This is a genomic window from Xanthomonas sp. D-36-1 (genome assembly GCF_017746155.1).
Lineage (GTDB): Bacteria > Pseudomonadota > Gammaproteobacteria > Xanthomonadales > Xanthomonadaceae > Xanthomonas > Xanthomonas cissicola.
This window is the reverse complement of sequence record NZ_JAGHWR010000036.1, coordinates 1-57,671: the sequence shown is the minus strand read 5'-3', so window position 1 is coordinate 57,671 and position 57,671 is coordinate 1. Positions and strand designations below refer to the sequence as shown.

Genomic DNA, 57,671 nt, shown 5'->3' with positions numbered 1-57,671 from the left:
AGATTCCGGGCGTGGAACTGATCCTGACCCGGCTGCATGCCGGCGGCAAGTTCAGCAACCGCAACTACACCTTCTCCGGTGGCCTGCACGGCGTGGGCGTGAGCGTGGTCAATGCGCTGTCGACCAAGGTCGAGCTGTTCATCAAGCGCGAGGGCAGCGAGCACCGCATGGAGTTTCGCGATGGCAATGCCGCGTCCAAGCTGGAAGTGGTTGGCACCGTCGGCAAGAAAAATACCGGTACGCGGCTGCGTTTCTGGGCCGACCCCAAGTATTTCGATACGCCCAAATTCAATGTGCGTGCGTTGCGGCACCTGCTGCGCGCCAAGGCGGTGCTGTGCCCCGGCCTGACCGTCAAATTGCACGACGAGGCCACCGGCGAGCAGGACAGCTGGTATTTCGAAAACGGCCTGCGCGATTACCTGAAAGGTGAGATGGCCGAGCACGAACTGCTGCCGGCCGACCTGTTCGTCGGCAGCCTGAAAAAAGACACCGAAATCGTCGACTGGGCCGCGGCCTGGGTGCCGGAAGGCGAGCTGGTGCAGGAAAGCTACGTCAACCTGATCCCCACGGCGCAGCACGGCACCCACGTCAACGGCCTGCGTTCGGGCCTGACCGATGCGCTGCGCGAGTTCTGCGATTTCCGCAACCTGTTGCCGCGCGGCGTCAAGCTGGCGCCGGAAGACGTGTGGGACCGGGTGACCTTCGTGCTCAGCCTGAAGATGACCGATCCGCAGTTTTCCGGCCAGACCAAGGAACGCCTGTCCTCGCGCCAGGCCGCCGGTTTCATCGAAGGCGCCGCGCACGATGCCTTCAGCCTGTATCTCAACCAGAACGTGGAAATCGGCGAGAAGATCGCGCAGATCGCCATCGATCGCGCCAGCGCACGGTTGAAGACAGAGAAGCAGATCGTCCGCAAGAAGGTCACCCAGGGCCCTGCCCTGCCCGGCAAGCTGGCCGATTGCATCAGCCAGGATCTGTCGCGCACCGAACTGTTCCTGGTCGAAGGCGATTCGGCCGGCGGCTCGGCCAAGCAGGCGCGCGACAAGGACTTCCAGGCGATCCTGCCGCTGCGCGGCAAGATCCTCAATACCTGGGAAGTGGCTTCGGGCAGCGTGCTGGCCTCCGAAGAAGTGCATAACCTGGCGATCGCGATCGGCTGCGACCCGGGCAAGGACGACATCACCGGGCTGCGCTACGGCAAGGTGGTGATCCTGGCCGACGCCGACTCCGACGGCCTGCATATCGCCACGCTGCTGACGGCGCTGTTCCTGCAGCATTTCCCCGCATTGGTCGCTGCCGGCCACGTCTTCGTGGCGATGCCGCCCTTGTTCCGTGTCGATGTGGGCAAGCAGGTGTTCTACGCGCTGGACGAAGAAGAAAAGACCACGCTGCTGGACAAGATCGCGCGCGAGAAGATGAAGGGCCAGATCAGCGTCACCCGCTTCAAGGGCCTGGGCGAGATGAATCCGCAGCAGCTGCGCGAATCCACCATCCACCCGGACACGCGTCGGCTGGTGCAGCTGACCATCGACGACGGCGAGCAGACGCGTTCGTTGATGGACATGCTGCTGGCCAAAAAACGCGCAAGCGACCGCAAGCAGTGGCTGGAAACCAAGGGCGATCTGGCCTCGCTTGAAGTCTGAATGCTGAAACCGATAGCCCCTCTCCCGCCCAGGCGAGAAGGCACGGCCTGCGCGTGCTTGCGGCGCGCGCGACTTTGAGCGCCCGCGCCGCAAGCGCGGGCGGGGCGCAGAGCGGCGTTTGGGTACGGGCGTATGCACTTGCGAAGTGAGTAGCACGAGGCTTCGCCCGCACCCTCATTCCCCTTCGGAGCACCGTCCGCATCAGGCGGGACAATGTCTCGACGGGAGAAGGAAGCGCCTTGCATGGGCGCTCATTTCGGCGGACCGCACACATCTGCCTTTGCGTACCACCTCGGTCCGCGCGACATCCATGCCTTCCTGCACATCCACCGGGCTCTGCAGCAGCCTAGCATCGGCGCTTCCCTGCAATCACGTCGATGCCCATGCCCTTCTTTCTCCGTGCCGGCCTGCTGGCCTGCGTGCTGTTCAGCGGGACAGCGCTGGCCGAAGCGCCAGACAAAACCGATAAAAGCGATGCCAAACCCGATTCCGCTGCCGCCAAACAGGCGCCATTGCCGGCCGACGCCAGCGTGCGCCAGAGCACACGCGTGGCCGGCCGCAACCTGAGCTATACCGCCACGGTCGGCACGTTGCCGGTGCGCGATGCGCAGGGCAAGACCACGGGCGAAGTGGTATTCACCGCCTATACCGTCGATGGCAAGGACCGCCCGGTGACCTTCGCCTTGAACGGTGGGCCGGGCGCCGCATCGGTGTATCTCAACATGGGCGCAATCGGCCCGAAGATCGTGGGTTTCGGCGCCGAAGGCGACAGCGCGTCGGCACCGGCAACGCTGCGCGACAACCCGGGCACCTGGCTGGACTTCACCGACCTGGTCTTCATCGACCCGGTGGGCACCGGCTTCAGCCGCGCGCTGATCGGCGACGACGATGCCAAGAAGCAGTTCTACAACCCGCAGGCGGATGTGGAATATCTCTCGCGGGTGATCTACGACTGGCTGCTCAAGAACCGCCGCCTGCAGGCGCGCAAGTATCTGGTCGGCGAAAGCTATGGCGGCTTCCGCGGCCCGCGCATTACCCATTATCTGCAGACGCAGCTGGGCGTGGCGATGAACGGCGTGGTGCTGGTGTCGCCGTATCTCAACCCGACCCTGGACGACAACGGCGATGTGTCGCCCCTGGCATGGATGCTGACGCTTCCCTCGATCACTGCTGCGCACCTGGAGCGCCAGGGCCAGCTCAGCGACAGCGCGATGCGCCAGGTGATCGACTACACCCGCGGCGATTACGCGGTGGCGCTGATGAAAGGACGCACCGACCCGCAGGCCACCGAAGCGATGCTGCAGCAGGTCACCCGCATGACCGGGCTGGACCCGGCATATGTGCGGCGCTCCGGCGGACGCCTGGAAACCCAGGCCTATCTGCGCGAAGTGTTTCGTGACAAGGGCGAATTGGGCAGCCGTTACGATTCCAACGTGACCGCCTTCGACCCGTTTCCCAACGATGCCGAACAACGCGCCAACGACCCGCTGCTGGACAGCATCATTGCGCCCACCACCACCGCAATGGTGGACTTTGTCACCCGCGTGGTCGGCTGGAAGATCGATGCGCAATATCGCGCGCTCAACTACGACGTGAACAAGCTCTGGGACTGGAACGACGAGCTTCGCAAGGGCGCAGTGACCCAGCTGCGTCAGTCGGTGGCGATCGATCCGAAGCTGCGCGTGTTGATCGCGCACGGCTGGAACGACCTCTCCTGCCCGTTCATGGGTTAGGTCCTGACGGTGGACCAGATGCCGGCCATGGGCAGCGACAGCAAACGCGTGCAGGTACACGAATATCCCGGCGGCCACATGTTCTACAACCGCGCCGACAGCCAGGCCGCGTTCCGTAGCGACGTCAAGGCGATGTACGAAACGCGCTGAGCGCAGCCAGCGCCGGCCGCACACGCGGCCGGCGACCAAGCCGTCGGGCAGCACCATCATTTCCGAGTGCCGCGCATCTGCGTTGCCATCGTCAATCTGGAACTGGCAAGCACCGTCGCAAGTACATCAGCCAAGCAGATCTAGCAGCGCACCAGCTGTTACGAATCCCCAATCCCAAATCCCGGCTCCCCAATCACAACGCACCAGGCTCGCTAGCCTTCACGTTCCACCCCAACCACTGGTAGACCTGATAGCGGGCAATGCCCAGGTATTCGTGCAGGGCCACATCGGCCAGGGTGAAGTTGTAGCTCTGCGGCAGGATCGACCACGTGGCAGTCAGCCAGTCGGCGCGCACCGGTGTGGCATCGATGCCGAAATGGCGGAAATACAATTCGGCGCGACGCAGATGCGTGGCCGAGGACACCAACGCAATGCGATCGGGCCGGTAGTCGCGCAGCAAGGGCTGGCTGAACTGCGCGTTCTGCCAGGTGTTCATGCTCGACGGCTCCATGATCAGATCTGCCCGCGGAATGCCCAGGCCGAGCAGGACACGCTGATAGACCACCGCTTCGGACAGGCCCAGGCCGCGTGCATCGCCGCCGCTGATCTCGATCTTGCAATCGCCACCGCTGTGCCGGCATTGCCAGTACAGCCGCGCCGATTCGACGATGCGGCCATAGGCGAACAGGTTGGCCTCGGCCACCGCGTCGCGGCCTTCCGGGCGCACGGTGCCGGCACCCAGCAGCACGATGACGTTGCGCGCGCCCCACGCGTTGAAATCGTTGACCCCGGTGCGTTGCAGGTGTTGCAGCATCCAGGAGGGCAGCGGACCGCACCCAACCGCGAACACCAGCAGCAAGCTGGCCAGGCCCAACACGCGGGAAAACCGCCGCAATCCGCGTCGGTCGATCAACCAGGCAAACCCGAACAACACGCACACCAGGGCAAGCATCATCGAGAAAGGGTCTCACTCATGGCATGCGGGCAGCCTGCCGGAAACAGGCCCATACGGCAAGGGCATCGCAGTGTGCCGACGGTGCGTGACCGCACCGCGGCATCGCTCAGGTCCAGCCCAACAGCTCGAACAGCGTCAGGATCAGGTACGCCACGCCGCCAGCAGCCGGGATGGTCAGAATCCAGGCCCAGACGATGCGCTCGATCACGCCCAGCCGCAGCGAACGCGGGTTCTTGGCGAACCCCACCCCCATGATGGCGGTGGAAATGCTGTGCGTGGTGGACACCGGCATGCCGAAATGCGCCGCCACGGTGAGCACCGTCGCCGAGCTGGTTTCTGCAGCGAAGCCGTGGATGGGATGCAGCTTGACCATCTTGTGGCCGAGCGTCTTGATGATCTTCCAGCCGCCCGACGCGGTACCTGCAGCCATCACCACCGCGCAGGTCAGCACGATCCACATCGGGATACCGGCGCCGGCGGCCAGGCCGGTGCCCGGATGCAGGAACGACAACCAGCCCGGGAGGTCGTCCAGCGCGCCGGCCGACTGCGCGCCGATCAGGGTCATGGCGATGATGCCCATGGTCTTCTGCGCGTCGTTGTGGCCGTGCGCGTAGCCCATGTACGCGGCCGAGGCGATCTGCGCCTTGCCGAAGAACGCATTGACCCAGCGCGGCCGCGCCAGCCGCCCGATCGGGCCGCCGAGCTTGGACATGCCGGCGATGATCGCCCACAGCAACACCATCACCACGATACCGAGCACGAAACCGGCGATCGGCGAGGTGATCATCGGCACGAACACCTTCCACAACAGGCCCTTGTTCTTGGCCCAGTTGCCGATGTTTTCCGACCAGATCAGCGCGTCCCAGTCGTTGTGCGCCGCGGCCAGGCCGGCGCCGCACAGCCCACCGATCAAGGCATGCGAGGACGAAGACGGCAGGCCCTTCCACCAGGTGATCAGGTTCCAGATGATGCCGCCCAGCAGCGCGCACAGGATCACCTGCGGGGTGACCTCGACCACGTTGGTATTGAGCAGGCCCGAGGCGATGGTCAGCGCCACGGCGGTGCCGGTCAGCGCGCCGATCAGGTTCATGCCGGCGGCCAGCATCACCGCCCAACCCGGCGAGAGCACCTTGGTGGCAACCACGGTGGCGATGGAGTTGGCGGTGTCGTGGAAGCCTTTGATGAACTCGAACACCAACGCGGCCAGGATCACCACCAGAACTAAGGTAAGCACGCGGCGACCTCAGCTGTTCTTCAGCACGATCTGGTAGACCACCACACCGGCCTCGCGGCAGCGGTCGATGGCCTTTTCCAGAATCTCGAAGAACTCCTTGAGCAGGAACATCTGCAACGTGTCCAGGCGGCCGGAATAGATGTCGCGATACAGCTCCAGCATCAGCCGGTCGGCTTCGTTTTCGAGCATGCGCAGCTTGTCGTTGAGCGCGGTCATGCGGTCGATGTTCATGTGCGGCAGGTCGGCCACCATCTCCACGACCACCGCGGCGGCCTGCTCCAGCATCGCCGCGCGCGGGGCGAAGTCGATGTGTTCCAGGTGCTTGGTCGCCAGCGAGTAGCGGTCGGCGAATTTCTCCACCTGCTTGGGAATCTTGTACAGCGCCGAGCCCAGTGCTTCGATGTCTTCGCGTTCGATCGGGGTCATGAAGCTGTCCACCAGCGCCTGGCCGATCTTGTCGGAGGCGGCGCGTTCGCGCAGGCGGGCCAGCTTGAAGGCGTCCAGCGCGGGCTGGCGGTCGGACTCGCGCATCATGGCGTGCAACGCCCTGGTGCTGTCGTAGGCGGCCTGCGCCGCTTCGTTGAGAAGCGCATAGAACTGCTTGCCGGAACCGAAGATGGTCTGCAACGAGAACATGGGTGGACAACTTCCTGCCGTCGAGGGAGAGACGGCGCCAGACGCGAATTATGACCGTTCCATGACCTCTCTGGGTATCTCGCGCCGGGAGCGGCCTTCACATCGACATTTCCCGGCTCGAACCACCCTGTGGTTTGCTACCATGCCACCGCGCCTTCGGGCGCACCCTATGGAAGACGACCCTATCCCCCCGTGTTGCCGCCCGGCCCGTGCGCCCGCCGGTAGCCCCAGCACTCCCCCGCCCTCCCCTTCACTGACCGGGGAAGACGCCCGTGGTTGAGTTTTTGATCGTCATCGCCCTGATCGTGCTGAACGGCTTCTTCGCCATGTCGGAGATGTCGTTGATGACCTCGCGCAAGAGCCGCCTGAAGCAGATGGCCGGTTCCAGCAAGCGCGCCGCACGGGCCCTGGCCTTGGCCGAAAGCCCGGAAAACTTCCTGTCCACGGTCCAGATCGGCATCACCCTGATCGGCATCCTGACCGGCGTGTTCGGCGGCGAGGCGATCGGCGAAGCCATTGCCAGCTGGCTGCAGGGCGTGTTCCCGGCCCTGGCGGGCACGTTCGAACTGGTCGGCAAGCCGCGCCCGTATTCGGTGGTCATCGGCAGCACCCTGGCGGTGGCGCTGATCACGTTCCTGACGCTGATCTTCGGCGAGCTGGTGCCCAAGCGGCTGGCGCTGCGCAATTCCGAAGACATCGCAGGCGTTGTCGCGGTGCCGATGGCCTGGCTGGCCAGGATCGCCGCGCCCGGGGTGTGGGTGCTGGCGCGTTCCACCCGCTTGGTCCTGCGCATGTTGGGCATGGGCAAGGACGAGTCGGCCTCGGTCACCGAAGAAGAGATCCGCATGCTGGTGGCCGAAAGCCACGAGGCCGGCGTGATCGACGCGCACGAGCGCGACATGATGAATCGGGTGATGCGGCTGGGCGATCGCACCGCCGACAGCCTGATGACCCCGCGCAACCGCATCGCCTGGCTGGACGCCAACACCGAGCCGGAACGCAATCTGCAGATCATGCGCGAGCACGAATTTTCGCGCTACCCGGTATACCGCGGCAGCGACCAGGACATTGCCGGTGTGCTGGAGGTCAAATCGCTGGTCACGCGCATGGACGACCACGGCGCGCACCTGTTCCAGGCGCTGCGCGACACCTTGTTCGTGTCCGAGTCCACGCACGCGATGAAGCTGCTGGAAATCTTTCGCGAAGAACAGCAGTCGATGGCGCTGGTGGTGGACGAATACGGCGAAATCCGTGGCTTGGTGACCATCAGCGACCTGATGGGCGCAGTGGTCGGCCGTCTGCAGGCGGTGGAAAATACCGACGAAGACGCACTGGTGGTCACGCGCGCAGACGGCTCGCTGTTGATCGACGGCTCGCTGCCGGTGGAAGAATTGCGCGAAGTGCTCGGTGCCGAACTGCCCGACGCCGACGAAGGCGATTACCACACGCTTGCGGGCCTGTGCATTTACTATTTCGGGCGCATTCCGCAGGCCGGCGAATTCTTCGATTGGGCCGGCTGGCGCATCGAGATCGTCGACCTGGACGGTGCGCGCGTGGACAAGTTGCTGCTGCGCCGGGTGGGCGACGAGGACAGCGATGACATCGTCGGGTGATGGCAGTGCGCCGCGCGATGATGCCAGCGAGCAGATGCGCTACCGCAACGAAGGCATCCGCAGCTTGCTGGCAGCCTTCAGCGAAGGTGATCCGGACCAGGTGTTGCGCGTTCGCGAAATCTTGGCCGACCTGCAGCAAAGCGCCTTCGGCGTGTTCCTGTTTCTTGCGATCCTGCCCTCGTTCATTCCTATTCCCGGCGTTGCCGGTGGCATCAGCGGACCGCTGACGATACTGATCGGGCTGCAGATGATGTGCTGCCTGCGCAAGCCGTGGGTACCGCGCTTTATCGGCGAACGTGGGCCGCGCCGACGGACCAGTCAGCGCTTCGTGGCCAAACTGGGACCGACGCTGCAACGCCTGGATCGTCTGCTCAAACCGCGGCTACATGGCATGCTGGACCGCATGCCGGCACAGTTACTCACTGGCGTGCTGTTGGTGTTGGTCGGCATCTTGCTGACGCTGCCGATCCCTTTCACCAACTATATTTTCGGCTTGATCCTGCTGCTGTTCGCGCTGGCCCTGCTCGAGCGCGACGGCGCGCTGATGCTGGCGGGCTGGGCAGCTGCGCTGATCTCGGTGGCCGCGTTCGGCGTCACCTCCGACCAGCTGGTGGATCTGATTCGCGATTGGTGGCCGGACGCCTGGCGCTGAGCGCAGCGCGTCCGGCACGTCGCCTGCGACGCAGTCACTTCAGATCGACCACGCGGTTGTCCGACAGGCTGCCGGTATCGTCGGTTACCGCCGTCATCACGAAATACAGCGCCTTGCCGAGCAACCCGCTGGGGCCGTCCCAGTACTCGGCCGATTCGGCACGCACGTGGATCAAACGCAGGTTCGGGTCGTCCTTGCCGCCCGGGAAAAACACCTTCATGGCCGGCGACCAGAGTTCGTCGATCTTGGCGCGGTCGTGGATCACGCGTGCAGTGCCGGCCACCGAGACATAGGTGTTCTTCGACGCCGACGCATAGGCCACGTTGACACGCGGATCGGCGGCGATTTCGGCTACTTTCGGGCTGTCGGCGGCGGTAGCGAACCACAGGTCGCCATCGAACTCGACTTCCTGCGTGCCCAGCGGGCGGCTCACCAGCCTGCCGTCGGCCGAGACGGTGGTGAACATCGCGATGTCCACGCCGCGAATCAATTCGGCCAACTGCCTGATGCTCTCGCTGCGTTCTTGAAATTGCATGCTGGTTTTCCCGATGGATGTGCACGCATCACAGCCGATCGCTGCGCAAAGCGACGTGAATCACACCAAGGTCACGTCCAGCTCGCGGCACGCGGCAGCGGCGATTTCGAAGGAGCGCAGACGCGCGGCGTGGTCGTAGATGTTGGCGGTGAACAACAGCTCGTCGGGCGTGTGGCGCTCGATGAACTCGGCCACGCCGCGCGCAATCTGCTCGGCATCGCCAAGCACCGTGCAGGCCAGTGCACGCTCCACGCCGGCACGCTCATGCGGCTGCCAGAAGCTGCCGATATCGTCGATGGGCGGCGGTATCTTGCCCGGCTTGCCGCGCCGCAGATTGACGAAGCTTTGCTGCTGGGTGGTGAACAGACGCTGCGCCTGCGCATGCGTCTCGGCCGCCACCACATTCAGGGCCAGCATCACGTGCGGCTTGGCGAGCTGTGCGGACGGGCGGAATTCGCGTCGATAGATCGCCACCGCTTCGTCCATCGCGTCGGGCGCGAAATGCGAGGCGAACGCGAACGACAAGCCCATCGCGGCGGCCAGGCGTGCGCTGAACAGGCTCGATCCCAATAGCCACACCGGCACCTCCAGCCCGGCGCCGGGCACGGCCTGTACCAGCTGCCCCGGCACCGCCGGCGCGAAATAGCGCATCAATTCGGCCACGTCCTGCGGAAAGTGATCGGCGCTGTCAAAATAGCAACGCAATGCGCGGGCGGTGGGCTGATCGGTGCCCGGCGCGCGGCCCAGGCCCAGGTCGATACGCTGCGGATAGAGCGATGCCAGCGTGCCGAATTGTTCGGCCACCTGCAGCGGCGCGTGGTTGGGCAACATGATGCCGCCGGCACCCACGCGAATGGTCTTGGTGCCGCCGGCGACGTGACCGATCAGCACTGCGGTGGCGGCGCTGGCGATGCCCGGCATGTTGTGGTGTTCGGCCAGCCAGTAGCGCTGATAGCCCCAACGCTCGGCGTGCTGAGCCAGATCGAGCATGTTGGCGAAGGCGTGGGTGGTGTCGCTGCCTTCGCAGACCGGCGCCAGGTCGAGCACGGAAATGGGGGTCATCGAATGACTCCGGGAAGAGTGATGTGCCAGAGATGGGGCTGGCCCGGCGGCATTGCCAGCGGCGTGTTGGGTGCGGTGAGGGATTACAGCATTCCAGCAGTCGGACAACGCATTGGGCGTACGGGCCCAGTCTGACTCGCAATATCCGTGTTGTTGCGCTTGCTGTTGGCGAAGGAGGTGCGGTTGCGGCTGCGGTGAAGAGCGCTGGTCCTTGCTCAGTTGGGCGCACCTTGAATGCCCAGTGTCCGCTGACCACAGACGAACGCATCGACCGCGCGACGAAGCGTGCCCGCTATGGCATCTGGACGCTGGCTATGATGACGCGGTCCCGTCTGCCCCTGTCTATCCATGTCTCCGAGTGCTTCAGCGCGCCCCGAACAGCCCTCGTCTTCTGCGCAGATCGCCGCCCGGATCGATCGGTTGCCGGCCAGCGCCACACTGTGGCGGTTGGTGGGGTTGCTGGCGCTGGGCGGGTTCTTCGAGTTGTACGACCTGTTCCAGACCGCGTACATCAGCCCCGGGCTGATTGGCGACGGCATTTTTGCCAGCGGCGCCGACGGCGCGTTCGGCATGTCCGATCAAGCCGCATTTGCGGCGGCCACCTTCCTTGGGTTGTTTGTTGGCGCCGCGCTATTGAGCCCGTTTGCCGACCGGTTCGGGCGGCGCCCGGTGTTTACCTTCGCCTTGATCTGGTACACCGCTGCGACCGTGGCGATGGGCCTGCAGAGCACTGCCAGCGGCGTGATCGTGCTGCGCTTTGTGGTCGGCATCGGGCTGGGAATCGAACTGGTCACCATCGATACATATCTGTCCGAACTGGTGCCGCGGCACATGCGCAGTGCGGCGTTTGCATTTGCATTTTTCGTGCAATTTCTGGCGGTACCGACGGTCGCGCTGACCGCATGGATGTTGGTGCCGTCTGCGCCGCTGGGGGTGAGCGGCTGGCGCTGGGTGGTGTTGCTCAGCGGCGCGTTTGCGCTGGCGATCTGGTGGCTGCGCAGCCGCTTGCCGGAATCGGCGCGCTGGCTGGCCGCGCACGGCCGGCACGCAGAAGCCGATGCCGTGCTGACCGAACTGGAGGCGCGCTGCACGCGCGATGTGGGTGCGCCATTGCCTGCGCCGCAGGCGGCTACAGCCACGCAGGCCAGCGTGATGCAGAGCGCGCCGCTATGGCGTGCGCCGTATCGCGGGCGCATCGGCATGTTGGTGGTCTTCCATGTGTTTCAGGCGATCGGCTTCTTCGGCTTCGGTAACTGGTTGCCTGCGCTGATCTCGGCGCAGGGCACCGGAGCCGGGGTGACCAAGAGCCTGGCGTATTCGTTTGCGATCTCGTTGGCCTACCCGCTGGCGCCATTGCTGTTGCTGCGTTCTGCGCAGCGCTGGGAAAACAAATGGCAGATCACCGCATCGGCGCTGGGCGCTGTTCTGTTCGGTGGGTTGTTCGCGTTGCAGCATCACGCCGTCGGCATGGTGCTGTGCGGGGCGATGGTCGCGTTCTGCAACGCGTGGATGAGCTTCGCCTATCACGGCTATCAGGCGGAGCTGTTCCCGACCGGCTTGCGTGCACGTGCAGTGGGCTTGTGCTATTCCTTCAGTCGCCTCTCCACGGCAGTGAGCAGCGTGCTGATCGGCTGGTTGCTGACGCAGGTTGGCAGCCATGGCGTGCTGGCCTTCATCGCGCTCAGCATGTCGATCGTGGCGAGCGTGATTGCGGTGTTCGGCCCACGCACGCGCAATCGTGCACTGGAAGACATTGCAGGTGAGTACGGATGAGGAAACGCCTGCGGAACGCCAGGCGTGTAAGCCATCCCGCTGCGTGGGGTTTAGCGCACGTCGGTGCGTGCATGACAACGGTCTCGATTCTGTCAGCAATAGCGGATCAGTGAGCAGCCGGCGGATCTGATCCGCCACCTCTCTGTCGCCACAGGCCGGTGCACCGCCCCCGCCCCCTGGTCGAACCCCCGACCGGTTGCCAGCCGATGATGCGTCATCGCGCGCCGAGCATCGCCGCCAGTTCCGCTGTGCCGGCATGCCCCCGTTCAAGAGGTGCGCTGCCCAGTGTTACCGTGCGGTCTGCCACCGCGGCCAGGCTAGTGCGATGCGACACCACCACCAGCACGCTCTGCGGTAGGCGTGCGCGCAGGGTGCTCAGCACCCGATGTTCGGCATCGGCATCCAGGGCGCTGGTCGCTTCATCCAGGACGGCCAGCGTCGGCCGACGCAGCAATACCTGCGCCAGCAGCAAACGTTGCAACTCGCCGCCGGACAGGCGCCCGCCCTGCGCATGAATCGGCGTGTCCAGACCTCGCGCATCGCGCTGCAGCCGTGCACACATGCCGACATCTGCAAGCACCTCCCACATGCGTGCGTCAGAGGCACCGGGCAACGCCCACTGCAGGCATTCGCGCACTGTGTGCTGCCACGGGCGCACGCCCTGGCCGATGTAGGCGCTGTGTCGCACCAGATGTCGATATGCGGAGAATGTCAGCCAACGTCCGCCCATGTGCGCCCCGAACTGCGCCGGCGGCGTCTGGCCGGAGAGCACATCCATCAGACTGCTCTTGCCCACGCCGGAGGCACCGACCACCAGGGTCATCTGACCTGGCACCAGCAATATCGATTCGATCGCGAGTTGGGGCAGCGGCAGCGCCAGCCCGATGTGTTCGATATGCAGCGCGGCCGGCAATGGTTCGGCCATTTCTTCCGGAACGTGCACGCGCGCAGCGCCCAGGTCGACATAGCGGCGCCACAGCTGCAGCGCCGGCCACGCCGAACGCAATTGCTGAACGCTCTGCCGCGTGGTGACCAGGTACGGCAACAGACGGCCGAGCAACAGACTGACGGCGATCAGCGCAGCACGATCGCCGCCCTGCCATCGATTGGCCAGCACCAGGATGCCGGCGATGGCGACCACCGCGGTGATTTCCAGCAGCAGGCGGCTGCCGGCAACCAATGCTTGCTGCTGCGCATACCCGTGCCCCAGTCGCGCCGAAATGCACTCGTAATGGCGGGTTTCGAGATCTTCGCGCTGAAACGAGCGTACGTGGCGCAAACGACGCGGGAAATCTTCGCTCAGCCAGAACAGCTGCGTCATGTCCGCCACATACGCGCGGCTGATGCGTGCCTGTGCGTGACTGCTGGAGAAGCGCAGACCCCACCATGCCAGCACCGCCAGCAATGGGGTGGTGATCAACAGCCCAGGTGCGATCAGCACCGCGATGCACACGCTCACCAGCGCAGTGATGGCCGCCACCAGCAGCTGCAGAACGGCGCTGAAGCCTTGCGTGGCGATCTCGATGTTGTACGTGAGCACGTTGGCGATTTCTGCCGAGCTGGCCCCGGACAAGGCCGGCAATGGCGCATCGATCAACGCCGCATGCACGCGTCCGCGCAGACCGATGGCATAGCGGCTGGTCAGCTGCGCGGCCAGCCGTGCGCTCTGCCAGCGCAGCGCGGCAAACAACAGGCTCACTGCAATGAACACGCCCGCCTGCATCGCCAGCCCGCCCGGCAAGGCCAGGCGATAGCCTGCCAGCTGCACGCTGTGGCCTGGTTGCACCAGCGGCAGCAGGCACACCGCCACCACGCTGCCGGCCAACGCGGCAGCCAGCGATAACGCGACGTAAAGTGCAATCGTCGGCATGTCTGTCGGCACCAGAGTGCTCGCGAACCGGAGCAATGCAGCGCGCATGCGCTGGCCGGCTGTCATCGCCGGCCGCTCATCCGTGCGCAACATGCAGGCGCCAGTGCGCAAGGAGGGTCTGCGGGCCGGTGGCGTTCCAGGACGCTTGCATGCAGCCACTCATTGCAACAGCTGCAGCAGCGCCTCCACCGAGGCCTGCGGATGCGTGCCACGGTGCAAGGTGAACATGCCGATGCGCTGCACCTGTTCGACAAAGCGCTGCCAGCCGGGCTGACCGGCGGCGTACGGTTGATCGTGGGCCAGGCAGGCGGCGATTTGCTCGCCAGGCACCGCGACCAGGCGCGGTGCAGATGCGATGGCAGGCGACCTGGACACCATCACGACCGCACGCAACTGCATGGGCTTGGACGCGAGATGCGCGTGGCGATGGCGGAGATCGACCTCGAATTTTTCGACGCCGCTGCGGCGCCGGATCACCGGCGATGCGCTGATCCACGCGCGCGTGGGCGGGTCGACCAGTCCCAGCGCTTCGGCACGCAGGTGCAGGAAATTGGCCACGCCGGTGGTGAGCAGGCTATCGGGCGCCACAAAGACACCGTCTTCGGCGACAAAGTCCAGGCCATGCAACAGGCTGTGCAAGGCCAAGGTCGATTTGCCCGCACCGCTAGCGCCAAGCAGCAACACGCTGCGTCCGCATCGACCCACGCACGCGCCATGCAACGGCACCAGCCCAAGGCCACGCGCAGCCAGCAGGAATACTGCGAATTCGATCAGTTCATACCGCACGTGATACGCGTGGGTAAGCATGTCCTCGGACACCACCACCATCGCGCGGCGCTGCGGCACCGACGCCATCAGGTAATTGCAGGCATCCATGACGCCGCACAGCAGGCCGCCGCTGGCGTGCGTGCGCACAGGTGGCGGCTCGGCATCGGTGCGGCCCGGCGCACGCGGCAGCAGGTCCAGCGTGACATGAAATTCCGCAGCGCCCGGCAATCGATGCGCGGGCAACCCCGCGTAGGCGGCATCGACAAGCGCCAGCAGTGCCTCGCTATCGCTCTGGAAATGGAACAGCGCGCCGAGAATCTGCCGGCGCACGCCCAGGCGCCGCGGGCGGTGCTCGCCGAACGGATCTGCCGCCACTGCGGTCTCTGCTGCGATGGCGGCGAAGCCATCGCTCAGCGGCGTGTGTTTTGCCCATGCAGCCGACTGCGGCATGCCTTCATCCGATGCGCCGAATCAGCCGATGTGTGCTGCTTTTCTGCAGAAAGGTTGCATCGCCCAAGCCGTGCCCGCACGCAACGCGGCGCAACCAAAGCCGCCTGCATGCGCACCTACTGCCGAGCCGAACGCCGGCGTCTGCGCACGCCGTTGCTGCGCCCACCTGGCGAGAGAACGAGAGCCTTGTGCAGATGGTAAAGATCCAGGTCAGTCATGCGTATTTCCTGCGTTACGACCCCAAGCAATGGGAGCGCGGCAAGCCCTATCCACCGTTGGCGACGCTGCAGGTCGCAGCGCTGCTGCGCGAGCGTGGGCATGCAGTAAGCCTGTTCGATGCGATGCTGGCCAACGATGTGGAGGACTACACCGCTGCACTGTGCGCGGCGCAGCCGGATCTGGTGGTGTTCTACGAAGACAACTTCAACTTCCTCACCAAGATGTGCCTGAGCCGGATGCGCGAGGCCGCCTGCCGCATGATCGGGCAGGCCCGCGCCGCCGGCTGCCGCGTGATGGTGGCCGGCTCGGATGCGTCCGACAATCCGGATGCGTTCCTGGCCGCAGGCGCGCATGCGGTGTTGATCGGCGAAGGCATCGCCCCGTTGATCTCTTTGCTCGAGCGCATCGAAGCGAAGCCGGATGTCACCACCGAACACTGGCTGTCGGGGGTTGCGCAAATCGCCACCAGCCAGCCTGCGGCAATGCGCATACATCCCGGCGCGCAACCACCGGACGCACGCCTGAGCGGCCTGCCGGCATGGGACCTGGTCGACATGCCGCGCTACCGGCGCTTCTGGCAACAACGGCATGGCCATTTCAGCTTGAACATGGCCGCCTCGCGCGGTTGCCCGTTCCGTTGCAACTGGTGCGCCAAGCCGATCTGGGGCAATCACTACAAGCGCCGTGGCGCCGAAGAGGTGGCCGCAGAAATGATTCACCTCAAACGCAGTTATCGGCCCGACCATATCTGGATGGCCGACGACATCTTCGGCTTCCATATCGATTGGGTGGAGACCTTTGCGCAGCAACTGAGCGATGCCGATGGCGCGATTCCATTCACCATCCAGACCCGCGCCGACCTTGCCAGCGAACGCATGGCCGCAGCGCTGGCGCGCGCCGGTTGCGTGGAGGCCTGGATCGGTGCGGAAAGCGGCAGCCAGCGCATTCTGGACAAGATGACCAAGGGCACCCGGGTCGGCGAGGTCATCGCCGCGCGTGAGCGCCTGGGGACGCAGGGCATCCGCGTGGGCTTCTTCATCCAGCTGGGCTATCTGGGCGAGGAACTCGAGGACATCCTGGCCACGCGCGCACTGGTGACGCAGGCCAATCCGGACATCGTCGGCGTCAGTGTGTCGTATCCCCTGCCCGGCACCAAGTTCTACGAAGAAGTGAAGAATCAGCTGGGCAGCAAGACGCATTGGCAGGATAGCGACGACCTGGCGATGATGTTCCGTGGCGCGTACGACTCCGAGTTCTATCGCGCCGTCCGCGATCTGCTGCACACGCAGGTCGATCTGCAACAGGCGCGTGCTGCGATGACGGCCGATGCGTTCGCGCAGGCATCGGACCAACTGGAAGCACGCTGGTCTGCCTTGATCGCCAGTGAAACCCGGCACCGCAGCGAGCCGATGCCCCCCAGTGCTGCACGTCAGCCACGGCAACTGAGCACCGTCCTGGTGGGCTAGTGCTCGATCGTTCCCACACCGTCCCTTCGACACCTTGCCTGACCGGACCCACGCGCATGCAGCCTTCCCTTCGCACCATCAAGCACCGCCTGCAGACGGCGACCGAACGGCTGGCTCTGGAACTGGCCCAGCCGGGCGATGCATTGCCGCAGTGGGACCGGCTGCAGTGGCAGCTGGCGGCCGCGGCGGCGGCCGCGCACGGCGTTTCGCCATTGTTGCAGCGCCGCTCGTTGTGGAAGAACGCCGAATGGAATGCCTTCCTGGGCGAACAGCGCAACCATGTCGAAGACCGCCATCGGCGTATCGCGCTGCTGCTGACACATATCGATGCCGCTGCGCGCAGTGCCGGCGTCGCGCTGGTGGGATTGAAAGGGACCGCATTGCATCGGCTGGGTGTGTATCTGCCTGGCGATCGGCCAATGGCCGATATCGATCTGCTGGTGGAACCCGACGACGCGCCTGCAGCGGCGGCGCTGTTGTGCGCACTGGGCTATGTCGCCTCCTTCGAGCAGTGGAAGCACCAGGTATTCAAGCCGCAGCAGGGCAAGGCGGTGGCCGGGCTGGGCGAACACCGCGATGCGCCGATCAATATCGAGCTGCACACGCGCATCCAGGAACGTCTGCCGGTGAGCAGCGTGGAGATCACTGCACGCATCCGGCCGGAGCGCCCACAACCGGGCTTGAACCCTTACCCATCGATCGGCGCGTTGATGTGTCATTTGCTGCTGCATGCGGCCGGCGGCATCTGCCACCGCACCATTCGCCTGATGCATCTGCATGATCTTGCCTTGCTGGCAACGCGCATGGGCCCGCGCGATTGGGAGCAATTGTGGGAAGACAGCGCCATGCCGCCATGGTGGGCGTTGCCGCCACTGCTGTTGCTGCAGCGCTATTACCGCGCCGTGGTGCCGGCCGCCGTGATGGCGCGCCTGCAGGCTGATTGTCCTGCGCTGCTGCGCATGCGTGCAGCCAGGCAAACGCTCACCGCCGCATCGTGCTCGAACCTGTGGTTATCGGCGCTGCCTGGCATCGAATGGTCGCGCTCGTTAAACGAAGCGCGACAGTATCTGCACAGCCGTGTGGTGCCTTCGGCAGAAAGCCGCAAGGAGCGCGCGGACATGCTGCAGACCCAGTTATGGCTGCAGGATCAGCCGTGGGTGCGCCACACCCAGGCGCGCCGCCTGGTGACGCGCCTGACCAGGCCGGTGCCGCGCACGGACATGTTGTACGTGGTGCGTGCGGCACTGGATGGCTATCTGCAGCCGGCGTGAGCCAGCACGTGAGGGTTCCGCAGGCGCCATCCGCAGCCTTCAAACGGTGAGTGCAAGGGCGCTGCGAACAACTCGCTGCGTTGCCACGCGCGTCAGCGCACTCGGCGCATTGGTCGCTGATCGCACAACTGGCGATACGACTGCTCGAACAGGCGCGTGGTCAGTGCAGCATCTTCGCGGACGGCGCGGCACTGCGCCGCCCAGGCAAGACGCAAGCGCAGTTCGTCGTCGCCGAGGACCTGGCGGATGGCCTCTGCCATTCCGGCCCAGTCGCCCGGCGGCACCGCCAATGCGCAGACAGGGGCCCACTCGACCAGATGCCCGACCGCAGTTCCCACCGTAGGAACCCCTGCAACGGCAGCTTCCAGCAGCACGAGCGGCCCGGCTTCGTGCAGCGAGGACAGCACCAGCAGATCGGCCGACAGCATGATCGGACGCAATTCGCGCTGGGTCTTGAAACCGAGAAAACGCACCTGCTGCTGCAAGCCGAGCTGCTGCACCAGGCGCTGCATGGCACCGCCCAGCGTGTCGACGCCCACCATGTCCAGGGTGAAGGCAACGCCGGCGCGCTTGAGTGCGGCCATTGCCTGCAACAAGGTGGTCTGATCCTTGACCGGATTGAGGCTTGCCACATGCAGCAGGCGCGCGGTCGGCCCGGTGCGGGCGCGCGGCGCTGCAGGCGGCCAGGCGCGCAGATCCACGCCTAGCGGCACGCGTTGCGCAGCGATGCCCAGCGCCTGCAGCGAATCGATAATGGGCGCGCTGGCAGCCGTTACCTGATCGGCAAGCCGCAGGATCACCGCCTCGCGCAGACGCCCGCGCCATTTGCGGCGGCCGCCATAATCGATGCGATGCAAGGCGACCAGCTCGCCGCCGGCGATATGCACCATGCTGGGACGGCGCAACAGCGTGGCGGCGATCACCGCGATCAAACTGCAATAGCCGGAAAAAATCGCCTGAATCACAGCGAACGGTGCGCGCCTGTGCTCATCGCAGATGGCGGCGATGGCGCGCAGCCGCGTGCGACGCGCGCCGATGTTATGCACCGTGGCACCGCGCAGGCGCCAGATGCCTGGTTGCGGCTCTTGATGCAGCACGAACACGTGCACCTCATGGTTGCGTGCCAGCCACTCGATCAAGGTCAGGAATACCGGAATCACCCGGACTTCCCCGCTACGATCCACACCACCTGGCACCACCAATGCCAGCTTCATGCGGTGCGCTCCGGCGGGGTCGTGCGAAGTTGCGTATAAGCCTGCGCCCAGCGCCGGCCCACTGCGGCAAACGACAGGCGCGCCTCGAAATGGGCACGCACCTGTGCCCGCGAGGGACGTTGCCGGCTGACGCGCAACAACAGTTCCGACAATGCCGATGCATCGCCGACCGGCCACAACTGGCCCACTGCGCCGTCATCGCTGAGCGCACGAAACGACGGAATGGCCGTCAGCAGCGGCAGGCAGCCGCAGGCATAGGCTTCCAGTGCGGCATAACCGCAACTTTCTGCATGGCTGGCAGAAACGAAGACGTCCGCCGCACGCAGCAGCTCCTGCACGCGTGCGTGCCCGACCTTGCCGAGCAAGTGCACGCATCTGGCCAGCTGCGGGTCGGCGCGCAAGCGCTGCTGCACCTGCGCCATCAGTGGCGCCTGATCGAACACGCACCATAACCGCAGACCGGGCAACAGACGCGCAGCGGTGGCCACCGCATCGAGCACACAGAGCGGGTCCTTGGCTGGACTGAAATGGCCGATCCATACCACGCAGGGGTCGCCGTGCACGCGGGTCTGCTCGCGTGCCTGCAATCGGTCGCCAGGGGTGAAGCGGCTGCTGGATTCGGGGATGGCAAACAGCTGCGTGCTGCGGCCAAACAGGCGCGCGCGCACGAACGGCTGCGCCAGTTCCAACGAGGTGAAGGCGATGCCGGCTGCGGCGGCGTAGCGTGCGCGCCACAGGCTTCTGGCCCACCAGCGTGGCGGCCGGTTGGCATGATCCTGCAGCAGGATCGGCAGCTGCGGCAACAGGCGCGCCAGACGCCGCGCGTCGCCGGCGAATTCCAGACCATGCACATGCAGCACATCGACATCGATCTCGTGCAGCAATGCGGCAAGCGCACGGGCACGGACTGCGCTGCCACGCTGGTGCAGATCGGCGAAGCGATAGTCCACGCACTGGCGGCGTAGCCGGGTATTCAAGGCGGAGGCCTGGATCACCGACACCTGCACGCCAGCACTGGCGACAGCTTCGGCGATGTCTGCCAACGTTGGCCAATGCGCGAACACCTGCTCCACGCTCAGGCCATCGGGCGTGGGAACCAGATTCAGGTGTGCGACGTGCAGGCTCATAGGGCCGGCAGCGCCTGGATGGCGATCGACGCAACGTCGCTGCCGTGTGCCGCTGCGACCGCAGCGTGCCACTGACCGGCAGCGCCCAACGCACAGACAGCCGCTGCGGTGTGCAGGATCTTGCTCACGCGATCCGTCGCAGCCGTAGCACCAGCGCAACCGGCACCTGCAACGCCATCTGGTCGAAACGCGCGCCGGCCGGGATATCCGCAGGGTCCAGCATCGGCTCGGACACGGCTTGGATCGCGAACCCGAGTGCGGTGCATGCCGAATGCCAGTGGCTATAGAGATGCTGGGTGTGGCGGACCGCGTAGTGCTGCCCATCGGCCTTGAAGTCGCGCCGCCAGCCCAATGCGTGGCCGATCGGGTGGACGTCGCTGCACAGCACGATGCCGCCCACGCGGGTGACGCGATGCAGTTCTTCCAGCGCCGGCCACAGCTGTTGCAGGTGCCCCAGCACCAGACCGCACACGCTCAGGTCGGTCACCGTATCGGCCAACGGCAAATGATCCAGGCTGCCTTGTTGCAAAACGATGCGTGCGGCCGGCCAGTCCCGTGCGAGCTCGGCACCGGCACGGTGCAGCATCTGCGGCGACAGGTCGACACCGGTCACTTGCCGGGCGCCACGGCGCAGTGCGTGCAGCATGTAGCGGCCGCTGCCGCAGCCGGCGTCCAGCACGTGCTGGCCCTGCAGGCTGGACGGCATCAATGCGAGCATGGCGCGCTCTTCGGCCAGCATCACCGGGTTGTGCGCGTGCGGTGGATACGCCTGCGCCCACAGTGCGTACGCAGCAGCGGGCTCGAGCACCGGCACTGCGCTCATGAAAGCGCTCCGTTGGCAGCGAGCGCGTGGGTAACCTGCGCGGTGTCCTGCGCCGGCCGCTCCTGCGTTAAAAGCTCAAGACCGGGTTCGAGCGCCAGCACCGCCGGGTCGGCCAGCGTGGCATCGAGCAATTTGGGGCGTCCGTCCAGCAACACCGGCACGGTCCGGATGCCGGCCGCGTCGAACCACGGCGCAAAATCCGGATCGGCAACGCGCGGCTTGCCATCGCGAATCACCGCACGCAAGTCGCTGCGCGTGCAACCGATGATGCTGCTGGCAGGCTCGCCGCCGCGGTCGCGCACGATCAACACATCTGCATTGGCTCCAGGCGCGATACGCCCACGCGTTGCCATGCGCAGGATACGCGCGCAGTCACTGGTGACCATGCCAAGCAGTTGGTCCGGTGCCAGTCCGCTCTGGCTGGCGATCTGCAGTTCTTCCAACAGGTCGCGCGCGCCGCTGATGCGCGAATCGTTGCCCAGCGCCAGCCGGCCGGCCATGCACAAACGCCACGGATCGAGCGTGCGCCCGAGCAGCGCCTGATTGCTGGACGGACACCACACCACGGCTGCGCCACGCGCGATCACCCGCTCGACATCCTGCTCACCCATGCCTACGCCGTGGATCAACACCGTGTTGGCGGCCAGGCAGCCGAGCCGGTCGAGTTCATCGAGCTCGGCACGCGCCACCGCATCGGTGCCTTCGGCCAGATGGATCATCCAGGGATGCGCTGCCGGGGTTGCGGCAAAGCTGCCTTGTACGGGCGGGCCGTAGCCCGCCCACCCCAACGCGTAGCTCCAGCCGAAGTCGCGCAGCAGGCTCACCGGGAAATTCGCTTCGTCCAGCGCGGCGTGCCACGGGTCGTGCTGGGCCACGCAGGTGACGCCGGCCAACAGGTTCTTCAAACCGCCATGGCGCAGCCGTACCGCCTTGGGCACGCGTAGTGCGGCGGCGACGTCCGGGTGATGAAAATGCGCCTGAAATGCCTCGATCCATGCGTAGCTATTGCGAAACGGTGCGGCCTGCGGCAGCGGCGGCACGCAGTTGACCTGCAGGTGCTCGTGCGCATTGATCAGGCCCGGCGCCAGCACATGCCCTTGCAGATCCAGGCGCACGGTGCCGGTGCCGAGCGTGCCGCCGAAGCGCCCCGCGCGGATCGCTACCGCGGCACGCGACGGACCGGCCTGGGTGATCGCACGTGCGCCTTGCAGGCAGACATCGGCCATGGCCATCGACCGCTCCACTCAGCGCTTGCGCATTACGATCAGAAAGTGATCGCCCATGTCGCGCAGCAGCGGCAACCCGCCCCAGCGGTCGTCACAGCGGCCCAGGCGCTCGGACAGGCGTGGATTGCGTTCGCAAAACTCCACCAGATACGGCGGCGGCAGGAACAGGCTCAGGGCGCGGTAGCTGTCCAGCACGAAATGCGTCTGGAATGCGCGGTAGAACTCGCGCGGCAGGTGGTACCAGGTCCAGATGGTGTGGCCGTTCATGCCCACCGCGATCGCCCCTTTGGCGGCACGCACCGCCGCGCGTCTGAAGCGCCCGCGCAAGGCGTAATGACCGATTTCCCACGGACAGATCCGCCCGATTACCGAAAACACCAGGCAGCCGTCCGGGCGCAGCAGGCGCGCGCATTGCGCGGCGACGGCCGGCAGATCCGGCGCGCAATTGAGCGGGCCGAAGTTGGAGTACATGCCATCGAAGCTGCCTTCCAGCCGATCGAGTTGCTGGATGCCGACATGCGCGGTAGCGAGGCGTTCTTGCAGACCGTGCGTGGCAGCACGCTGGCGGGTGCGCTCGACCATTGCCGGCGACCAGTCGGTCGCCAGCACGGAATATCCGCGGCGCGCGAATTCGCCAGCATCCAGGCCGGTACCGCAGCCCAGATCGACCAGCCGCGACCCTACCGGCAACTCGCTCGCCACCGTGTCCCACAGCGTGGTGCGCATGCGCTGGATCAGCGCGTTGTTGCCGCGGGGACCATCGTAGTCGGGAGCAACGCTGTCGAACGCACGTTGCGTTTCCAGTAGCTGCTCCGGCGCGACCGTGCCGCCCCGGGCCGCATGCTCACTGATTGACGACATGCGCAGCCTCCCGGACCCGTCCTGTTGTTTTCACCACGCTCTCCGGTCGCAACGCCACCAGTGCGGCATCGCTTGATAGACCCGTGAGTGCGCGGTGTTGCCAGTTTGGTTGCAGCGTGGCGACCGCCGGTCGCGCTGGCTCAGGCGATCACACCCAACAGGCAGGCATTGGCTCAACGCGCCGCATGCGATGTGCGCCCCGACGTTCGCTCTCGTATCGCCTGGGGCCTGCTGCTTGCGCAAACTCAATCCCCCCTGCATGCGCCGCTACCCACTGCAGCCCTCATGCGCCAGCGTGTGCAGGAGCCCGCGCACGACGACGTATCGCATTGCGTAGCACCGCGACCAGCACGCCCAGTCCCGCCCCGGCCAGCAGGCCCCCCGCCCAGGCGGTGACCGCATTTGGAAAGGCCTGGCGGTCGGGCACATACAGCGGCCACGCCAGCGAGGTCTGGTAGGTGTAGCGCCTGGTGAGGCGGGCAACAAGATCGTCGCGCTCGCTCTTCAAGGCGCGAATCGTGGTGTTGCTGTCGGTGAGCAACACGCCCGCCAGTACCTGCGTTGGCGTGGCCGAAGACGCCCCCTGCCCGGCCTGCCACTGCCGCTGTAACTGCTCGCGGTTGGTGGTGGCCGCGCGCAGATCCTCGCTCAAGCCTTGCAGGCGGGCGCGCGCAAGATCGAGCGCAGCTGCGTGGGTGTCGCCGTGCAGCATCTGCAGTTGGCTCACGGTGGCCATGGCCAGCGTGCGCGCCTGCTGCGCCGATTCCGCGCGGATCGTCACACCGATCAGATTGGCGTACGGGTCGGGATCCGGCTTCAGGCTGCCGCGATACAGCTGCGCGGCGCGGCTATCGAGCGGCACCTGCGCCCGACGCAACACCGCATCCTGAAACAGCCGCGTTTTCATGCGATCGATCACCCGCTGGAACGGTTCGACCTTGGGGTCGCGGCCAGCAGGGGTCGGGCCGATTTCGCCAACCTGGATCCACGCGGTGGCCTCCCATTGCGGTCTGGCCAGGCGTGTAAAAGCGAAGGTCAGGCCCAGCACCACCACCAGCGCTGCCACTGCCCAGCGCCATTCCCGGCGCAGGATACGCCACAGGTCGATCAGATAGATTTCGTCGTGTTGATGCATGGGCGCGGCTCTGCAACGGGGGCGATAAGGGGCGTGCTGCACGCTCACGCGGCAGACGGATGTGGGGACAGCCGGTTGGGCAACAGCACCGTGCAGGCATGCAGCACCAGGCACAGCGCGATGAAGCCGAAGTTGGTCCAGGTGAACGCCTGTGGCGCGAACGGCGACATCAGGCAGGCATAGGCGATGCGCAGGAAGATCAGCACATGAAAGATCGACAGCGAGCCATTGAGCCGCCGTACGCTCCACACCAACCCGGCATACAAGGCCAACATCGCAAGCAGGGCACCGGCAGCGCCCCACGCCATCAAGAACGGAAAGAACTCGGTGCCCACATTGATGTTGGGCGCATCCAGCGGAATGCTGGTGCCGGCGGTGGCAATCGAACCAGTGAACGGCACCAGTTGATTGACCAGGAAGCTGGCGTTGACGTAGCCCTTGGCCAGCATCGCCCCGAAGTTATACGGCCCGGCGCTGATGTAGAGCAGCAACCATTGCACGCCCTGCGGCATGGCACGGTAGAACGCGCTGAACGGCAACGCCACGGTGGCCAGGGAACCGGAGCGCAACGCGCCAAGGATCGAAAACACGCCACCGCCGGCCATCACGAGCAGGCCAATGGTCTTCCACGGCAGCCGACGCGCCGGGTCGCGCCGCAACAGCATGACCAGCACGAACGAGAACAAGCCGGCGAAGATGCGGTTGCGATCGATCACCACGATCGGGAACACCAATCCCAACGTCAGCATCGCCGCACGCAACCCACGATGGCGCACGCACAGCAGGGCGATCGGCGGCAGGATCCAGCACATATTGGAGATGTGCCGCACATGCGCACGCAGCGGGCTCAAGGTAGCGTACGAGGTGGGATCGCTGAACAACGGAATCGGAAACAGCACCACATCGGCGATGCAGAACATCGTCACCGTCGCGGCCAGTCCCATCGCCAGAAAGGCATCGCGGGTACCGGGGTAACGGTAGTGGCGAAAGCGCTCGACCGACGGCACCTGTGTGCGTAGCAGCGCGTCGAGCGCGAAGGTGGCCGCTGCCGCAAGCGCCAGCAGCACGATGCCTTTCAGGTAGGCGTGGGGTAGCGCATAGGTCAGCCACGTCAACGCGCAGCTAAGCAACATGGGCAATGCCAGATAGGTCGCCGGACGGCGCAACAGCATGCTCATGCAGGCTCGGCCCCGCGCGCGACGCGTTTTGGACGCCATCTGGCAGGCAGCGACAAGCATGCGTAGACCACGAGATGCACGGCCACCCGGTGCGGCCGGCGCCGCAGAAATTCCACCTTGGCAGCGATGTAATGCGCCTGCGCATGCAGCAGCGTGCGATCGGGCTCATCGAACAACGGTGCGCAGCGCAATGCCACGTGCCGCGACTCGCGCAGGTTGGCGATGCGCGCCGGCACATTCGCGGTCTTGCTGAGGTTGTTGCCATGCAAGCGATAGGCGCATACCGGCAAATCGATGAAACCCAGCGCATTTCCCGCAACCAGGCGCAGGAAGAAATCCCAGTCTTCGATTCGTAGCGACTCGTCCCACCCCCTGCACGCGCGCAAAGCGCTGCGCCGTAGCAGTGCCACGGCGCCACTGACTGCCCACTGCCGTATCACTGCACGCCGGATGCCGGATTCGGAGCGATACAGATCCTTGTCAACCCGGTGCAGATCGCGCATGGCGCTGCCATGCAGCAACTGGCCATGCGCATCGACCACGCAGGCATCGCCGATCACCGCAAGTTTTTGCGGATGTCCGCGCAGATAGCGCACCTGCGCATCCAGCCCGCCGGGCAACAAATAGTCGTCGCTTGCGCCAAGCCGTAGATATTCTCCCCGCGCACGCAATGCCAGCTCGTTGAGCGTGGCGGCCAGTCCCCGATTCTCGCGTTGCACGAAGTGCACCGGTAGCCGATGCCCATGATCGCTGATCCACTGGCTGATCCTTTCGCCGGTGGCATCGCTGGAGCCATCGTCGATGATCACGATCTCCTTGCATGGATACGGGTCTTCCAGGACGCTATCCAGGCAACGCTGCACGAAGCGCGCATGGTTGAACGCCGGAATCAGCACCGACACCAGCGGCCAGCGTGCATGTGCCTGATCGTTCATGCCGCCCGTTCCAGATAGCGCCGCACCACCACGATGTTGAACAACAGATACAGCACGTAGTTGGCGGCAAAGGCATGCATCGCGCCGATCAGCCCGAACCGCGCGGTGAACACGTACACCAGCGCCAGATAGCTCGCTGCGAACACGCATTCGGAGATCACGAACAGCCGTGTCATCGCCTTGGCGAGCATCACGTATGACAGGATGAACGCCGCGATCTTGATCACGTCTCCCAGCAGCTGTGGGCCATACAAGGGCGCCGCAGCGGAAAATTGGGGATCGAACAGGAGCCAGGTCACCCAATCGCGGCATACATAGACGCCCAGCGCCGCCACGATCACCGCCGGCATGACGTGGCGATACGCGCTGCGCAGCTCGCTGCCCAGCCCCGAAGCGCCTTGCAGCGACGCAAGCTTGGGCAGGTAGTACACGTTGATGGCGGTGGTGAAGAACAGCAGATAGGCATCGGAGACCCGGCTTACCGCCTGCCAGTAGCCCACTTGCTCCCAGCCGAACCGCAGCGCCAGATGATTGCGCACCACGATGGTCACCAGCTGCGGCATCAGTGTCGAGGTGAGCGTCATCAGCGAAAATGCCGCCAGCCGACGGGTCATCTGCGCGTCAAAGCGCATCCGCCACATTGCGGGCTGAAAATAGGGGCTACGCCGCAGCGCCGGGACCGCCGCCAGCAGCCACAGGACCTGCCCCAGGACCAGCGCCAGCAGCGCCCCATGTAATTGCGCCCGGCTGGAGAGCCACGCCACCAAGGCAACGCTCAGCACGGCGCCTGTCACGTGCACGAAGGCGAGCCGTCGCACATCCATGAAGCCGTTGATCAGCGCCAGTATGTAATTGAGCAGTGCGATTCCCAGCTGCGCGATCGCCAGCACGCAGATCAGCGGGCGATAGCTCGCATCGCCCAACAGGCGCTCGGCAATCGCTCCACTGAACACCATCGCCAGCAGCGCGATCACGCAGGCCGCGCAGAATGCGTACCACAGCGCCGCACTCAGCAGGCGCGCCAATGCGGGGGCGTCGTTGCGGTACTGCGCCACATACCTGACGATGCCGGCACTGATGCCGCCACCGGCCAATACCGCCAGCACCGACATCAGGTTGAGGAACTGGCCAAGCCGCCCCACGCCCTGCGGCCCGGCATAGACGGCGACCAGCTTGACCACCACCAATGCCGCCAGCAGTTTGGCCAGCGTCGCAACGCCGGTGTAGGCGCTGCTGCGCACGAGATTCATGTGTTGCTGCCGAACGATTGACAGGACGCGATCACATGCGCAACTGCTGCATCGTCCAGCGCCGGCCCCATCGGCAGGCTCAGTACTTCCCGATGCAGCTGTTCGCTCAGCGGCAGGCAGGCCTCGCCCAAAGTGGCGTATGCCGGCTGCCGGTGCGGCGGCACCGGGTAATGAATCTGCGTGTGGATGCCCTGCCGCAACAGATGTGCCTGCAGGGCATCGCGCTGCAGGCTGCGTACCACGAACAGATGCCAGACGTGCTGTTGCTCGGCCACCGGCGCGGGCAGCACGATCAGCGGGTTGCAGATACCGTGCAGATACCGCCGTGCCACTGCACGCCGCAACGCGATCTCGTCCTCCAGATAGCCCAGCTTGACGCGCAGGAACGCAGCCTGCATTTCATCCAGACGCGAGTTCCCCCCCTGGCAGAGATGGTGATACTTCACTTCCGAGCCGTAGTTACGCAGCGCGCGAATGCGCTCGGCCAGACATGCATCCGACGTCGTGACTGCGCCGCCATCGCCCAATGCACCCAGGTTCTTGGTCGGGAAGAAACTAAAGGCCGCCGCATCGCCGAAGGCACCGGCGCGCTGCCCCTGTGCGCTTGCCCCATGCGCTTGCGCGGCATCCTCGATCAGCAGCAGGCCGTAGCGATGGGCCAGGGTCTGCAGGGCCTGCATCTGGGCCAATTGCCCATACAGGTGCACTGCCATGATGGCGCGTGTGCGTGGCCCGATCGCCTTTTCCACCCTTGACGGGTCAATGTTGAAAGTGACCGGGTCCGGCTCGACCGGCACCAGCACCAGATGGTTCTGGCTGATCGCCAGAAACGTCGCGATGAAGGTGTTGGCCGGCACGATGATTTCGTCGCCTTCGCGCAACACCCCCAGCTCACGGTAGCCGCGCAGGATCAACCCCAGCGCATCCAGCCCATTGCCCACGCCGACCGCATGCGTGGTGCCGCAATAACTGGCGAACTCTTCTTCGAAGGCGGCCAGCTCTTGACCGAGCACATACCAGCCGGCATCGATCACACGTGCCGCTGCGGTTTTTAGCTCATCCGCATAGCGCGCATTGACTGCACGCAAATCCAGGAAAGGTACATCCATTACATCAACCATCGATAAACATCCTGTACCACGGCGCGCGCGCCGAAGCGTTCCTTTTGTTCCACCAGGCCTTCGTTGAGTACCTGCCCGCCCTGTTCGGTGGAGATGCCGAAGCTGAAATACTCGCGCTGCGCATAGACATCGGTGATGAGCTCGGCCAGCAGCAGGCTCAACGCATCCAACTGGCGGCCCTGCTCGGAGACCGCCAGGTATTGGGTATGCACACAGCGGCCAAAGTCGAAGACCAACGCGGCGGCGACCAATTGCCCGTCAGCGCGCGCTTCATGCAACACGATCTGCTGCGCAAACCGGCGTTGCAGCAGTGCAAGCTCATCCAGCCGATGCGTCGGTGCCACGCCATGCCGCTGCAGGACCTGGGTCAGCAGCGCATGAAATCCATCGAGCTGGGTCCCGCGCCGGATCTGTACCCCGGCCTTGCGCGCCTTGGCAATGGAACGCCGCCGCTCGGCGCTGAATGCAGGCCGCTCGCGTAGCGCAATCACCGACGACAAATCGCGCCGGCAGAGCTGCGCGCCAAGCCGATGCAGTGCGTACAGCTCTTCTTCGGCCGGGTACGCATGAAAGATATGCGGCACCGGCTTGTAGATGATCTCGCGCACGCCAAGCGCGCGGTAGTGCGCGGCAATCTGCTCGAACACCTGCAAGGCGGCGCCGGCACGCAGCGCCATCGACGACAGCAGCCCGGCATAGGTGAGCCCGGCGTGGCTGCTGACGCAGCTGCCCTGCACATTCGCCGGGAGCACCGCCACGACCGCGTCCTCACGTTGGACCACCAAGGACGCATCCACAAAGCGCTCGGCGTGATAGTCCATATAGTCACGCCGATGCAGCAGATTGCCATTGCGCGACGCCACCACCAGGGCATCCCACGCAGGCGCATCGGCCGGCACGTAGGACCTAACCGAAAACATGACAGCCCTGTAACGCAACCGGCAACGCCGCCTCTGCCAGACCGAAGCCCGCCTGCCCCATCGCGTTGCCGTTGTAGAACATCAACACACGCTCGCCGTGCTGGATCAAGGCGGGGTAGCACAGCGTTTGCGCATCCCAGCCGTCATCGGATAACGCAAGCCCCAACTGACGGTCGTCGCGTTCCCAGTGCACCCCATCGCCACTGAAGGCGATGCCGGGAAAGTAGCCGCCCTGGAGGTCGCCACGGGTGAAATACATCAGATAGCGCTCGCCGAACCGGTACACGCGCGGACGCCCGATGCGGTATTCGTCGCCGTGTGGACGCAGGCACACAGCATCGTCGGTAGGAATGCAACGCAGGTCGTCGGTCTGGGCGTAGCGGATGTGGTAACGCGGATACGGCTGGCCGCCAATCGTTTCCCAATCATCGCCCACCGCGTACCAGAGCCTCCAGCGGCCCTGTTCGTAGCGTGCCGAATGCACCGCGGCAATCGTGCTGCGCCCCGGTGCGCGATCCAGCAGCGGCGTTTCCTGCCGACGCTGGAAGCGCTCGCCACCATCGTGGGAGACCGCCAGGCCGGTGAAGGCGAGGAACTTGGCCTTGGCCACACGCTGGAAGCCGACATAGAACAGGTACAGCCCATCCGGCCCGGCCACCACATCGCCCAGGATCATGCCGTTGTCGTCGAAACAACCGTCACGGCCAATGTCGAGCACCGGATGCTTGCTGACGCCGACGATCTGCGTTGGCGCATCGGCGCGCACATCCACGTATCCGATCCGGCTCACGCCCTGCGCATCGCGAAAGCCGGCGTACACCCGCAGCACCTGAGCAGACAGGCGATGCGGTGTTGGCGTCAGCGCGGCATGGTTCATCCAGCCGCCCACCCCGTGGCGCGCGACGTCGAACACCAGTCCGCGTTTGTTCCAGGCAAGCACCGCTCAGAGCTCCACATCGAAGCTGGATCTGCCCGCCACCGGGCGCGCCGGCGAGCCCACGTACACACGCCCGGCTTCGGTATGTCGCGTCACCAGCGCGCCGGCGCCGATGATGTTGTCTGCGGCGATGCGCATCTTGTCGCTGAGCGTGGCGTTGACGCCGATAAAGCTGCCCTGCCCGATCTGGCAATAGCCGGAAATCACCGCATGCGAGGCGATGAACACATGATCCTGCACCACCGTGCGGTGGCCGATATGGTTACCGCTCCACAACACGCAGTTGTCGCCGATGCGGGTGAATGGCTGCACGACGTTGCCCTCGAAGATGAAGCAGTTGGCGCCGATCTGCGCGTTATGCCAGACGAAGGCGCGTGAGCTCACATACGTCGCGCAGCGATAGCCGCGCCGCACCAGATCCTGGAAAAAGCGCGTGCGCAGGCGATTGAGTTGCGTTGCAGGAATCGCCACGAACACCGCGTAGTCTTGCGGCGGATAGCATTGCTCGAGTTCTTCGTAGGCCACCACCGGCAACCCGGCCACTGTGGGCTGCAGCAGAAAAGCGCGCTCTACACTGAAGGCCGCCACCGTGTAGTGGCTGTCGTGCTGGAAGTACTCGCAGGCGATCTGCGCGAACTCGCCCGCGCCGACAATCACCAGTTGCCTCGGTGCGCTCATGCTTCCAGCCTGCGCGCTTGCAGCGCAGTGCCATTGCGCACTTCGCTCACGAACTGGTCGTAGTCCAGGATGTAATCGCCAGGGTCGTAAAGCTGGTCGGCCAGCACCATCAGCACGCAGTCGGCACTGAAGCGGTACAGGTCGCGCCACACCATGCGGCCGAGCAGCAGGCCTTGCGATGGGTCGTCCAGCACGACTTCGCTGGGGCCATTGCCGTTGCCTTCGTCGAGCAGAATCGTCACCGAGCCATGCAAGGCCACTGCAAATTGATTGAGCTGGCGGTGCGCGTGCTGGCCACGATGCACGTCGTGGCGCGTGCCGAACAGGTAATACACACGGCGGATCTCGAACGGAACATTGCGCTGCTGCTCCAATGAAATGAGCAGGCCGCGATCGTCACCGTGGGTATGCAACTGGATGCGTTCGATAGCCATGATCGGAAAGGCGTAACCGCCGACTGCACGTAGTGCGACATGCCTGAGTGCGCCGGGTTGCGCGAAAGGTTGCGCGCGCTCGCGGCCCTGCGAAGCGCCGTGCGCGCAAGCGCAACCGATCGTGTCGCAGCGCTTCGATATGCAGCACGTGCGAACCAGGTGCCGCAACGACGCAACCTTTTTCCGACATCGCCGCACCCATCGGTGCACGTTCACCTGGCCGCCGTTGGGCCTGCGTGGGGAGCCAGGCCTGGCCGCGCGGCGCGCAGCCGGAACCAACGACCACCACCGGAAGACAGATCAGATGCGCTCCTCCCCCCCGGCGCCCGCCAGCGCTCCCGTCAACGGCACAGACGCGGTGCCCCCGGCAGAACGGGCGCCCGCAGCCGCGCACGTGCCGCCCTTGCCCAAGGCGATGCGCGTGCTGCACTGGCTTACCGTGCTGTGCCTGACCATGGCCGCCACGCTGATCCTGCTGCGCGCCGAACTGGATGGCCGCGCACTGCGTCAGTGGCTGCTGGAAGGCCACCGCCACTTTGGCTTGCTGGTGCTGGCGCTGTTTGCGTTACGCATCGGGTTGCGCCTGCGGTTGCGCAGATTGCCGCCCGGCCCGCCCGCATCGCTGCCGATGCGCCTGGCCGCTGGCGCCACGCATGTGGCGATGTACGGCCTGATGCTCGCGCTGCCATTGCTGGGCTGGTCGCTGAGCAGCGCCTACGGCAAGCAGGTGTATTTCTTCGGCATCCCCTTGCCCGCGCTGGTCGCACCGGACGGCGACCTCGGCGACACCCTCGGCACCTGGCACTTGAATGCGGCCTGGGCGCTGCTGGCGCTGGTGCTACTGCATCTCGGCGCCGCGCTCTGGCATCACCTGGTGTTGCGTGACGGTCTGCTGCGTCGCGTCTTACCGGGCAAGCAGGCGTGAACCGCCATTTCCAGCCACCTGTGATCCGTTTCTTCCCCCATTCCCGCACCACTGCATCCCGCACCGTCGAACAAGGACTTTCCATGCCCGCTTTCCAGCCCGCCCCGCGTTGCACCGCTACGCGTACTGCCTGCCTGACGTCCTTGTTGTGCGTGTCCGGCCCCTTGTTGCTACTGGCCAGCACGCAGGCGCAGGCGATTCCCTCGTTCGCGCGCCAGACCGGCTCGTCCTGCGCCGATTGCCATGTCGGTTCCTATGGCCCCTCGCTCACGCCCTACGGCATGCGCTTCAAGCTCGGCGGTTTTACCGATACCGATGGCGAGGGCACCAAGATCCCGGTCTCCGGCCAGCTCACCTGGTCGCGCAACAACCCCAGCCGCGGCGACAGCACCTCACGTCTGCGCGAAGCCGATCTGTATCTGGGCGGCCGCCTCAACGACAATATTGGCGGCTATTCGAAGATCCGCTCCAACAACAGCGGCAATGCGACCTTCGATACGCGCCTGGACGATGTCGATCTGCGCTTTGTCGGCAAGCCGTTCCAGATGGCGGGCAAGGACACCATGATCGGTGTCAGCGTCAACAACAACCCGGGCATTTCCGACCCGGTGCACGTGCTGCCGAACGCCTCCACGCTCACCCCTGCCTCCAATGGCGGCGCCTCCACCATGCTCAGCTCCTCGGCGCTGTCCAACCGCGTCATCGGCGCCAGCGTCTACGGCCTGTACGACCGCAATTGGTACGGCGAAGTGGGTAGCTACAGCGCGCTGTCGCCGTCTGCGCAGGACCGCCTCGGCTGGCCGGTCAACGGCGACCCGGGCAAGCTCGGCGACACCGGCTATGCGCGTCTTGCCTACATGAAGGACATGAAGCGCCAGTTCTTCTCGGTGGGCCTGACCGCGCTCACGACGCGCCGCCAGCCGCTGCGCACCGGGCCCAGCGACGACCTCACCGATTTCGGCTACGACCTGACCTACCAATTCCTCGGCACCCGCGAGCACGTGCTGTCGCTGGCCTACGTCAACATCTACGAGCGTCGCAAATACGGCAGCCCGCTGATGTCGACCGACCCGACCATGCCGGCGCTGGACCGGGGCAGCGTGCGCGATCAGACCCTCAGCATGAACTACGCCTTCAGGCAGACCTACGGCGTGCTGGCCGCGCACATGATCAACAGCGGCTCGTTCGATGCGGCGCGCTATTCGCCAGTGGGTATCCCGGACACCACCAGCAATTTGATCCTGCTGTACTGGACCCCGTTCGGCAAGGACGGCACCTATACCTCGATGGCCAATCTGCGCGTGTCCGCCGGCTGGTTCCGTTTCGACAAGTTCAACGGCAGTACCTCCAACGTCTTCCGCGGCCCGCCGATCACCAATCCGCGCGATCTCGACAGCTTCACCCTGTCGGTCAACCTGGCCTTCTGATCCCTCCCGCACCTGTACGGATCCACATGAACTCACCACGCAAACTCTCCGTGTTGTGCGCCCCGTTGGCCGGGCTGATGCTGGCAGGCGCACTGCCCGTGCCCTCGGCCTACGCTGCCGACGGCGCCAACGTCTTCCTCACCGAATGCGGTGAATGCCACAGCGTCAAGCCGGGCAAGAACAAGAAGGGCCCGTCGCTGTTCGGCGTGGCAGGACGCCCTGCCGGTACGGTCGCCGACTTCGGCGGTTATTCCGACGCGCTCAAGAACAGCAAATGGACCTGGACCCCGGCCCAGCTCAAGACCTATCTGTCGCAATCCTCGTCCAAGGCGCTGCCGGGCACCAAGATGAAGTACGACGGCCTGGACGACCCCAAGGAGCTTGACGCACTGATCGCCTACCTCAACACCTTGAAATAGGCGCGGGCTACGCGGCATGGCGCGTCGTCGCCCGAGGGGGCGGACGGATGGCGCGCCAATCGCACCGCGCGTGTGCCCGCGGTCCCGGCCGTCTGTCCTGCGGGCACCACCTGCATCGCGTGCTCCGCCGGTGGCGTGGCTGCATCGGTTACCAACGCGCCCAGCCGTGGCACCCTACCGGTGGCGGCCGCCGCACAGCCAGGTATTGCAGGCGGCCGCCACCGGCCGACCAGGATGGATTCGCGTTGCCCGACGCGGTGCCTTCGCGTATCCGGACGCAATCGCCGCCGCTGCGGTGGTCTCGTCCGCCGACCTGGGGCACCATCGCGTCCCTGTTTGACACACCGCCCCACGCCATTGCCCACCGTTCCAGCTTCCAAGCCGCTCCCCTCCCGACCGCGACGGCACTGCGCCCGCGCGGGCTTCTGCGTGGGCGCACTGTCGGACAGTGCCGCACGCCGCCAGCTTTGCGAAGCACGACCGGCCGTGTCCGCCCAGCAACCATGCCAACCGCGGGTGCGTCGCCAACCACACCGGCACCGCACGCTGCTGCAGGGGCTGCTGCTCACGCTGGCAGCCGGCGCCTGCGGCAGCGCCTTGGCCAAGGACTTCGGCGGCGCCGTGGCGCTGACCTCCAGCCTGATCGACCGCGGCATCTCGATCGCGCCCAACAAGGTCACCGTGCAGGCCGCCGGTTACTGGCTGCCCGCTCCCGGCTGGTCGGTTTCCACCTCGGTGGCGCTGCAGTCCCCCGCCTGGAGCGATCCGGTCGCGGTCACCGCACAGCTCGGGCGCGCCTGGATGCTGGACGACCGCTGGCAGATGCAGGCCAGCCTGCTCTACTACGGCTACCCGACCGACCGCGCCACGCGCACCTTCGACCGCCAGGAAGCCAGCCTGGCCTGGTCCTACCGCGACCTGCTGACGTTTTCGCTGTCCACCTTCAATTTCCCGCGGGCCGACCGGTCGCCGTGGAACGTGGCGTTCGACATCACCGCCAACGTCCCGCTGCGCCACGATGTCAGCCTGTCGCTCGGTGCCGGCTCGTCGCGCTTTCCGGCCATGGCCTACGGTGCAGCGCGCTCCGGCCGCTATCAGTACGGCCAGGTGGGCCTGAAGTGGAACCGCGCCGGATGGACACTGAAAGCCGAGCGCATCCTCACCAGCGGCAACACCCCGCGCATGCAGGGCGGCCCCGGCGACATGCCGTGGCTGGGCACGGTCGCCAGAACCTTCTGATCCATACGCAACCTTTTGCCTGCCTGCGCGCACTGACGTGGGTTACCTGCCATGCCTGCACCGATGAATGACACCGACACCCTGGGCGATGCCACCGACCGCATGCTGTTGCGCCGCATGGCCGGGGGCGATCGCGACGCGCTGGCCAGCATGTACCACAGCTATCACGGCCGGCTGTGCCGCTTCCTGTCGCGGCTGACCCGCCGCCCGGACATCATCGAAGAGGCCATCAACGATTGCTTCTGGATCGCCTGGCAAAAGGCCGGCGACTTCCGCGGCGACTCGCAGGTGTCCACCTGGATCATGGGCATCGCCTACCGCTGCGGACTCAAATGCCTGCGCCAGCATGACGGCGAAGCCATCGACGACACCGCCCTGGTGGAAGACCACGCCCCCAGCGCCGACGACAACGACGACCGCGAACTGCGCGACTGGCTGGACAAGGGCATGGAACGGCTTTCGCCGGACCAGCGCCTGGTGGTCGAACTGGTCTACGGCGTCGGCCACAAGCTCGAAGAAGTGGCCGACATCATGCAGTGCCCGGTTGGCACCATCAAAGCCCGGCTGTTCCATGCCCGGGTCAAATTACGCAATGTGCTGCCCGGCCTGGCCGGCGGCGCCCCTTACACGGAGACCATGCAATGAAGACGTTTTTCATCGCGCCTGGCAAGGAATGCTCGCACGCCTGGGAATTGATGCCGGCGGTGCTGCTGGACAGTGCCACCGAAGAAGAAAACACCTGGCTGATCGCGCACGTGGCCAAGTGCGCCTCGTGTAGCGCCGAATTTGCCCAACAGAACCGCCTGCGCCAGGCCCTGGCGCTGCCATCGACAGTGAAGCTGGACCCGAACGCCGGTCTGCAACGCCTGCTCGGCCGCCTGGATGCACCGGAGCAGCACAGCGCACCTGCGCGCGCGCCCGCAGCACGCCGCTCCGGCAGTTGGACGGTCCGCGCCCTGGCCGCCGCCGCGCTGGTCCAGGCCATCGGGCTGGGCGTGATGGGTGTCAAGCTGGCCTCGCCCGCGCCATCGCCATCGCACGACTACCGCACGCTCAGCAGCGTCGCGGCCTTGCCGGTGCCGCAGGGCGCCATCCGCGTGGTGCCGGACGCAAGGATGACCGTGGCCGACTGGGACCGGCTGCTGCATGCGCAGCAGTTGCAGGTGGTCGGCGGCCCCAACGACATGGGCGCCTACACCGTGGTGCCGGCCGCACCGCGGCCCCCGGCGCCACCGCAGCAGACCGTGCAGCAACTACGCGCCACCCCGGGCATCCGGCTGGCGGAGATCGTCTCGGCCCCATGAATCGCCTGTTCGCCATTGGCCTGATCGCCGCGTTCGCCGGCCTGGGCGCGCCCTCCAACGCGCACGCTGCCGCAGCCCTCCAGGCGCCGGTGACGGACGTTGCCGGCACACCCACGCCGCTGGCCGATGCGCAAACGCCCGACAGCAGCCGCGACATCCTGCTGGCGGTGGCCAACCCGCTCGCCGCACCGCCGGCCCGCGCCGGCTCCAGCCTGATCGGCTACGCATCCAGCTATTACGGCGCCGGCCAGAAGGCTGCCGCGCGCATGGACAGCATCAAGCAGCGCTACAAACTGCGCGAAGTCTCGGCCTGGCCAATCATCTCGCTGGGCCTGTATTGCGCCGTGCTGCAACCGCCGCCGGGCGTGTCGCGCGATGAACTGGTCAGTGCACTGGCCGACGACGAAGGCGTGGAGCTGGTGCAGCCAGTGCAGGATTTTTCGGTGTTCTCCGCCGATGCGTCGGAAAAGACGACCTCGCTGTCCAGCTACAACGACCCGTACGTGGACATGCAGCGCGGCTTCATCGACACCGATGCCGCCAGCGCGCAGACCGTGACCGAGGGCCGCGGCGTGGTGATCGCGGTCGTCGATACCGGCGTGGACACCGACCACCCCGATCTGAAGGCGCGCATCCGCGACGTGCACGATCTGGTCGACGACAAACCGGTGAAGACCAGCACCGATTCGCACGGTACCGAAGTGGCCGGCATCATTGCCGCCGGCAGCAACAATCACCAGGGCATCGTCGGCATGGCACCCAAGGCCATGCTGAGTATCTACAAGGCGTGCTGGTACGCGCCCACGGTCGGCGCCACCGCACGCTGCAATACCTTCACCCTGGCCAAGGCGCTGGCGGCGATCGACAACAGCTCCGCGCGCGTGATCAACCTGAGCCTGGGCGGCCCCGCCGATCCACTGCTCAGCAAGATGCTGCAGCAGCTGGTGCAACAGGGCCGCATCGTGGTGGCGGCAATGCCACCGAACGGGCGTCTGGATGGCTTTCCCAATGACGTACCCGGCGTGCTGGTCGTGCGCAGCAGCAGCGCGACACCGGCCATGCCCGGCGTGCTCAGCGCGCCGGGCAAGGACATCCTGACCACGCAACCGAACGGACGCTACGACTTCACCTCCGGCTCGTCGATGGCCACCGCACATGTCAGCGGCATGGCCGCGCTGCTGTTGTCGCTGCAACCATCGATGGATGCCAAGGCGTTGCGCGAACTCATGCAGCGCACCAGCAAGGTCTCCGACGGGCAGTTGCAGGTCAACGCCGGCGCCGCAGTGCAGGCGCTGGCATCTCACGCCAAACACTCCAACTGACGGCACCGGCATGGCCAAGTGGATTCCCTTGTGGCTGCATCGACTCAGCTCGCCGCCGACCTTCTATCGTGTCGCCGGCAGCGTGCGCCCGTGGGCGCTGGGGCTGGCCGCGCTGCTCGGCGCGGTCGCAGCCTACGGCGGCCTGGTACTGGCACCGCCGGATTACCAGCAGCACGATGCCTACCGCATCATCTTCATCCACGTGCCCAGTGCCTGGATGAGTCTTTTCATCTACGCGGCAATGGGCGTCTCGGCGTTCATTGCGCTGGTGTGGCGAATCAAGCTGGCCGAGGTGGTCGCCATGGCCTCGGCGCCGATCGGCGCAGCCTTCACCTTCATCACCCTGTGCACCGGGGCACTCTGGGGCAAGCCGATGTGGGGCACCTGGTGGACCTGGGATGCGCGGCTCACCTCCGAGTTGCTGCTGCTGTTTCTGTACCTGGGCGTGCTGGGCCTGTACCACGCCGTGGAAGACCGCCGCCAGGCGATGCGCGCCGCCGGCTTGCTCGCACTGGTGGGCCTGGTGAATCTGCCCATCGTGCATTACTCGGTGGTGTGGTGGAACACGCTGCACCAGGGGTCCACCGTGCGCCTGCTCGGCCCCTCCAAGATGAGCGCAGACATGCTGTGGCCGCTGCTGACCATGATGCTGACCACCAAGTGCTATTACGTTGCGAGCCTGTTCGGCCGCGTGCGAGTGGAATTGCTGGCACTGGAAAGCGGAAAGGACTGGGTCCGCCGCATCGTGTTGACGGAGCGCACCGCATGAGCACCTTTCTGGCGATGGGCGGCTACAGCCAGTACGTGTGGACCGCCTACGCATTGTTCGTGCTGGTACTGCTGGCCGATCTTGCAGCGCCCTGGCTGCGCCGCCGCCGGCTGCCGCGCGAACTGCGCGGCCAGTTGCAGCGGCAGGCACCGCGGCGTGTACGCGATCAACCGGCACCGGCACTGGAGCGCGACGCGCCATGAACGCCACGCGCAAGCGACGTCTGTGGCTGGTGATCGGCGTACTGGCCGCCGCCGCGCTGTCCGTCACGCTCATCGTGTTCGCTTTGCAGCGGAACATGAGCTACCTGTTCACCCCAAGCCAGGTCCGTGCGGGGGAAGCCGCCGGTTACCAGCAATTCCGGCTCGGTGGCATGGTCAAGGCCGGCTCGATCCAGCGTGCCGGCGATTCGCTGAAAGTCAGCTTCACCGTCATCGATAAAAACGCGGCGACCCAGGTGGAATACACCGGCACTCTTCCGGACCTGTTTCGCGACAACCAGTCGGTCATCGCCAACGGGCGCATGCAGGGCGGGCGCTTTGTCGCCAACGAAGTGCTGGCCAAGCACGACGAGACCTACATGCCGAAAGAGCTGAAGGATGCGATGGCGCAGGGCCACCTTGGCAAGCCGATTTCCGCCACCGTCGCACCGCTGACCGCACCGCGTTGATGCGCTTGCGGTCATTGCCACGCACGTCGATGACTTCCTCTTTCCATTTCACCTTGCGATCCGCCCATGACGCCTGAACTCGGCCAGATCGCACTGATCCTGGCACTGCTGTTATCGCTCGCCCAGGGCGTATTGCCCCTGATCGGTGCGTGGCGCGGCAACACCGCGTTGATGGGTATCGCGCGGCCTGCGGCAGTGGGCCAGGCGGTGTTCGTGTGGATGGCGTTCGGCCTGCTCGCCTGGTCGTTGTTGTCGCTGGATTTTTCGGTGGGCTACGTCGCTGCCAACGCCAACATCGCCCTGCCCTGGTACTACCGCGTTGCGGCGGTGTGGGGCGCCCACGAAGGCTCGCTGTTGTTGTGGATCGCCATCCTGTCCACTTGGACGGTGCTGCTGACCGCCTTCAGCCGGCACCTGCCGCAGCACTTCGCCGCCCGCGTGCTGGCGGTCCTGGGGTTGATCTCGCTGGGCTTTCTGGCCTTCATCCTGCTGACCTCCAATCCGTTCGGGCGGCTCTCGCCGATTCCGCTTGATGGCAACGAACTCAATCCGGTGTTGCAGGACCCGGGCATGACCTTCCACCCGCCAGTGCTGTACACCGGCTATGTCGGGTTTTCGGTGGCATTCGCATTCGCAGTGGCGGCATTGCTCGGCGGCGAACTGGAACAGGCCTGGGTGCGCTGGGCGCGGCCGTGGACCAATGTGGCCTGGGCCTGCCTGACCGCCGGCATCGTCGCCGGCAGCTGGTGGGCCTATGCGGAACTGGGCTGGGGCGGCTGGTGGTTCTGGGACCCGGTGGAAAACGCCAGTTTCATGCCATGGCTGGTCGGCACCGCATTGATCCACTCCCAGGCGGTCACCGAAAAACGCGGCAGCCTGCGTGCATGGACCATCCTGCTGTCGATCCTGGCGTTTTCGCTGTCGTTGCTGGGCACCTTCCTGGTGCGCTCGGGCGTGCTGACCTCGGTGCATGCGTTTGCGGCCGATCCGCGCCGCGGCCTGCACATCCTCGTTTTTCTGGTTGCCGTCGTCGGCGGCTCGTTGCTGTTGTATGCACTGCGCGCGCCCAAGATCGCCAGCGGCAAACCGTTCGCCGCTGCCTCGCGCGAAACCGGCATTCTCGTCGGCAACCTGCTGCTCACCGTGGCCGCGGCCATGGTCTTGCTGGGTACCTTGTTCCCGCTGATCGCCGACGCGTTTGCGCTGGGCAAGGTGTCGGTGGGGCCGCCCTATTTCGGCCTGCTGTTTCCGCTGCTGATGCTGCCGGTGGTGCTGTTGCTGCCGTTCGGCCCGTACCTGCGCTGGGGCAAGGCCGAAGCCGCACCGTTGAAAGCACTTGGCACGCGCGCCGGCATCGCCGCAATTGCGTGTGCCCTGGTCGGCAGTGTGTTTGCCGATGGCCAGGCCAAGGCGATCGCCGGCATGGGCGTGGCCGCATGGGTGGCTGCGGGCACTGCGCTGTACATGGTCAAACGCTGGCGCGACATGCCGCGCGGGCGGCGCTTTCCGGCGGAAATGGCCGGCATGCTGATCGCACATGCGGGCGTGGCGGTGTTCGTTGCCGGCGTGCTGGTCTCCGAAAGCCTGTCGGTGGAACGCGATGTGCGGCTGTCGCCCGGCGAGTCGGCGCAGATCGCCGGCTACAGCTTCCGTTTCGATGGGGTGCAGTTGGTGGATGGGCCAAACTGGAAAGCCGAACAAGGCAGCGTGCAGGTCAGCCGCAGCGGCCAGCTCGTCGCGCAACTGCATCCGCAAAAACGCCTGTACAGCAGCGAGCGGATCCAGACCGAATCGGCGATCGATCCCGGCATCGCCCGCGACCTGTATGTGGCCCTGGGCGAGCCACTGGACGATGAGCACATCGAAGACGACTGGACGCTGCGGCTGTATTACAAACCCTTCATTCGCTGGATCTGGGCCGGCGGCCTGCTGATGATGCTCGGCGGTTTTGTCAGCGCCTGCGCACGCCGCTTTCGTGCGCCGGTGACTGCACACACCGCGGCCGCCTCTTCGGCGCAACCAGCGCTCGTCATCGCACAGGAATCGCACCCGTGAATCGTCTGCTGCCCTTGCTGGGCTTTGTGTTGCTGGCGGCGCTGTTCGGCGTCGGCATCCTGCGGACCATGCAGCACAATCCGCGCGAGGTGCCATCGCCATTGCTCGGCAAACCGGCACCGGCGTTTTCGTTGCCGCGGCTGGATCTGCCCGCGCAACGCGTCAGCCGTGAGCAGTTGCTGGGCAAACCCTACGTGCTGAATGTATTCGGCAGCTGGTGCGCCGAATGCGTGCACGAACATCCGGTGTTGATGGCCCAGGCCAGCCGGCTTGGCGTGCCGCTGATCGGCTACAACTACAAGGACGTGCCCGCCGATGCCACCGCCTGGCTCGCGCGCCTTGGCAACCCGTATGCAGTGGTGATCGCCGATGAAGCCGGCCAGACCGCCATCGACTTTGGCGTCTACGGTGCACCGGAAACGTTCCTGATCGATGCCCAAGGCATGATCCGCTACAAGCACATCGGCGTGCTGACCCCGGATACCATCGACGACGAGTTGCTGCCGGCCATCGCCGCGCTGCGCAAGGGCACACCGTGATGGCCTCGGCGCTTCAAACACGCGTGTTGCATTGGCGCTGGCATTGGCGCGCGCACGGCCGCCGTGTGCGTTTGTTGCTGGTGTTGTTGCTTGGCATGCTGCTGGCGCCCTCGCTGGCGGCGCAGGCCGTGGACCCGCTGCCGTTCAAGAACCGCAGCGAAGAAGCACGCTTCCAGCGCTTGACCGCGCAACTGCGCTGCCTGGTCTGCCAGAACGAAAACCTGGCCGATTCCAACGCCAGCCTGGCGCGCGATCTGCGGCATCAGGTGTTCGCGCAACTGCAGGCCGGCAAGAGTGATGCGCAGATCAAGCAGTACATGGTCGATCGCTATTCGGATTTCGTGTTGTACGACCCACCGGTCAAACGCGGCACCTGGCTGCTGTGGTTCGGGCCGGCGCTGATGTTGGCTGCAGGTGCCGGCGTGGTCGTCCACACCATGCGTCACCGTGCGCGTGCCGGGACGCCGGTGGCGCCGCAAGGGGAGGAAGAATGGTGATGGCGGGTTTTTATATCGCAAGTGCCGTGCTGGTGGCGCTGGCCTTGCTGCTGTTGCTGGCACCACTGCTGCGCCGCACCACCGGCAGCGGTGATGCACGCTACCGCTGGGCAATTCTGCTAGGACTGGGCGTGCCGCTGGCCACGGCGGGCTTGTATCGGCTGGTGGGCGCGCCGGAGGCGATCGTGACGCAGGTGTATGCAGCGCAGCCAGCCCACATCGTCCCACTGCCACCGTCTGCGGCTGCGGGGCAGGCGCAATCGGCAAGCAACACTGCCGATGCGCAGGCGCAGGCGCTGGATCGCTTCATGCAGCAAGCCAAGACATTCGAGCAGAACGACCGACCCGCCGAAGCGCGCGAGGCGTATGCACAAGCGCTCAAGATCGCTCCCGATATCAGCGCCGCCATTGTGGGCTGGGTGGCGGCGGACATGGCCACGCGCGACGATTTCGCCATCGACGCCGCATCGCGCACACGCTTGCAGCAGGTTATCGCACGCGAGCCGGACAACCAGCGTGGGCTCTGGTTGCTGGGCATCAGCGATTTTCAACAGCAGGACTTCGCCGCAGCCACTGCGCACTGGCGGCATCTGCACGGTTTGCTGGAAACCGGATCGCCCATGCAGAAGGCGGTGGCAGACAAGATCGCGGTGGCCGAATCGATGGCCAGCGCGCGGCAGTCCGCGCGTGGCACGCGCTGAGCAACGCCCCCTGCGTGCTGCGGTCTGATTGCGATGGCCGCAACGCAGTGCAATTGCACAGCGCGTGCAGCATGCCAAGCAGCCGGGTCACGCGATAGACGCGGCACCTGGCGCAAACACTCCGCCTCAGCGCATCGCACAATCAAGCGCGACGCATCGTGCCGTGCAGTGGCGGCAAATCGCCGTCATCGCATTGCAGTCTCTCGCGCAACCTTGCCAGCTGGAGTGCAGCCACCGAAAGACCGCGCAATCGCGAGACAAACAGCGCGTGACCCGAGAGCGAAAGCGACCACTCGTACACGTCGCTCCCATGCAGCATCCACGTTCAACTGGTTTGCCACATCGCGCCAGCCGTGCTCAGACCGAAGGCCCCAGCACATCGTGCAGCTTTCCGCTGAACTCGCCCAGCGTGAATGGCTTGGCGATCATGCTCATGCCTTCGCCGAGAAATTCGCCACGGTCGCGCGCCGTTTCCGCGTAGCCGGTCATGAAGATCACCGGCAGATCGCGCCGCGACTGCCGCGCGATCTCGGCCAATTGGCGTCCGTTGAGTCCCGGCAGGCCGACGTCGGTGACCAACAGGTCGATCCGGCGTGGCGAGGCAAGAATCGGCAGCGCCGCGTCCGCGTCCGCCACCACGTCGGCCTGGTAACCCAGCTCACTGAGCAGCTCGGTGACCAGCAGCCGCACCTGCTCGTCGTCTTCCACCACCAGCACCTGCTGGCCCTGCCCTGCCAGCACCGCATCGCTCTGCGTCTGCGGCACTGCGGTTTGCGCCGCAACCCCGGCGGGCAGATACAGGCTGACCGTGGTGCCCGTGCCCGGCTGCGACTCCACCCACACCTGGCCGTTGGACTGCTGCATGAAGCCGTAGATCATCGACATGCCCAGGCCGGTGCCCTGGCCGATCGGCTTGGTGGTGTAGAACGGCTCGAACACGCGTTCAAGCACGTCGGCGGGCATGCCGGTCCCGGTGTCTGCGACCGACACCACCACGTAACTCCCCGGCGCTAACGCGATGCCACGGCCGAGTTCCAGCGGCTGATCTTCCACCTGCAGCTGCCGCGTTGCGATACGCAGCTGCCCACCGTCGGGCATGGCATCGCGCGCGTTGATGGCCAGATTGATCAGGGCGCTTTCCAGCTGATTTTCGTCAACGTATGTCTGCGGCAGTTCCGCACACAGATCGATTTCCAGACGCACCGATTCGCCCAGCGTGCGCGCCAGCAACTCCTGCAACGACGCCACCAGATCGTTCAACTGCAGATCCCGCGCCTGTAGCGACTGACGCCGCGAGAATGCCAGCACGCGCTGGGTGAGCGCAGCTGCGCGCAGTGCCGAGGCGGAGGCCACATCCAGAAAGCGACCCAACCCTTCGGTGCGCCCCTGGTCGATGCGCAGCCGCGCCAGATCCAGCGCAGACAAGATGCCGGTGAGCATGTTGTTGAAATCGTGTGCAATGCCCCCGGTAAGCTGGCCTACCGCTTCCATCTTCTGCGCCTGGCGCAATGCCGCTTCGCTGGATTCGCGCGCCAGCATCTGCTGTTGCAACTCGGCGGTCCGTTCGGCCACCTTCATTTCCAGCAGGTTGGCCTGTTGCTGGATCGATTCCAGCGCCAGCGCACGCGTGGTCACATCGGTGGCGAACACATGGAACCCATCCACCTTGCCGTCTGCGTCCAGGCGCGGCATGTAGCGAATTTCCGCATCGCGGCGCCGGCCATCGGCATGCGGCCAGCTGGTTTCGATGGTCAACGTCTGCCCGGCCAACGCGGCCTCGATCCAGGCGCGGCGCTCTTCGACCACCGCAGGCCCCACCACATCCGCCAGCGGCCGCCCGATCACGTTGGCAGGCGGCACACCAATCCAGTCTTCGTAAGAACGATTGGCAAAGCGGTACACCAGGTTCTTGTCGATGAAAGCGATCAGCACCGGCAGCGCATCGGTCACCCGGCGCAGTTCGGCCTCGCTCTGCGCCAGCGCGGCGCGGCTTTCGGCCAACTGCGCCAGCTGGTCGCGGATGACGAACTGCTTCTGCCGTGCGCGCAAGGCGGTGGAGATGGCGCTCAGCAACGAGGCCGAGCTCAGCGGCCGCTCCAACTCGATGACGTTGGTCATCTCCGCTGGCAGGCGCACCTGCCGGCGGTTGTGCGCACCACGCGGCGTGCGCAACAACACGAACGGAATGTCCGACCAGGCCTGCTGGCCTTGCAGGATGTGCGACAGCGCATGCAGGTCGCCACGGATCGCTTCTTCGGTCAGCACCACCACGCCGGAGCCATCGTGCAGGTCGCCTGCCAGCGCGTCCAGCGTGGTATAGACCCGGCGCGCTAGCCCCCGTTCGCCAACGATGCCGGCAATGCTCTGCGCATCGCGGCCGAATGGCGCGATGATATGAACGATGGAGCCGTCCGCGTCACAGATAGTCAAGGGGACGATCCAGCAACGGGCCGTCGTCTCCGACAAACTGCGGCGTACCGGTCAGCACGCCGTAGAACTTCTCCAGCGGCTCGCTCAGCTGCAGACCGCTGCTGCCGATGCGCAGCTCGCGAATCGCATCTTCGTGTGCGCCGCTGCGATTCTTGAGCACCGACAACGCCTTGCGAATGCGTCCTTTCGCCTCGAAAAAGCGCAGCAGGATGACGGTGTCGGCCATGTAGGAGACATTGAGGGTGCTACTGGTCGCCATGCTGCCGACCAGCCCCTGCTGCGGGTTGATCAGGAACGTGGTCACCCCGCTCTGGTTGAGATACGACAACAGCTCGTGCATCTGCAACATCAGCTGCTTTTCCTGCGGCATCGACGCCAGATACCCGTTGAGACTGTCGATCACCAGAATGCGGCACGCGCGCTGCTCCACGCTGCCGCGCACCGTCCAGGCAAATTCGCCCGGCGTGACTTCGGCCGGATCCATCTGGTGCAACTCCAGCAGACCTGCATCCATATATTTGCGCAGATCCATGCCCAGGCCCTCGGCGCGCTTCAACAAGGTGCCGGTGCGCTCGTCGAACTCCAGCACGCAGCAATGCTCGCCGCGCTCGCACGCGGCAACCACGAACTGCAGAGCCAGGTTGGTCTTGCCCGAGCCGGCTGGCCCGGTCACCAGCGTGCTGGTGCCGCGCAACGGGCCGCCATGCAGCAATGCATCGATGCGCTCCACTCCGCTGCCTACCGGCTCGCCGACAAATGGCACGTGGTGGTCGGAGGCGATCAAACGTGGATAGACACGCAGGCCGCCGGTGACGATGGCCAGATCGTGATAGCCAGCGATGAAATCCACACCACGCAATTTCTGCACCTGCAACCGGCGCCGCGCCGCGCCGAACTCCAGCGTCATGCGCTCCAGCGAAATCACCCCGTGGCACAGGCTGTGCAAATGCGCATCCCGCTCGCCATGCTCGCCGGTGAGATCGTCCACCAGAAACACCGTGATGTTGCGCGGCGCGAAATATTGCTTGAGCGCCAGCACCTGGCGCCGATAGCGCAGCGAATCCTGCGCCAGCAGGCGCAACTCGGACAACGAATCGAACACCACCCGCGTCGGCTTCACCCGGTCCACTTCGGCCTGGATGAGCTTGATGGTGCCATCCAGCTCCATCTCCCACGGATGCAGGATGGATTGCTGCCGCCCTTCGCCGAGGAAGGCCTCTGCAGAGGCCAGCTCAAAAATATGCAGGGACTCCAACGACCAATGGTGCGAGGCAGCGACTTCACTGAGCTCTTCGATGGTTTCCGACAAGGTCACATACAGGCAGCTCTCGCCCTTGGCCGCACCATCCAGCAGGAACTGCAGTGCAAGCGTCGTTTTGCCGGCACCCGGCTGGCCCTCAAGCAGGTACAAGCGGTTGGCGGGCAGCCCGCCACGCAAGATGGTGTCGAGCCCGGTGCTGCCAGTGGTGATGCGGTTTGCGATCATCGGCGTCACGTTCTTCATAGAGCTGAATTTAACACGCGCGCGTTATTCGCCGGTGGGCGCGACTGAACTGATCAGCTTGCTTTGCTTGACGTGATTCACGGCATCGCTGCTGCAGGTATCGCAAATCACTGGAATTGCGGTGTTTTTCGATCACCTGCCGGCGTGGCGCATGACATTGGCAGCAGCGGTGAACGCATCGTCGTGCAACATCCCACGCCACCGTCACGCAGGCGCGCCTAACGTGCATCTCGAAGCATCGCAGCATTGCGATCGCTCGAGGACCGCAGTGGCTCACGCATTACCCAACGCACGCATCCTGTTGGTCGAAGACGACGACGCAATCCGCGAAATGGCTGCAGACATTCTTGGCGACGAGGGCTACCACGTGGTGGCGTCTGCCGACGCCGAACACGCGCTGACGCAGCTCACCAGGGCATGTCCATTCGATCTGCTGCTATCGGACATCTGCCTGCCTGGCATGAACGGGCGCGACCTTGCCGATCAAGCGCGCATGCTCTACCCCGCGCTGCCCATCGTCTTCATGACCGGCTACGCGGGCGAAATCGCCAAACGTGCCGACTTTCTGGATACCGGCATGCGCCTTTTGACCAAGCCATTTTCCTTGCGCGAACTGCTGGGCACCGTACAGACCGCGCTCTAAGCAGACGCAACCACGTCTGCACCCCGCATCTGTCCAGCGGCTTGCACGGCACATGCATGTCTCAAGCGATGAATGTCGGTGCAGCCAGCCACTCGCACCCGCAACGCTTAGTGGGCGCGACGCTCCAGCAACTGCGCCACCCGCCGCTCCAGCTCGATGGCCTGGAATGGCTTGGTCAACACCTCCATGCCATCGTCGAGCTGCCCCGCGCCCACCGCGGCGCTGGCCGCATAGCCGGTGACGAACAGCACCGGCAATGCAGGACGCGATTGCCGCCCGGCATCGGCAACCTGACGCCCATTGAGGCCGCCGGTCAGGCCGACGTCGGTCACCAGCACATCGATGTGCTCTTGCGAGCGCAAGCGCTCCACCGCCGCACTGCCCTCGGCAGTTTCGATCACGCGGTAGCCTGCTTCGGTGAGTACTTCTGAGATCAAGACGCGAATCGCGGTTTCGTCCTCCACCAACAACACGGTGCGACTGTGCGCAGCGTTGCGCTGCAGCGGCGCATCGGCAGGTGCCACCTCGTCTTGCGCCAGCACGCCGGTGAAACGCGGTAGGTACAAGGCCATGGTGGTGCCTACGCCCACTTCCGAATCGATGCGCACATGCCCGCCGGATTGACGGGTGAACCCATAGATCATCGACAGGCCCAACCCGGTGCCCTGGCCGATGGGCTTGGTGGTGAAAAACGGTTCGAACACCCTGGCCATGACCTCGGCCGTCATGCCGGTCCCGGTGTCCTGCACGCTCAGGCACACGTAATCGCCAGGCGGCAGCTCCAGCTGCTGCGCGGCAGCGGCATCCAGCGCGCGGTTGTGCAGACTGATGGTGAGCTGCCCACCATCGGGCATGGCGTCGCGCGCGTTGATACACAGATTGAGCAGCGCATTTTCCAGCTGCGGCGCGTCCACCAGCACCTGCCATGCTTGGTCCGCCGGACGCAGCTGCAGCGCGATCGACGGCCCCAGCGTGCGCGCAATGATGTCGTGCATGCCACGCACCAGCGCTTCCACATCCAGCGCGGTGGGCGCCAACGTCTGCCGGCGCGAAAACGCCAGCAGCCGCTGGGTCAGTGCGGTGGCACGCGCCGCGCTGGACTGTGCCATCTCCACATAGCGCTCCAGCCGGTCGTATTTGCCCTGTTCGATGCGCGTCTGCAGCAGTTCCAGGCCGACACTGATGGCGGTGAGCAGATTGTTGAAGTCGTGCGCCAGCCCGCCGGTCAGCTGCCCCACCGCCTCCATCTTCTGGCTTTGACGCAGCTTCTCTTCGGCAAGCAACAACGCCGCGCTGCGTTCGCGCACGCGCTCTTCCAGCGTCTCGGTGAGTTGACGCAGCTGCTCTTCGGCCACGCGTTTGTCGGTGATGTCGGCAGAGGTGCCGAACCATTCGGCGATCTGCTCGCGCTCATCGAGCAACGGAATCGCGCGCATCAAGGTCCAACCCACATGCCCATCTGCACCGAGCACCCGGTATTCCACATCCACACCAGACTTGGTGGCAGTCGCCTGCGCAAGCGCTTGCGCCAACCGCGCACGGTCGTCCGGGTGCACCATCGCCTGCCAGTCGGGCGTGGCCGACACCGCATCGCTCAGCGCACCATCGCCCACCAGTTGGCGCAATTGGCGCCAGCAGACACTTGCGGAAAAAATCGATTGCGACGACGCGCGCACCAGTGCGTCCAGGCGCCGCTCGCTCTTTTGCAGGGCCTCGCTGGCCAGCCGCTCGGCGGTGCGGTCGCGCAGCACCTTGACGAACCCGATCGCCTCGCCGGTCTCTTCGCGCAACACCATCAGCGAGCCATTGGCCCAGAACCGCTCGCCGGATTTGCGCACGTGCCAGCGCTCGTCCATGCCGCTGCCGCTTTCCAGCGCGGCAGCGGCCTCGATCAGCATCTGCCGCTGCTCGACGTCTTCCGGAGTAAAGGTGCGCTGCAGCGTTTGCCCGAGCATCTCGGCCTCGCTCCAGCCCAGAATGCGCCGGGCACCTTCGTTCCACGACGTCACCCGCCCGTGCATATCGGTGGCGATGATGGCGTAGTCCATCACGCTGTCCAGGATCTGCCGGTTGCGCACTTCGGCCTCGCGCACCGCGCGTTCCAGGCTGATGCGGTCGGTGATGTCCAGACCCTGCACGAAGATGCCGGAGATGGTGCCATCGGCGCCTGCGATCGGCTGATAGACCAGATCCAGCAAGCGTCGCTCGGCGGGACCACCCGGTACCGCTTGCACGATGTACGGCAGCGCATTGGCCGAAAACGCGCGCCCGGACTGGTACACCTCGTCCAGGCGACGCACATGCCCCTGCTCCACCGCATCCGGCAGCGCCTCGGCCAACGGCCGCCCGATCACGTCGCGGTGGCCGATCAGACGCGAATAACACGGGTTGGCGAACTCCACCCGATGCTGCGGCCCGCTCAGGAACGCCATGAACATCGGCGCCTGCTCGAACAGGCGGATCAGGCGCTCGTGTTCGTCGGCCAGCCGCGCCTGCGCCAGCTTGCGCGCGGTGACTTCGTTGGTGACACAGAACGCGCCGCCCACCCGGCCATCGTCCAGGTAGATCGGCGAGAACGAGAACGTCCACCAGGTCTGCTCCGGCACGCCGTAACGGTTCATGCCGATGGGCACTTCCTCAAAGCGCGACGCCTGCCCAACGAATGCCGCCTCGATCGGCTCGCGCACCGCCTCCCAGGCATCGGCCCACAGCACGCGCAGCGGCGCGCCCAGCGCCTGCGCCTGGCGCGGCCCCAGGATCGGCGTGTAGGCGTCGTTGTAGAAAAAGGTCAGCGCATCGCCCCACACCACATACATGCTTTCGGGCGACCCCAGCATCAGATCGACCGCGTTGCGCAACGGCGATGGCCACTGTGCGGTAGGTCCCAGCGGGCTCGCCGCCCAGTCGTGGTTGCGCACCGCCTGCGCCATGACGCTGTTGCCGTGCGGAAATCCCGCGTTCATAGATGGCGCACCCGCAGTGCATCCACACGTAGGTCGCCGCTCCAGCACGCGCCGCGCACGACTGAGGCGTCGCCTGCCGTGAGCTTATCCATCACCCATCCGTACATCATGTCCAACCGTTGAGAAGACCAGGTCGCCGCAGGCGCATGACTCGTCGGCAAGACCAAGCGGCGCGCGGTCGCCCATCATCTGGCCTATGGCAGGTGGCGTCCAGCCACACCCGTCCGAGGCGACTGAACCAGGCAGCTTCCACACCTGCGTTTGCGGCTGCACGCCACGGCCGGTACGGCCATTGGCCTGCGCGCATGGAGCCGTGCCGTCTTCGGCAGCACAGCGGCGCGATATCGCCTTGACAGCCAAGCCGCCAGGCTTGCGCGCGTTGCCACGCGGGGCTGACCGCCATGCCGCACTGCAGGAGACGTAACATTGCCCGATGGCCCCCAGAGCAACGCACGGTCGTCCAAATGCTTGATCCGAATGAACTCATCCATCCGCAGGCTGCGGTCGCGCCAGGCTACCTGGCCAACCATGCGGCGCGGGTCTTCAACCGTCTGGTCGACGCCCGACTGCGGCCGCATGGCGTGTCGCTGGCGCTGATCGGCCCGATCATGCTGCTGTCCTGGAAAGGCCCGATGCTGCAACGCGACCTGGTCATCGCCTCGGCCGTGAAGCAGCCGGCCATGGTGGCGCTGCTGGACAAGCTGGAGGGACTGAAGCTCATCAAGCGCACCCCGACCCCGCAGGATCGCCGCGCCGCGCTGGTGGCGCTCACCGCCCGCGGGCGCAAGATTGCCGAACTCGGTGGCCAAGCACTGCTGGGTATGAACGCAGTGGCGCTGGAAGGCTTTTCCACCGACGAGGTGCAGCAGACCGTCGCGTTGATGCACCGGCTGATCGCGAACATGGAGCGTCACGGGCAAGACGTGTAATATCACGCCTGATATTTCCTGCCCAGGGTGACTGCAATGCCGCGTCGCATCCTCATCACCGGCGCCAGCATCGCCGGCAACACTGCCGCCTGGACACTCGCCCATCGCGGCTTCGATGTCACCGTGGCGGAGCGCGCCACCCGGTTTCGCGATGGCGGCCAGAACATCGATGTACGTGGTGTCGGCCGTGAGGTGCTGCAACGCATGGGCCTGGAGCGGGCCGCGCTGGCCCAGGGAACCGGCGAAGAAGGCACCGCCTGGATCGACGCGCACGGCCAGGCCGTCGCCACCTTCAAGACCGAAGACGTCAGTGGCGATGGCCCTACCGCCGAACTGGAGCTCTTGCGCGGCGATCTGGCCCGCCTGCTCTACGATGCCGCGCGCAGCCATGTGACATATCGCTTCGGCGACCGCATCGCCAGCATCGAAGACGCTGCCGGCAGCGATGCCGCAACCGTCACCTTCGAAAGCGGATGCAGCGAACGCTTCGACGCAGTGATCGTCGCCGAAGGCGTGGGCTCTTCGACGCGCGAACAGGTCTTCCCCGGGGAAAACGATCCGCGCTGGATGGATCTGACCATCGCCTATTTCACCATCCCGCGCAGCGCCGACGACGACCGGCTGTGGCGCTGGTACCACACCACCGGCGGGCGCAGCATCTCGTTGCGACCCGACCGGCACGGCACCACGCGCGCCATGCTCTCGCTGCAGAAACCGCCCGAGGGCGAACAGGACTGGAGCGTCGACGCCCAGAAGGCCTACCTGCACGAGCGCTTTGCCGACGCCGGGTGGCAGGCGGCGCGCGTGCTCGCTGGCATGCACGGCACCGACGATTTCTACTTCGATGCCCTACGCCAGGTGCGCATGCAGCGCTGGCACAGCGGCCGCACCGTGCTCACCGGCGATGCGGCCTGGTGCGCGACGCCACTGGCCGGGATCGGCGCCACCCTGGCAGTGACCGGCGCGTATGTGCTGGCCAACGAAATCGCCCAGGCCGACACACTGGACGCGGCCTTCGCGGCCTACGCCACCGCCATGCGCCCGATGGTCGAGCAGGCCCAGGGCGTGCCGAAGATCGGCCCACGCCTGATGAACCCGCATAGCCGGCTCGGCATCCATCTGCTGCATGGCGCGCTCAAACTCGCCAGCCAGCCAAGCGTGCAGAACCTCGCTGCAAAGTGGATGACGCCAGCGATCAAGGCGCCGGATCTCTCGCGTTATCCCTAAAAGCGCCGTTGACAGGCGCCGGTGCGCCGCGCGCGGCAGCGCCGCCCCCGCGAGCGAGGAGATCGCTCGGCACCCAGTGGACAGCCCCACCAGCACCTGAACCGGCCGACGCTACGGCTTCAGTTCCAACGCTAGAGGTCGCTAATGAATACGTCGAGACACCACTGGAGCGGCGGCCGTTGCGCTGGCTCCTGCGGTGTCGCGTGCGCATTCGTCTCCCTGCAGTTGCCGGGACTCCCCCGCTCTTCCGCCAGTCGGAACACCGATCGAACCCCTATGCATTTCTTCCCGCATCTGCGCATTGGACAGCGCCTGGCCCTGGGCTTTCTCGCGATCATCGTCTTGATGGTGATCCTGACCGTGGTCGGCATCCAACGCGTTCGCAGCATCGACCAGCAGCTCACTGCCATCAATGAAGTCAACAGCGTCAAGCAGCGCTACGCGATCAACTTCCGCGGCAGTGTCCACGACCGCGCCATCGCTTTGCGCGATGTCGTGCTCATGGACGACCCTGCGAACCGCCACGCCGCCGAGCAATCGATCGACAAGCTCGCTGCCGATTACGCACGCTCTGCGCAACCGCTCGACGACATGATCGCCAGCTCGACCGATGCGAAAGAGAAAGACATTCTCCGGCAGATCAAGGCCATCGAGCAGCGCACCCTGCCGCTGATCGCGCAAGTGCGCGCGTTCCGCGATGCGGCCGACAAGGCGCAGGCACAACAGCACCTGCTGCAGCAAGCGCGACCGGCCTTCATTGCCTGGCTGGCCAGCATCAACGCCTTCATCGATCTGCAGGAAGCCAAGAACCGCCAAGCCGCCAGGCAGGCCGTTGCCACCGCGCGCGGCTTTGCGATGCTGATGGTGATGTCCACCGTGGTCGCCCTTCTGCTGGGCGCTGCCATCGCGTTTTTGCTCACACGCAGTGTGGTGCTGCCGCTACGCCAGTCGCTGCGCCTGGCCCAGCGCATCAACGACGGCGACCTGCGCAGCCAGGACGCAGCGACCGGCAACGACGAATCCGGGCAACTGCTGCGCGCCATGCAGCAGATGCAGCGGCGCCTGCAGGAAGTGATCTCCGCGCAACGCAGCATGGCTGCGCGCCACGATGCCGGCGAAATCAGCTACCGCACCGACGCACGGCGTTTCCCCGGCGAATATGGCGACATGGTGCAAGACACCAATGCACTGGTGCACGCCCACGTGCAGACCCAGTTGCGCATGACCGAAGTCATGGGCAGCTACGCGGTTGGCGATCTCACCCAGGACATCGAGCAGTATCCCGGCGAAAAATCGGCCATCACCGCCACCATGCAGCAGGTCAAGCGCAACCTGCAGGCCATTAACGCGCAGATCCAGGAACTGACCCAGGCCGCCTGCGCAGGCGACTTCGCGCTACGCGGCAAGCCAGAAAGATTCGAGCACGACTTTCGCCTGATGGTGGAAAACCTCAACACCATGATGGCCACCTCCGATACCAACCTGGCCAGCTTCTCCGCGCTGCTGCGCGCGATCGCCGATGGCGACCTGACCGTGCGCATGTCCGGCAATTTCCACGGCGTGTTCGCCTCCATGCGAGACGACGCCAACAGCACCGTGCACCGCCTCACCGACATCGTCACCCGCATCCAGACAACCTCCAACAGCATCGGCTTCGCCGCAGAAGATATCGCCAGCGGCAATCAGGAGCTGGCGCAGCGCAGCGAACAACAAGCCGCCAGCCTCGAAGAAACCGCCGCCTCGATGGAAGAGCTGACCTCCACCGTCAAGCAGAATGCAGAGCACGCCGCCCGCGCCAACCGGCTCGCACGCGGCGCCGCCGCGATCGCCACGGAAGGCCGCGACGTGGTCGGCCAGGTCATCGAACAGATGTCCGGCATCGAAGCCGCTTCCAGGCGCATCGCCGACATCATTTCGGTCATCGACGGCATCGCCTTCCAGACCAATATCCTGGCCCTCAACGCCGCGGTGGAGGCCGCACGCGCCGGCGAACAAGGCCGCGGCTTCGCCGTCGTCGCATCGGAAGTGCGAACGCTCTCGCACCGCTCCTCGGATGCAGCAAAAGAAATCAAACGGCTCATCGACGACTCCGTACAACGCGTCGCCGACGGCTCCACACTCGTGCACAAGGCAGGCACCACCATGGGCGAAGTCGTCACCAGCGTCCAGCACGTCACCGACATCATGGCCCACATCTCCGCGGCCTCGCAGGAACAAGCCGGCGGTATCGAACAGGTCAATCACACCATCGCGCAGATGGACGAGAGCACCCAACACAACGTGCGCCTGGTCGAAGCCGCCAGCACCGCCGCGCACGCGTTGGAACAGCATTCCACGCAACTCACCCGCGCAGTGGAAGTCTTCAAGGTCCATGCAACGGTGCTGTGAGCCCGCGCGATAGCGTTCGACGCACAAGCAACGGTCGCGGCGATCGTCTGGGCGTGGAGTTACCGCAGGCGCCTATTCGGCGGAAAACAGACCAACCTGCCGCGGCGGATAGATCAGATCGCGCCCAACCGGGCGCGCATCGGCATTCAACTGATGCGGCTGCACCGCGGTCTCGCCAAGAATGTGCAGCACCTGCCACCGGCGGTGCAGCAACAGATCGGCAATCAAGCGGCGATGGCACTGCCACCAGAGCGCTTCGGCGCACATCAGGGCCGTACGCCGCTCCCGTGCCATGGCCGTCGCCTGCTCCAGCCCGGCGCCGAAGTCGGTGCTGGTCATATGGTCGGCATAGCCCTGAAACGCCGCGTTGCGCCACGCGCCATTAGGCGACCCGGGCTGCGCCTTGCGACGTCCACCCAGCGCGGGCAGCCACAGATAGCGCACCGACGCCGCGTCCAATGCCTGCGCCATCGTGTCGCCGGCAAACCAAGGGTAGCGGCGCGAGCCCGGAAAGCGCCGCACATCCACCAATGCCTCAATCCGATGCGCGCCCAACCGCGCAACGAACGCTTCCCAGGTCCTGGTGGAATGACCGATCGTCCAGAGCATCCCGGCCGCATCGCCAGCGGCCTGCAGCGCAGGTGCGTCGGTGTTGATCAAGGGAGAGGTGTCATGCATCGCAGCAATAGCTAAGCGGAGTGGCAATACAGCACTATCACTGCCGGCGCCCACAGCAAGTGATGGACAGGGGCTTATGCCCACACGCGGATCTGGCTCATCTGCGTTTTTAGCGCGTGCAGTTCCCGTAGCAGGGTGAGCGCTGCTCGCTGCAGATCGTCCTGAAAGCGATAGCAGCGATGCAGGTGTCGGCAGCGCGACAACCTACACTGCACGGTCGAGCGCGCCGCTGAGTGATCCGTGCGCTGACACATTGATCGTCAGGACGACCGTCGCACCGAGTGTGGGACAGCGGATGGGACGAGCGGCGTGCGTGGCGGAACGTCACGGCGCCTCAGCGATTTCAACGACGTATGGCGGAGAGAGTGGGATTCGAAGTAACGCGCCCTAACCCACTGATCTGCAAGCAAAACAAAAACCGGATTGTGTCCTAGTGTGTGTCTGGCAAGTTTAGGGTTGCTGACGAGTAGCGGCAAGAGTGAAGACCTCAGCCGCAGATCAGGGCAACACCAAAAGATCTCCCTTTGGCGCTAATCGCCCCGCCCCCACCAAGGCCTCACAGCGATCAAGAATGACCCGGCGAAGTTGTGGGCTCGTGCTCTTGTAGCCGAGCTGCCGAGAGACCATCGTCACCAACTCCTCAGCCTTCGCGCCCAGATTGTCCTGCACGACCTTGATCAGAGCCGAATCGATTTCGGAGGGAGGCAAGAATTCTGGGCGGCGCAATGTCAGGGACTCGACTATCGAGCGGTCCCGCACGCGGACCTGTTTCCCTGGAATGGCCAAGAAGTCCTTGTCGACGATCTGCACACCACCCATCGACACTACCGACCCAATCGCATCCTCAACAGCTTGCTGGATGCGCGAACCTGCGCGCTGCAAGCCCCAAAGCGTCCGGGCGCGCGTCACGATCTCGCTGCGATGAATGGGGCTTTCTATTTCAACGATCTGCCGCACGATGGTTGCGAGTTGCCCTGTTGGCACCAGATGCAATTCGAACTGATTGCTTGGCACAGCAAAGGTCGCCTCGATGTAAGGCTCAGTGTCCGGAGGACTTTGAGCTTCAATGAGCCCCATCTCGGTCACTTCACCGCGATCGACGGTTAGGATCTCAACCGGCACCGCACGGTGCGAAGGCTTGGGACTGGGCTCTAAGGAAACTCTGAACAATCC

General features: G+C 65.4%; 50 protein-coding genes and 1 pseudogene (1 of these 51 running past the window's edge). 25 read left to right on the top strand and 26 right to left on the bottom strand.

The genetic code is table 11. The annotated features are described in order from the left end of the window. Positions 1-1,643: the 3' portion of a DNA topoisomerase IV subunit B gene (gene parE, locus J7367_RS11870; RefSeq protein WP_022559547.1), read on the top strand. Its footprint begins 247 nt before the window's first position; only the last 1,643 of its 1,890 coding nucleotides appear in the window; the start codon falls outside the window, past its left edge; its stop codon occupies positions 1,641-1,643. A gap of 383 nt (positions 1,644-2,026) precedes the next feature. Beyond that, positions 2,027-3,526 (top strand): annotated as a pseudogene (locus J7367_RS11865) (S10 family peptidase). A gap of 193 nt (positions 3,527-3,719) precedes the next feature. Here J7367_RS11865 and J7367_RS11860 read toward each other — a convergent pair. The 3 genes from J7367_RS11860 to J7367_RS11850 all read right to left on the bottom strand — a co-directional run bounded on the left by J7367_RS11860 (position 3,720) and on the right by J7367_RS11850 (position 6,351). Then, a complete protein-coding gene (locus tag J7367_RS11860; RefSeq protein WP_042675941.1) occupies positions 3,720-4,481 on the bottom strand; it encodes a YdcF family protein in 762 nt (253 codons plus the stop codon). A gap of 106 nt (positions 4,482-4,587) precedes the next feature. Further along, entirely contained in the window at positions 4,588-5,715 is a 1,128-nt protein-coding gene (locus J7367_RS11855; RefSeq protein WP_057659748.1) for an inorganic phosphate transporter, read from the bottom strand. Between the two features lie 9 nt (positions 5,716-5,724). Next, positions 5,725-6,351, bottom strand: coding sequence for a DUF47 family protein (locus J7367_RS11850; RefSeq protein ID WP_008571222.1), 627 nt, complete (start codon positions 6,349-6,351; stop codon positions 5,725-5,727). Between the two features lie 272 nt (positions 6,352-6,623). Between J7367_RS11850 and J7367_RS11845 the strand changes: the two genes are divergently transcribed. Together J7367_RS11845 and J7367_RS11840 are read left to right on the top strand one after the other, a co-directional pair. After that, entirely contained in the window at positions 6,624-7,964 is a 1,341-nt protein-coding gene (locus J7367_RS11845; protein ID WP_057659746.1) for a hemolysin family protein, read from the top strand. Then, a complete protein-coding gene (locus J7367_RS11840; protein ID WP_057659742.1) occupies positions 7,948-8,616 on the top strand; it encodes an exopolysaccharide biosynthesis protein in 669 nt (222 codons plus the stop codon). The genes J7367_RS11845 and J7367_RS11840 overlap by 17 nt, the downstream gene beginning before the upstream one ends. Before the next feature lie 34 nt (positions 8,617-8,650). Here J7367_RS11840 and J7367_RS11835 read toward each other — a convergent pair whose 3' ends face one another. Both J7367_RS11835 and J7367_RS11830 read right to left on the bottom strand, forming a co-directional pair. Next, positions 8,651-9,151, bottom strand: a complete 501-nt coding sequence (locus tag J7367_RS11835) for a pyridoxamine 5'-phosphate oxidase family protein (protein ID WP_007966811.1) — start codon at positions 9,149-9,151, stop codon at positions 8,651-8,653. A 60-nt stretch (positions 9,152-9,211) separates the two neighbouring features. Continuing rightward, entirely contained in the window at positions 9,212-10,213 is a 1,002-nt protein-coding gene (locus J7367_RS11830) for an LLM class flavin-dependent oxidoreductase (protein ID WP_057659741.1), read from the bottom strand. 348 nt (positions 10,214-10,561) lie between these two features. Between J7367_RS11830 and J7367_RS11825 the strand changes: the two genes are divergently transcribed. Then, positions 10,562-11,986 (top strand): MFS transporter, encoded by a 1,425-nt coding sequence (locus J7367_RS11825; RefSeq protein ID WP_057659739.1) that lies wholly within the window; start codon positions 10,562-10,564, stop codon positions 11,984-11,986. A gap of 214 nt (positions 11,987-12,200) precedes the next feature. Here the strand turns inward: J7367_RS11825 and J7367_RS11820 are convergent, their stop codons facing one another. Both J7367_RS11820 and J7367_RS11815 read right to left on the bottom strand, forming a co-directional pair. Next, on the bottom strand, positions 12,201-13,922 hold the full coding sequence (locus J7367_RS11820; RefSeq protein WP_057659736.1) for an ABC transporter ATP-binding protein: 1,722 nt from the start codon (positions 13,920-13,922) through the stop codon (positions 12,201-12,203). Between the two features lie 93 nt (positions 13,923-14,015). Continuing rightward, entirely contained in the window at positions 14,016-15,074 is a 1,059-nt protein-coding gene (locus J7367_RS11815) for a hypothetical protein (RefSeq protein WP_057659734.1), read from the bottom strand. A 194-nt stretch (positions 15,075-15,268) separates the two neighbouring features. Between J7367_RS11815 and J7367_RS11810 the strand changes: the two genes are divergently transcribed. Then, positions 15,269-16,759, top strand: a complete 1,491-nt coding sequence (locus tag J7367_RS11810) for a radical SAM protein (protein WP_081027528.1) — start codon at positions 15,269-15,271, stop codon at positions 16,757-16,759. A gap of 56 nt (positions 16,760-16,815) precedes the next feature. Then, positions 16,816-18,030: a nucleotidyltransferase family protein gene (locus J7367_RS11805; RefSeq protein WP_057659732.1), complete on the top strand. Its 1,215-nt coding sequence runs from the start codon at positions 16,816-16,818 to the stop codon at positions 18,028-18,030. Positions 18,031-18,122: 92 nt separating this feature from the next. Here the strand turns inward: J7367_RS11805 and J7367_RS11800 are convergent, their stop codons facing one another. From J7367_RS11800 to J7367_RS11735, 14 genes are all read right to left on the bottom strand, one after another. Next, entirely contained in the window at positions 18,123-19,244 is a 1,122-nt protein-coding gene (locus J7367_RS11800) for a glycosyltransferase family 4 protein (protein WP_007966823.1), read from the bottom strand. Next, positions 19,241-20,371, bottom strand: a complete 1,131-nt coding sequence (locus J7367_RS11795) for a glycosyltransferase family 4 protein (protein WP_057659731.1) — start codon at positions 20,369-20,371, stop codon at positions 19,241-19,243. Before J7367_RS11795 ends, J7367_RS11800 begins: the two co-directional genes overlap by 4 nt. A 124-nt stretch (positions 20,372-20,495) precedes the next feature. Continuing rightward, positions 20,496-21,194 (bottom strand): class I SAM-dependent methyltransferase, encoded by a 699-nt coding sequence (locus J7367_RS11790; RefSeq protein ID WP_007966825.1) that lies wholly within the window; start codon positions 21,192-21,194, stop codon positions 20,496-20,498. Then, complete coding sequence (locus J7367_RS11785) at positions 21,191-22,426, bottom strand: amidohydrolase family protein (protein WP_057659730.1); 1,236 nt, start codon at positions 22,424-22,426, stop codon at positions 21,191-21,193. The genes J7367_RS11790 and J7367_RS11785 overlap by 4 nt, the downstream gene beginning before the upstream one ends. A gap of 12 nt (positions 22,427-22,438) precedes the next feature. After that, complete coding sequence (locus tag J7367_RS11780) at positions 22,439-23,281, bottom strand: class I SAM-dependent methyltransferase (RefSeq protein WP_022559558.1); 843 nt, start codon at positions 23,279-23,281, stop codon at positions 22,439-22,441. 283 nt (positions 23,282-23,564) lie between these two features. After that, a complete protein-coding gene (locus J7367_RS11775) occupies positions 23,565-24,416 on the bottom strand; it encodes a Wzz/FepE/Etk N-terminal domain-containing protein (RefSeq protein ID WP_057659728.1) in 852 nt (283 codons plus the stop codon). 44 nt (positions 24,417-24,460) lie between these two features. Next, complete coding sequence (locus J7367_RS11770) at positions 24,461-25,594, bottom strand: hypothetical protein (RefSeq protein ID WP_139792710.1); 1,134 nt, start codon at positions 25,592-25,594, stop codon at positions 24,461-24,463. Then, entirely contained in the window at positions 25,591-26,529 is a 939-nt protein-coding gene (locus J7367_RS11765; RefSeq protein WP_057659722.1) for a glycosyltransferase, read from the bottom strand. The genes J7367_RS11770 and J7367_RS11765 overlap by 4 nt, the downstream gene beginning before the upstream one ends. After that, positions 26,526-27,779 (bottom strand): O-antigen translocase, encoded by a 1,254-nt coding sequence (locus J7367_RS11760; protein ID WP_057659721.1) that lies wholly within the window; start codon positions 27,777-27,779, stop codon positions 26,526-26,528. Before J7367_RS11760 ends, J7367_RS11765 begins: the two co-directional genes overlap by 4 nt. Further along, a complete protein-coding gene (locus J7367_RS11755; protein ID WP_081027526.1) occupies positions 27,776-28,900 on the bottom strand; it encodes a DegT/DnrJ/EryC1/StrS family aminotransferase in 1,125 nt (374 codons plus the stop codon). The genes J7367_RS11760 and J7367_RS11755 overlap by 4 nt, the downstream gene beginning before the upstream one ends. Continuing rightward, on the bottom strand, positions 28,888-29,799 hold the full coding sequence (locus J7367_RS11750) for a GNAT family N-acetyltransferase (protein WP_081027533.1): 912 nt from the start codon (positions 29,797-29,799) through the stop codon (positions 28,888-28,890). The genes J7367_RS11755 and J7367_RS11750 overlap by 13 nt, the downstream gene beginning before the upstream one ends. A 7-nt stretch (positions 29,800-29,806) precedes the next feature. Then, positions 29,807-30,760 carry a hypothetical protein gene (locus tag J7367_RS11745; protein ID WP_022559565.1) on the bottom strand — a complete coding sequence of 318 codons (954 nt, stop codon included), beginning with the start codon at positions 30,758-30,760 and terminating at the stop codon, positions 29,807-29,809. A gap of 3 nt (positions 30,761-30,763) precedes the next feature. Further along, a complete protein-coding gene (locus J7367_RS11740) occupies positions 30,764-31,435 on the bottom strand; it encodes an acetyltransferase (RefSeq protein ID WP_057659714.1) in 672 nt (223 codons plus the stop codon). After that, positions 31,432-31,869 (bottom strand): FdtA/QdtA family cupin domain-containing protein, encoded by a 438-nt coding sequence (locus J7367_RS11735; protein WP_007972313.1) that lies wholly within the window; start codon positions 31,867-31,869, stop codon positions 31,432-31,434. The genes J7367_RS11740 and J7367_RS11735 overlap by 4 nt, the downstream gene beginning before the upstream one ends. A 415-nt stretch (positions 31,870-32,284) precedes the next feature. Between J7367_RS11735 and J7367_RS11730 the strand changes: the two genes are divergently transcribed. From J7367_RS11730 to J7367_RS11665, 14 genes are all read left to right on the top strand, one after another. Continuing rightward, positions 32,285-32,794, top strand: coding sequence for a cytochrome b/b6 domain-containing protein (locus tag J7367_RS11730; protein WP_007966841.1), 510 nt, complete (start codon positions 32,285-32,287; stop codon positions 32,792-32,794). An 83-nt stretch (positions 32,795-32,877) separates the two neighbouring features. Next, entirely contained in the window at positions 32,878-34,221 is a 1,344-nt protein-coding gene (locus J7367_RS11725; RefSeq protein ID WP_057659712.1) for a hypothetical protein, read from the top strand. A gap of 26 nt (positions 34,222-34,247) precedes the next feature. Continuing rightward, entirely contained in the window at positions 34,248-34,640 is a 393-nt protein-coding gene (locus J7367_RS11720) for a c-type cytochrome (RefSeq protein ID WP_003481759.1), read from the top strand. A 429-nt stretch (positions 34,641-35,069) separates the two neighbouring features. Then, complete coding sequence (locus tag J7367_RS11715) at positions 35,070-35,879, top strand: hypothetical protein (protein ID WP_022559568.1); 810 nt, start codon at positions 35,070-35,072, stop codon at positions 35,877-35,879. A 51-nt stretch (positions 35,880-35,930) separates the two neighbouring features. Further along, positions 35,931-36,524, top strand: a complete 594-nt coding sequence (locus J7367_RS11710; RefSeq protein WP_007964109.1) for a sigma-70 family RNA polymerase sigma factor — start codon at positions 35,931-35,933, stop codon at positions 36,522-36,524. After that, positions 36,521-37,183, top strand: coding sequence for a zf-HC2 domain-containing protein (locus J7367_RS11705; RefSeq protein ID WP_057659711.1), 663 nt, complete (start codon positions 36,521-36,523; stop codon positions 37,181-37,183). The genes J7367_RS11710 and J7367_RS11705 overlap by 4 nt, the downstream gene beginning before the upstream one ends. After that, positions 37,180-38,505 carry a S8 family serine peptidase gene (locus J7367_RS11700; protein ID WP_057659709.1) on the top strand — a complete coding sequence of 442 codons (1,326 nt, stop codon included), beginning with the start codon at positions 37,180-37,182 and terminating at the stop codon, positions 38,503-38,505. Before J7367_RS11705 ends, J7367_RS11700 begins: the two co-directional genes overlap by 4 nt. 10 nt (positions 38,506-38,515) lie before the next feature. After that, positions 38,516-39,274 carry a heme ABC transporter permease gene (locus J7367_RS11695; protein WP_057659707.1) on the top strand — a complete coding sequence of 253 codons (759 nt, stop codon included), beginning with the start codon at positions 38,516-38,518 and terminating at the stop codon, positions 39,272-39,274. After that, entirely contained in the window at positions 39,271-39,477 is a 207-nt protein-coding gene (gene ccmD / locus J7367_RS11690; RefSeq protein ID WP_057659704.1) for a heme exporter protein CcmD, read from the top strand. The genes J7367_RS11695 and ccmD overlap by 4 nt, the downstream gene beginning before the upstream one ends. Next, positions 39,474-39,944 carry a cytochrome c maturation protein CcmE gene (gene ccmE / locus J7367_RS11685; protein ID WP_057659703.1) on the top strand — a complete coding sequence of 157 codons (471 nt, stop codon included), beginning with the start codon at positions 39,474-39,476 and terminating at the stop codon, positions 39,942-39,944. The genes ccmD and ccmE overlap by 4 nt, the downstream gene beginning before the upstream one ends. Before the next feature lie 66 nt (positions 39,945-40,010). Then, positions 40,011-41,999, top strand: coding sequence for a heme lyase CcmF/NrfE family subunit (locus J7367_RS11680; protein WP_057659701.1), 1,989 nt, complete (start codon positions 40,011-40,013; stop codon positions 41,997-41,999). Next, positions 41,996-42,538: a DsbE family thiol:disulfide interchange protein gene (locus J7367_RS11675; protein ID WP_057659699.1), complete on the top strand. Its 543-nt coding sequence runs from the start codon at positions 41,996-41,998 to the stop codon at positions 42,536-42,538. Before J7367_RS11680 ends, J7367_RS11675 begins: the two co-directional genes overlap by 4 nt. Further along, the gene (locus J7367_RS11670; protein ID WP_017159160.1) at positions 42,538-43,035 is read left to right on the top strand and encodes a cytochrome c-type biogenesis protein; all 498 of its coding nucleotides are present in this window, start codon (positions 42,538-42,540) and stop codon (positions 43,033-43,035) included. Before J7367_RS11675 ends, J7367_RS11670 begins: the two co-directional genes overlap by 1 nt. Beyond that, positions 43,029-43,736, top strand: coding sequence for a C-type cytochrome biogenesis protein (locus tag J7367_RS11665; RefSeq protein WP_057659697.1), 708 nt, complete (start codon positions 43,029-43,031; stop codon positions 43,734-43,736). Before J7367_RS11670 ends, J7367_RS11665 begins: the two co-directional genes overlap by 7 nt. A gap of 357 nt (positions 43,737-44,093) precedes the next feature. Here J7367_RS11665 and J7367_RS11660 read toward each other — a convergent pair whose 3' ends face one another. Beyond that, a complete protein-coding gene (locus J7367_RS11660) occupies positions 44,094-46,166 on the bottom strand; it encodes a PAS domain-containing protein (protein WP_057659695.1) in 2,073 nt (690 codons plus the stop codon). After that, on the bottom strand, positions 46,153-47,670 hold the full coding sequence (locus J7367_RS11655) for an ATPase domain-containing protein (RefSeq protein ID WP_007964093.1): 1,518 nt from the start codon (positions 47,668-47,670) through the stop codon (positions 46,153-46,155). Before J7367_RS11655 ends, J7367_RS11660 begins: the two co-directional genes overlap by 14 nt. Before the next feature lie 298 nt (positions 47,671-47,968). Here J7367_RS11655 and J7367_RS11650 point away from each other — a divergent pair, with 298 nt between their 5' ends. After that, complete coding sequence (locus J7367_RS11650) at positions 47,969-48,313, top strand: response regulator (RefSeq protein WP_033481396.1); 345 nt, start codon at positions 47,969-47,971, stop codon at positions 48,311-48,313. Positions 48,314-48,420: 107 nt separating this feature from the next. Here J7367_RS11650 and J7367_RS11645 read toward each other — a convergent pair whose 3' ends face one another. Beyond that, positions 48,421-51,276, bottom strand: coding sequence for a PAS domain-containing protein (locus J7367_RS11645; RefSeq protein ID WP_057659694.1), 2,856 nt, complete (start codon positions 51,274-51,276; stop codon positions 48,421-48,423). A 464-nt stretch (positions 51,277-51,740) separates the two neighbouring features. Between J7367_RS11645 and J7367_RS11640 the strand changes: the two genes are divergently transcribed. The 3 genes from J7367_RS11640 (at position 51,741) to J7367_RS11630 (ending at position 55,820) form a co-directional block, all read left to right on the top strand. Then, on the top strand, positions 51,741-52,205 hold the full coding sequence (locus tag J7367_RS11640; protein ID WP_057659690.1) for a MarR family transcriptional regulator: 465 nt from the start codon (positions 51,741-51,743) through the stop codon (positions 52,203-52,205). 36 nt (positions 52,206-52,241) lie between these two features. Then, complete coding sequence (locus J7367_RS11635) at positions 52,242-53,432, top strand: FAD-dependent monooxygenase (RefSeq protein WP_057659688.1); 1,191 nt, start codon at positions 52,242-52,244, stop codon at positions 53,430-53,432. A 276-nt stretch (positions 53,433-53,708) separates the two neighbouring features. Then, positions 53,709-55,820 carry a methyl-accepting chemotaxis protein gene (locus tag J7367_RS11630; RefSeq protein ID WP_057659686.1) on the top strand — a complete coding sequence of 704 codons (2,112 nt, stop codon included), beginning with the start codon at positions 53,709-53,711 and terminating at the stop codon, positions 55,818-55,820. Positions 55,821-55,892: 72 nt separating this feature from the next. On the opposite strand, the gene J7367_RS11625 is transcribed toward J7367_RS11630, so the two are convergent. After that, positions 55,893-56,498 carry a DUF488 domain-containing protein gene (locus tag J7367_RS11625; protein ID WP_057659684.1) on the bottom strand — a complete coding sequence of 202 codons (606 nt, stop codon included), beginning with the start codon at positions 56,496-56,498 and terminating at the stop codon, positions 55,893-55,895. A 498-nt stretch (positions 56,499-56,996) separates the two neighbouring features. After that, the coding region (locus J7367_RS11620) for a DUF3320 domain-containing protein (RefSeq protein ID WP_209028933.1) at positions 56,997-57,671 on the bottom strand (675 nt) is incomplete at its 5' end.

What these genes read in the sequence shown, in the direction of transcription:
- J7367_RS11815 (WP_057659734.1), bottom strand. Translation starts at nt 15,074, where the DNA reads ATGCCGCAGTCGGCTGCATGGGCAAAACACACGCCGCTGAGCGATGGC.
- J7367_RS11695 (WP_057659707.1), top strand. Translation starts at nt 38,516, where the DNA reads ATGGCCAAGTGGATTCCCTTGTGGCTGCATCGACTCAGCTCGCCGCCG.
- J7367_RS11670 (WP_017159160.1), top strand. Translation starts at nt 42,538, where the DNA reads ATGGCCTCGGCGCTTCAAACACGCGTGTTGCATTGGCGCTGGCATTGG.
- J7367_RS11770 (WP_139792710.1), bottom strand. Translation starts at nt 25,594, where the DNA reads ATGAGCATGCTGTTGCGCCGTCCGGCGACCTATCTGGCATTGCCCATG.
- ccmD (WP_057659704.1), top strand. Translation starts at nt 39,271, where the DNA reads ATGAGCACCTTTCTGGCGATGGGCGGCTACAGCCAGTACGTGTGGACC.
- J7367_RS11805 (WP_057659732.1), top strand. Translation starts at nt 16,816, where the DNA reads ATGCAGCCTTCCCTTCGCACCATCAAGCACCGCCTGCAGACGGCGACC.
- J7367_RS11760 (WP_057659721.1), bottom strand. Translation starts at nt 27,779, where the DNA reads ATGAATCTCGTGCGCAGCAGCGCCTACACCGGCGTTGCGACGCTGGCC.
- J7367_RS11860 (WP_042675941.1), bottom strand. Translation starts at nt 4,481, where the DNA reads ATGATGCTTGCCCTGGTGTGCGTGTTGTTCGGGTTTGCCTGGTTGATC.
- J7367_RS11635 (WP_057659688.1), top strand. Translation starts at nt 52,242, where the DNA reads ATGCCGCGTCGCATCCTCATCACCGGCGCCAGCATCGCCGGCAACACT.
- J7367_RS11700 (WP_057659709.1), top strand. Translation starts at nt 37,180, where the DNA reads ATGAATCGCCTGTTCGCCATTGGCCTGATCGCCGCGTTCGCCGGCCTG.
- J7367_RS11800 (WP_007966823.1), bottom strand. Translation starts at nt 19,244, where the DNA reads ATGAAGCTGGCATTGGTGGTGCCAGGTGGTGTGGATCGTAGCGGGGAA.
- J7367_RS11830 (WP_057659741.1), bottom strand. Translation starts at nt 10,213, where the DNA reads ATGACCCCCATTTCCGTGCTCGACCTGGCGCCGGTCTGCGAAGGCAGC.
- J7367_RS11795 (WP_057659731.1), bottom strand. Translation starts at nt 20,371, where the DNA reads ATGAGCCTGCACGTCGCACACCTGAATCTGGTTCCCACGCCCGATGGC.
- J7367_RS11765 (WP_057659722.1), bottom strand. Translation starts at nt 26,529, where the DNA reads ATGAACGATCAGGCACATGCACGCTGGCCGCTGGTGTCGGTGCTGATT.
- J7367_RS11645 (WP_057659694.1), bottom strand. Translation starts at nt 51,276, where the DNA reads ATGAACGCGGGATTTCCGCACGGCAACAGCGTCATGGCGCAGGCGGTG.
- J7367_RS11755 (WP_081027526.1), bottom strand. Translation starts at nt 28,900, where the DNA reads ATGGTTGATGTAATGGATGTACCTTTCCTGGATTTGCGTGCAGTCAAT.
- J7367_RS11710 (WP_007964109.1), top strand. Translation starts at nt 35,931, where the DNA reads ATGCCTGCACCGATGAATGACACCGACACCCTGGGCGATGCCACCGAC.
- J7367_RS11790 (WP_007966825.1), bottom strand. Translation starts at nt 21,194, where the DNA reads ATGAGCGCAGTGCCGGTGCTCGAGCCCGCTGCTGCGTACGCACTGTGG.
- J7367_RS11775 (WP_057659728.1), bottom strand. Translation starts at nt 24,416, where the DNA reads ATGCATCAACACGACGAAATCTATCTGATCGACCTGTGGCGTATCCTG.
- J7367_RS11625 (WP_057659684.1), bottom strand. Translation starts at nt 56,498, where the DNA reads ATGCATGACACCTCTCCCTTGATCAACACCGACGCACCTGCGCTGCAG.
- ccmE (WP_057659703.1), top strand. Translation starts at nt 39,474, where the DNA reads ATGAACGCCACGCGCAAGCGACGTCTGTGGCTGGTGATCGGCGTACTG.
- J7367_RS11740 (WP_057659714.1), bottom strand. Translation starts at nt 31,435, where the DNA reads ATGAGCGCACCGAGGCAACTGGTGATTGTCGGCGCGGGCGAGTTCGCG.
- J7367_RS11810 (WP_081027528.1), top strand. Translation starts at nt 15,269, where the DNA reads ATGGTAAAGATCCAGGTCAGTCATGCGTATTTCCTGCGTTACGACCCC.
- J7367_RS11725 (WP_057659712.1), top strand. Translation starts at nt 32,878, where the DNA reads ATGCCCGCTTTCCAGCCCGCCCCGCGTTGCACCGCTACGCGTACTGCC.
- J7367_RS11785 (WP_057659730.1), bottom strand. Translation starts at nt 22,426, where the DNA reads ATGGCCATGGCCGATGTCTGCCTGCAAGGCGCACGTGCGATCACCCAG.
- J7367_RS11705 (WP_057659711.1), top strand. Translation starts at nt 36,521, where the DNA reads ATGAAGACGTTTTTCATCGCGCCTGGCAAGGAATGCTCGCACGCCTGG.
- J7367_RS11840 (WP_057659742.1), top strand. Translation starts at nt 7,948, where the DNA reads ATGACATCGTCGGGTGATGGCAGTGCGCCGCGCGATGATGCCAGCGAG.
- J7367_RS11655 (WP_007964093.1), bottom strand. Translation starts at nt 47,670, where the DNA reads ATGAAGAACGTGACGCCGATGATCGCAAACCGCATCACCACTGGCAGC.
- J7367_RS11640 (WP_057659690.1), top strand. Translation starts at nt 51,741, where the DNA reads ATGCTTGATCCGAATGAACTCATCCATCCGCAGGCTGCGGTCGCGCCA.
- J7367_RS11735 (WP_007972313.1), bottom strand. Translation starts at nt 31,869, where the DNA reads ATGGCTATCGAACGCATCCAGTTGCATACCCACGGTGACGATCGCGGC.
- J7367_RS11820 (WP_057659736.1), bottom strand. Translation starts at nt 13,922, where the DNA reads ATGACAGCCGGCCAGCGCATGCGCGCTGCATTGCTCCGGTTCGCGAGC.
- J7367_RS11825 (WP_057659739.1), top strand. Translation starts at nt 10,562, where the DNA reads ATGTCTCCGAGTGCTTCAGCGCGCCCCGAACAGCCCTCGTCTTCTGCG.
- J7367_RS11665 (WP_057659697.1), top strand. Translation starts at nt 43,029, where the DNA reads ATGGTGATGGCGGGTTTTTATATCGCAAGTGCCGTGCTGGTGGCGCTG.
- J7367_RS11730 (WP_007966841.1), top strand. Translation starts at nt 32,285, where the DNA reads ATGCGCGTGCTGCACTGGCTTACCGTGCTGTGCCTGACCATGGCCGCC.
- J7367_RS11720 (WP_003481759.1), top strand. Translation starts at nt 34,248, where the DNA reads ATGAACTCACCACGCAAACTCTCCGTGTTGTGCGCCCCGTTGGCCGGG.
- J7367_RS11835 (WP_007966811.1), bottom strand. Translation starts at nt 9,151, where the DNA reads ATGCAATTTCAAGAACGCAGCGAGAGCATCAGGCAGTTGGCCGAATTG.
- J7367_RS11630 (WP_057659686.1), top strand. Translation starts at nt 53,709, where the DNA reads ATGCATTTCTTCCCGCATCTGCGCATTGGACAGCGCCTGGCCCTGGGC.
- J7367_RS11850 (WP_008571222.1), bottom strand. Translation starts at nt 6,351, where the DNA reads ATGTTCTCGTTGCAGACCATCTTCGGTTCCGGCAAGCAGTTCTATGCG.
- J7367_RS11680 (WP_057659701.1), top strand. Translation starts at nt 40,011, where the DNA reads ATGACGCCTGAACTCGGCCAGATCGCACTGATCCTGGCACTGCTGTTA.
- J7367_RS11780 (WP_022559558.1), bottom strand. Translation starts at nt 23,281, where the DNA reads ATGTCGTCAATCAGTGAGCATGCGGCCCGGGGCGGCACGGTCGCGCCG.